The sequence below is a fragment of the Viridibacillus arvi genome (genome assembly GCF_001274945.1).
Lineage (GTDB): Bacteria > Bacillota > Bacilli > Bacillales_A > Planococcaceae > Viridibacillus > Viridibacillus arvi.
Genome location: NZ_LILB01000008.1, coordinates 446,779 through 490,069, shown reverse-complemented (window position 1 = coordinate 490,069; position 43,291 = coordinate 446,779). Strand labels below are relative to the sequence as shown.

At 36.1% G+C, this 43,291-nt stretch carries 38 protein-coding genes, 1 tRNA gene and 1 pseudogene; 29 read left to right on the top strand and 11 right to left on the bottom strand.

Going from position 1 to position 43,291, the window contains the following annotated elements; genetic code table 11:
- The first annotated feature begins 458 nt into the window (after positions 1-458).
- The 5 genes from AMD00_RS21135 (at position 459) to tsaD (ending at position 3,304) form a co-directional block, all read left to right on the top strand.
- Positions 459-535: transfer RNA gene (locus AMD00_RS21135), tRNA-Asp, on the top strand.
- A gap of 144 nt (positions 536-679) precedes the next feature.
- The gene (gene tsaE, locus AMD00_RS21130; protein WP_053418966.1) at positions 680-1,132 is read left to right on the top strand and encodes a tRNA (adenosine(37)-N6)-threonylcarbamoyltransferase complex ATPase subunit type 1 TsaE; all 453 of its coding nucleotides are present in this window, start codon (positions 680-682) and stop codon (positions 1,130-1,132) included.
- The gene (tsaB, locus tag AMD00_RS21125) at positions 1,129-1,830 is read left to right on the top strand and encodes a tRNA (adenosine(37)-N6)-threonylcarbamoyltransferase complex dimerization subunit type 1 TsaB (RefSeq protein ID WP_053418965.1); all 702 of its coding nucleotides are present in this window, start codon (positions 1,129-1,131) and stop codon (positions 1,828-1,830) included. The genes tsaE and tsaB overlap by 4 nt, the downstream gene beginning before the upstream one ends.
- Positions 1,831-1,841: 11 nt before the next feature.
- Positions 1,842-2,285: a ribosomal protein S18-alanine N-acetyltransferase gene (gene rimI, locus AMD00_RS21120; RefSeq protein ID WP_053418992.1), complete on the top strand. Its 444-nt coding sequence runs from the start codon at positions 1,842-1,844 to the stop codon at positions 2,283-2,285.
- Entirely contained in the window at positions 2,285-3,304 is a 1,020-nt protein-coding gene (gene tsaD / locus AMD00_RS21115; RefSeq protein ID WP_053418991.1) for a tRNA (adenosine(37)-N6)-threonylcarbamoyltransferase complex transferase subunit TsaD, read from the top strand. The genes rimI and tsaD overlap by 1 nt, the downstream gene beginning before the upstream one ends.
- 377 nt (positions 3,305-3,681) lie before the next feature.
- Here tsaD and AMD00_RS21110 read toward each other — a convergent pair whose 3' ends face one another.
- On the bottom strand, positions 3,682-5,622 hold the full coding sequence (locus AMD00_RS21110; RefSeq protein ID WP_053418964.1) for an ABC-F family ATP-binding cassette domain-containing protein: 1,941 nt from the start codon (positions 5,620-5,622) through the stop codon (positions 3,682-3,684).
- A 126-nt stretch (positions 5,623-5,748) separates the two neighbouring features.
- Between AMD00_RS21110 and AMD00_RS21105 the strand changes: the two genes are divergently transcribed.
- The 3 genes from AMD00_RS21105 to tatC all read left to right on the top strand — a co-directional run bounded on the left by AMD00_RS21105 (position 5,749) and on the right by tatC (position 7,454).
- Positions 5,749-6,387 carry a redox-sensing transcriptional repressor Rex gene (locus AMD00_RS21105; RefSeq protein ID WP_038179479.1) on the top strand — a complete coding sequence of 213 codons (639 nt, stop codon included), beginning with the start codon at positions 5,749-5,751 and terminating at the stop codon, positions 6,385-6,387.
- An 81-nt stretch (positions 6,388-6,468) separates the two neighbouring features.
- On the top strand, positions 6,469-6,663 hold the full coding sequence (locus tag AMD00_RS21100; RefSeq protein ID WP_053418963.1) for a twin-arginine translocase TatA/TatE family subunit: 195 nt from the start codon (positions 6,469-6,471) through the stop codon (positions 6,661-6,663).
- A gap of 17 nt (positions 6,664-6,680) precedes the next feature.
- Positions 6,681-7,454, top strand: a complete 774-nt coding sequence (gene tatC / locus AMD00_RS21095) for a twin-arginine translocase subunit TatC (RefSeq protein WP_053418962.1) — start codon at positions 6,681-6,683, stop codon at positions 7,452-7,454.
- 90 nt (positions 7,455-7,544) lie between these two features.
- Here tatC and AMD00_RS21090 read toward each other — a convergent pair whose 3' ends face one another.
- The gene (locus AMD00_RS21090) at positions 7,545-8,255 is read right to left on the bottom strand and encodes a CPBP family intramembrane glutamic endopeptidase (RefSeq protein WP_053418961.1); all 711 of its coding nucleotides are present in this window, start codon (positions 8,253-8,255) and stop codon (positions 7,545-7,547) included.
- Positions 8,256-8,441: 186 nt separating this feature from the next.
- Between AMD00_RS21090 and groES the strand changes: the two genes are divergently transcribed.
- Together groES and groL are read left to right on the top strand one after the other, a co-directional pair.
- Entirely contained in the window at positions 8,442-8,726 is a 285-nt protein-coding gene (groES, locus tag AMD00_RS21085; protein WP_038179465.1) for a co-chaperone GroES, read from the top strand.
- 37 nt (positions 8,727-8,763) lie between these two features.
- Entirely contained in the window at positions 8,764-10,389 is a 1,626-nt protein-coding gene (gene groL / locus AMD00_RS21080) for a chaperonin GroEL (RefSeq protein WP_053418960.1), read from the top strand.
- Positions 10,390-10,958: 569 nt separating this feature from the next.
- Here groL and AMD00_RS24355 read toward each other — a convergent pair.
- A pseudogene (locus AMD00_RS24355) lies at positions 10,959-11,064 on the bottom strand (DNA alkylation repair protein); the annotation flags it as partial.
- Between the two features lie 413 nt (positions 11,065-11,477).
- Here AMD00_RS24355 and AMD00_RS21070 point away from each other — a divergent pair.
- Positions 11,478-12,182: a class I SAM-dependent methyltransferase gene (locus AMD00_RS21070; protein ID WP_053418959.1), complete on the top strand. Its 705-nt coding sequence runs from the start codon at positions 11,478-11,480 to the stop codon at positions 12,180-12,182.
- Between the two features lie 41 nt (positions 12,183-12,223).
- Here AMD00_RS21070 and AMD00_RS21065 read toward each other — a convergent pair whose 3' ends face one another.
- Positions 12,224-13,069 carry a DUF2268 domain-containing protein gene (locus AMD00_RS21065; RefSeq protein ID WP_053418958.1) on the bottom strand — a complete coding sequence of 282 codons (846 nt, stop codon included), beginning with the start codon at positions 13,067-13,069 and terminating at the stop codon, positions 12,224-12,226.
- 182 nt (positions 13,070-13,251) lie between these two features.
- Between AMD00_RS21065 and AMD00_RS21060 the strand changes: the two genes are divergently transcribed.
- A complete protein-coding gene (locus AMD00_RS21060) occupies positions 13,252-13,518 on the top strand; it encodes a hypothetical protein (protein ID WP_157059307.1) in 267 nt (88 codons plus the stop codon).
- A 283-nt stretch (positions 13,519-13,801) separates the two neighbouring features.
- On the opposite strand, the gene AMD00_RS21055 is transcribed toward AMD00_RS21060, so the two are convergent.
- The gene (locus tag AMD00_RS21055; RefSeq protein WP_053418956.1) at positions 13,802-15,199 is read right to left on the bottom strand and encodes an alanine/glycine:cation symporter family protein; all 1,398 of its coding nucleotides are present in this window, start codon (positions 15,197-15,199) and stop codon (positions 13,802-13,804) included.
- A 331-nt stretch (positions 15,200-15,530) separates the two neighbouring features.
- Between AMD00_RS21055 and AMD00_RS21050 the strand changes: the two genes are divergently transcribed.
- From AMD00_RS21050 to AMD00_RS23635, 4 genes are all read left to right on the top strand, one after another.
- On the top strand, positions 15,531-16,730 hold the full coding sequence (locus tag AMD00_RS21050) for a phosphoenolpyruvate hydrolase family protein (protein WP_053418955.1): 1,200 nt from the start codon (positions 15,531-15,533) through the stop codon (positions 16,728-16,730).
- Between the two features lie 113 nt (positions 16,731-16,843).
- Entirely contained in the window at positions 16,844-18,052 is a 1,209-nt protein-coding gene (locus AMD00_RS21045) for a Tm-1-like ATP-binding domain-containing protein (protein WP_053418954.1), read from the top strand.
- Between the two features lie 15 nt (positions 18,053-18,067).
- A complete protein-coding gene (locus AMD00_RS21040; RefSeq protein WP_053418953.1) occupies positions 18,068-18,898 on the top strand; it encodes a phosphoenolpyruvate hydrolase family protein in 831 nt (276 codons plus the stop codon).
- Between the two features lie 137 nt (positions 18,899-19,035).
- On the top strand, positions 19,036-19,200 hold the full coding sequence (locus AMD00_RS23635) for a hypothetical protein (RefSeq protein WP_169786377.1): 165 nt from the start codon (positions 19,036-19,038) through the stop codon (positions 19,198-19,200).
- 108 nt (positions 19,201-19,308) lie between these two features.
- On the opposite strand, the gene AMD00_RS21035 is transcribed toward AMD00_RS23635, so the two are convergent.
- Together AMD00_RS21035 and AMD00_RS21030 are read right to left on the bottom strand one after the other, a co-directional pair.
- Positions 19,309-20,025 carry a 3-ketoacyl-ACP reductase gene (locus AMD00_RS21035; RefSeq protein WP_053418952.1) on the bottom strand — a complete coding sequence of 239 codons (717 nt, stop codon included), beginning with the start codon at positions 20,023-20,025 and terminating at the stop codon, positions 19,309-19,311.
- 144 nt (positions 20,026-20,169) lie between these two features.
- Entirely contained in the window at positions 20,170-21,072 is a 903-nt protein-coding gene (locus AMD00_RS21030) for a LysR family transcriptional regulator (protein ID WP_053418951.1), read from the bottom strand.
- 137 nt (positions 21,073-21,209) lie between these two features.
- Between AMD00_RS21030 and AMD00_RS21025 the strand changes: the two genes are divergently transcribed.
- The 5 genes from AMD00_RS21025 (at position 21,210) to AMD00_RS21005 (ending at position 26,834) form a co-directional block, all read left to right on the top strand.
- Positions 21,210-22,175 carry an ABC transporter ATP-binding protein gene (locus AMD00_RS21025; RefSeq protein WP_053418950.1) on the top strand — a complete coding sequence of 322 codons (966 nt, stop codon included), beginning with the start codon at positions 21,210-21,212 and terminating at the stop codon, positions 22,173-22,175.
- Positions 22,172-23,206 carry an ABC transporter substrate-binding protein gene (locus tag AMD00_RS21020; RefSeq protein ID WP_053418949.1) on the top strand — a complete coding sequence of 345 codons (1,035 nt, stop codon included), beginning with the start codon at positions 22,172-22,174 and terminating at the stop codon, positions 23,204-23,206. The genes AMD00_RS21025 and AMD00_RS21020 overlap by 4 nt, the downstream gene beginning before the upstream one ends.
- Before the next feature lie 61 nt (positions 23,207-23,267).
- A complete protein-coding gene (locus AMD00_RS21015; protein ID WP_053418948.1) occupies positions 23,268-24,929 on the top strand; it encodes an ABC transporter permease in 1,662 nt (553 codons plus the stop codon).
- Positions 24,916-26,028: an MBL fold metallo-hydrolase gene (locus AMD00_RS21010; RefSeq protein ID WP_245639573.1), complete on the top strand. Its 1,113-nt coding sequence runs from the start codon at positions 24,916-24,918 to the stop codon at positions 26,026-26,028. Before AMD00_RS21015 ends, AMD00_RS21010 begins: the two co-directional genes overlap by 14 nt.
- On the top strand, positions 26,028-26,834 hold the full coding sequence (locus AMD00_RS21005; protein ID WP_053418946.1) for a hypothetical protein: 807 nt from the start codon (positions 26,028-26,030) through the stop codon (positions 26,832-26,834). Before AMD00_RS21010 ends, AMD00_RS21005 begins: the two co-directional genes overlap by 1 nt.
- Before the next feature lie 145 nt (positions 26,835-26,979).
- On the opposite strand, the gene AMD00_RS21000 is transcribed toward AMD00_RS21005, so the two are convergent.
- Positions 26,980-27,597 (bottom strand): GntR family transcriptional regulator, encoded by a 618-nt coding sequence (locus AMD00_RS21000; protein ID WP_053418945.1) that lies wholly within the window; start codon positions 27,595-27,597, stop codon positions 26,980-26,982.
- A 289-nt stretch (positions 27,598-27,886) separates the two neighbouring features.
- Here AMD00_RS21000 and garR point away from each other — a divergent pair, with 289 nt between their 5' ends.
- From garR to AMD00_RS20980, 4 genes are all read left to right on the top strand, one after another.
- Entirely contained in the window at positions 27,887-28,792 is a 906-nt protein-coding gene (gene garR / locus AMD00_RS20995) for a 2-hydroxy-3-oxopropionate reductase (protein ID WP_053418944.1), read from the top strand.
- Positions 28,785-30,215 (top strand): four-carbon acid sugar kinase family protein, encoded by a 1,431-nt coding sequence (locus AMD00_RS20990; protein ID WP_053418943.1) that lies wholly within the window; start codon positions 28,785-28,787, stop codon positions 30,213-30,215. Before garR ends, AMD00_RS20990 begins: the two co-directional genes overlap by 8 nt.
- A gap of 21 nt (positions 30,216-30,236) precedes the next feature.
- Positions 30,237-31,085 (top strand): class II fructose-bisphosphate aldolase, encoded by an 849-nt coding sequence (locus AMD00_RS20985; RefSeq protein ID WP_053418942.1) that lies wholly within the window; start codon positions 30,237-30,239, stop codon positions 31,083-31,085.
- Positions 31,086-31,234: 149 nt separating this feature from the next.
- On the top strand, positions 31,235-32,554 hold the full coding sequence (locus tag AMD00_RS20980) for a gluconate:H+ symporter (RefSeq protein ID WP_053418941.1): 1,320 nt from the start codon (positions 31,235-31,237) through the stop codon (positions 32,552-32,554).
- Between the two features lie 117 nt (positions 32,555-32,671).
- Here the strand turns inward: AMD00_RS20980 and AMD00_RS20975 are convergent, their stop codons facing one another.
- Complete coding sequence (locus AMD00_RS20975; RefSeq protein WP_053418940.1) at positions 32,672-33,427, bottom strand: DUF817 domain-containing protein; 756 nt, start codon at positions 33,425-33,427, stop codon at positions 32,672-32,674.
- A gap of 152 nt (positions 33,428-33,579) precedes the next feature.
- Between AMD00_RS20975 and AMD00_RS20970 the strand changes: the two genes are divergently transcribed.
- The 3 genes from AMD00_RS20970 (at position 33,580) to AMD00_RS20960 (ending at position 36,125) form a co-directional block, all read left to right on the top strand.
- Positions 33,580-34,149 (top strand): manganese efflux pump, encoded by a 570-nt coding sequence (locus AMD00_RS20970; RefSeq protein ID WP_053418939.1) that lies wholly within the window; start codon positions 33,580-33,582, stop codon positions 34,147-34,149.
- Positions 34,150-34,668: 519 nt separating this feature from the next.
- On the top strand, positions 34,669-35,025 hold the full coding sequence (locus AMD00_RS20965) for a MerR family transcriptional regulator (RefSeq protein WP_169786376.1): 357 nt from the start codon (positions 34,669-34,671) through the stop codon (positions 35,023-35,025).
- A 71-nt stretch (positions 35,026-35,096) separates the two neighbouring features.
- Positions 35,097-36,125, top strand: a complete 1,029-nt coding sequence (locus AMD00_RS20960) for an LLM class flavin-dependent oxidoreductase (protein ID WP_053418937.1) — start codon at positions 35,097-35,099, stop codon at positions 36,123-36,125.
- Positions 36,126-36,589: 464 nt separating this feature from the next.
- On the opposite strand, the gene AMD00_RS20955 is transcribed toward AMD00_RS20960, so the two are convergent.
- On the bottom strand, positions 36,590-38,212 hold the full coding sequence (locus AMD00_RS20955; protein WP_053418936.1) for an SH3 domain-containing protein: 1,623 nt from the start codon (positions 38,210-38,212) through the stop codon (positions 36,590-36,592).
- A 992-nt stretch (positions 38,213-39,204) separates the two neighbouring features.
- Between AMD00_RS20955 and AMD00_RS20950 the strand changes: the two genes are divergently transcribed.
- Positions 39,205-41,133, top strand: coding sequence for an acyltransferase family protein (locus tag AMD00_RS20950; protein ID WP_053418935.1), 1,929 nt, complete (start codon positions 39,205-39,207; stop codon positions 41,131-41,133).
- A gap of 151 nt (positions 41,134-41,284) precedes the next feature.
- Here the strand turns inward: AMD00_RS20950 and AMD00_RS20945 are convergent, their stop codons facing one another.
- On the bottom strand, positions 41,285-42,838 hold the full coding sequence (locus AMD00_RS20945) for an alanine/glycine:cation symporter family protein (RefSeq protein WP_053418934.1): 1,554 nt from the start codon (positions 42,836-42,838) through the stop codon (positions 41,285-41,287).
- Between the last annotated feature and the right edge of the window lie 453 nt (positions 42,839-43,291).

The window sequence follows — 43,291 nt, the reverse complement described above, 5'->3', positions numbered from 1 at the left end:
TGGGGGTTTCCCCCTGTGAGAGTAGGACGTTGCTAGGCACATTAAAGCACAACTGATTTAATCAGTTGTGCTTTTTTATTTCTTAAAATGTAATGATATTTGAGATTTCTCTATCATTAAATGCGATTTTTAATATTATTATAAGTTTCATTCCTATGACAAATTTAATTGGTGAGATGGTAAGGTGAATATAGTGATTCCAATTTGCTTGGCAAAGGAAATTCATTATTTAAGAAAGTTTGAGATTTACAACTTTTGAATGTTCTTATTTATAGAGAGGTAATGTAACTTCATTATTAAAACTATTACTGATAGATAGTTTAAAGTGTTAGAAATGCTTGAATCATACAATATTAGCTGGATAAAGTAAAAGTATTTTATATAAAAGTAATTTTTTTATGAAAAACTATTGCTAAAGCGTAGATTAGCTGATATAATAAATCTTGTCTTAAAGAAATGGTCCGGTAGTTCAGTTGGTTAGAATGCCTGCCTGTCACGCAGGAGGTCGCGGGTTCGAGTCCCGTCCGGACCGCCATTTACTTTTAAATTCAAATGTAAACACAGCTAATGTAGCTGTGTTATTTTTTTATGTCTAAAAATTTTTTAGCTCGTTCACTTTGAACATTTGCGATGCTTTAGGTAAACTATAGTTAATGTAAGTTTGAGAGGATAAGGTCGAATGACAATGGAGATATTGGTTAATTCATTAGAAGAAACAAAAAGTCTTGCTTTGAAACTGGCTGATTTGCTGGAAGCACAGGATACGATTACACTTGAAGGAGATCTTGGTGCAGGTAAGACAACTTTTACACAGTCTTTGGCTAAGGGATTGGGAATTACACGTACAGTGAATAGCCCAACCTTTACAATATTAAAGCAATATGAAGGTAGATTGCCATTCAATCATTTAGATGTCTATCGACTAGCTGATAGCGATGAAGATTTAGGCTGGGATGAGTTGTTTTTCGGTGATGCCGTGTCTGTAATAGAATGGGCGCATCTAATTGAACAAGATCTACCTGCTGAACGTCTAGGGATTGAAATCCATCGAATAGATGAGAATAAAAGACGATTTTTATTGAAACCAATCGGAAAGCGTTATGAACGATTGTGTGAGGAGTTAATGAAATGATTTGGTTAGGAATAGATACATCGAATTCCCCGTTAGCTGTAGCCATTGTAAAAGATGGTCAAGTTGTAGCGGAGGAAGTAGCGAATATTAAATTAAATCATTCAATCGGGGCTATGCCAGCGATTGAGCGATTGTTTGAAAGAACAAAGATGAAACCAGCTGAAATTGATGCAATTGCAGTTGGTGAGGGTCCTGGTTCTTATACTGGTGTGCGTATTGGTGTTACGATCGCTAAGACACTTGCTTGGACGCTGAAAAAACCACTAGTTGGTATTTCTAGCTTAAAGCTTTTAGCAGCAAATGCAGCACTCTATAATGGAGTTATATGCTCTATTATCGATGCTAGAAGACAAAATGTCTATGCAGGTGCATATAATACGACTGCAGGTTTAACGTCAGTAGTTGAGGATGGGCATTATAGCTTGGAAGGCTTACTTGAAAAATTAAAGGACTTAAATGTACCGGTAATGTTCGTTGGACATGATGTGGATTTATTTTGGGAATCAATTCTAGCTCAATTAGGAAATCATGCGGTACGTGCACCTTTTACTTTAGATCTTCCTAGTGCTAGTCAGCTTATTCAATTGGCTTCACAACAAGAATTGCCTGATATTGAAGCTGTACATTCATTTGTACCTCAATATCGTCGTTTAGCTGAGGCTGAGGCAAATTGGATAAAAGAGCAGAAAGGTCAGTAATAGGTGAAACGATGATTACTTATCGAGAGATGACAGTGGCGGATGTACCAGCAGTGCATGCGATTGAAGTTGAAGTATTTCCTTCACCGTGGACGATGGATTCTTTTTATCATGAAATGACTACAAATACACAAGCTACCTATGTTGTTGCTGTGGACGGCGCAGAGCAGATTATAGGGTTTTGTGGCATGTGGATTGTATTAGATGAAAGTCAAATTACAAATGTGGCAGTAACGGCATCTGCTAGGGGTTTAGGAATAGGTGAAGGGCTAATGCGTGAAGCAATTCGTATCGCTCGTGAACGGGCAGTCGTTGTCATGAGTTTAGAAGTACGTGTTACAAATACAGTTGCCCAAAATCTTTATCGTAAACTTGGCTTTCAAGATGGAGGTATCCGTAAAGGATACTATACTGATAATCAAGAGGACGCTCTTGTCATGTGGGTGAATTTATAATGGAAAATCGATATATATTAGGAATCGAAAGTAGTTGCGATGAAACAGCAGCTTCTATTGTCAAAAATGGGTGTGAAATCGTGTCAAATGTAGTGGCATCTCAAATTGAGAGTCATAAACGTTTTGGTGGTGTTGTACCAGAAATTGCTTCAAGACACCATGTAGAGCAAGTGACACTTGTGATTGAAGAGGCATTAGCGCAGGCGAATATGAAGCCTGAGGATTTGGATGCGGTAGCTGTTACGGAGGGACCTGGATTAGTTGGTGCACTTTTAATAGGTATTAATGCGGCGAAGGCTTTTGCATTTGCTAATGGTCTCCCATTAATAGGCGTGCATCATATTGCAGGGCATATATATGCAAATGCTTTAATGCAGCCGATGGAATTTCCTTTACTTGCTCTAGTCGTATCTGGTGGACATACAGAACTTGTTTTCATGAAGGAACATGGCTCATTTGAATTGATCGGAGAAACACGTGATGATGCTGCTGGTGAGGCTTATGATAAGGTAGCTCGCGTATTGAATATTCAATATCCAGGTGGTCCGCACATTGATCGTATGGCGCATGAGAGTGATGAAGCAGTTAAATTTCCTAGAGTTTGGCTGGAAGAGGATTCATATGATTTCAGCTTTAGTGGTTTAAAATCTGCAGTGATTAACTATAAGCATAATGCCGAGCAACGAGGCATCGAAGTGAATCCATTGCATGTTGCCAAAGGGTTCCAAGATAGTGTTGTAGAAGTATTAACAGCGAAAACATTACGAGCGGCGCGTCAGTTCAATGTAAAGCAAGTAATTGCAGCTGGAGGTGTTTCCGCTAATAAAGGTCTGCGTAAATCATTAGAAGAAACATTTGCTAATGAGGGAATTCCTTTTTATGTGCCTCCGCTTAAGTTATGTACAGATAATGCTGCGATGATTGCTGCTGCAGGTACATTTATGTTTGAAGCTGGAAAACGTAGCGATATGGCAATGAATGGACGACCGGGTATGGAATTGGTATCTTGGCATAAATAATATCACTTCTATTTACTGAAACTAAATTGTGTATGAGAAAAGATTACTTTCGTCAGAAAGTGATCTTTTTTTCATAAAATGGGAACAAGGGTCGAAAAATGCGAACATCCGTACTTATGCACAATCTGTGGATAACTTGTGGATAAGATGTGCGTTTTCAATATATAGTATTGTCTTTTGCACAGCTAAATGTGTGTAAAATAAATTTATACTGTGGATAATGTGTATAACTATGTTAATACATTGGTAATAAAGGATTTATGATGTGTATAACGCAGTGGATAAAAAATACGTAAATTTTCTTCTTGACCTATATATGGGACATGAATTGTTCTTATACGACAAAAACCGCGTGCTTATCGACACGCGGTTTTCATTTAAAACATTTCAAGTTGTTCGTTTAGTCCAAGCCATTCCATTTCAGCTGTTTCATGTTCTTCTTTGGTTTCATCAAGCTGTTGTTGAAGGGCCATTACTTTTTCGTGATCAGGGAAGATTTCTGGATCGCACAATTGCTCTTCTATGAAACGAATTTGTTCTTCATAGTTTGCCATACTGTCTTCAATCTCTTCAATCCGTCGACGTATTTGACGTTCTTTCTTTTTCGCTTCCTTATCGATTTTTCCATTAGTAGTCACTTTCTCAGGAGCTTGCTCTTTTGGGAGAGGCATTGCAGCGAGTTTTTCAGCTGCTAATTCTTCAAGCTCTTTTTTCTTCTCTAAGAAATAATCATAATCACCTAAATATTCAAAGCTTCCATCCGCTGATAAATCAATAACTTTTGTAGCAATACGATTAATGAAATAACGGTCATGCGAAACAAATAGTAATGTGCCTGGGTAATCGATGAGCGCATTTTCCAATATTTCTTTACTATCTAAGTCTAAATGGTTCGTCGGTTCATCAAGAATAAGGAAATTACATTTTTGAAGCATTAATTTCGCGAGTGCAAGACGTGCCTTTTCCCCACCCGATAAATCTTGTACGATTTTACTAACATCATCACCAGAGAATAGGAAACGACCTAGTACTGTGCGAATGTCTTTTTCGTTCATCAATGGCCATTCATCCCAGAGCTCTTTTAAAACAGTTTTATTGCTTGTAAGTTTCGCTTGCTCTTGGTCATAATAACCGATTTGAATATTCGTACCATAATGAATGTCTCCTGCAAGTACAGGTTTGTCCTTCACAATGGTTTTTAGCAGTGTAGATTTACCAACACCATTTGGTCCAACAAGCGCGATGCGATCTTCGCGGAAAATACGCATATTAATATGTTGAGATACTAATTTTCCTTCATAGCCTATCGCCACATCATTCACTGCAAGTACATCATTACCGCTTTGTCGGTCAATACCAAAGGTAAATGTTGCTGATTTTTCATCGCCATCAGGTGAATCCATCCAATCCGTTTTCTCTAGTACTTTACGTCGGCTTTGAGCCATTTTTGTCGTTGAAGCACGAGCAATATTTTTTTGGATAAAGACTTCTAATTTTGCTTTTTCATCTTGTTGCTTTTCGAATAGTTTCATATCACGTTCATAGTTTTTCGCTTTCTCATCTAAGTAGCGACTATAGTTACCTGTGAACTTTGTGACATGATGACGAGAAACTTCGTACACAATAGATACAACTTGGTCCAAGAAATAGCGGTCATGTGATACGATTAAAATAGCCCCGTCATAATTTTTTAAATAGTTTTCAAGCCAGCTTAATGTTTCAATGTCTAGATGGTTAGTAGGTTCGTCCAAGATTAGCAAATCAGGTTTAGTTAAAAGAAGCTTTGCAAGGGCAAGACGCGTACGCTGTCCACCAGAAAGGGCAGAAATATACTTATCATAATCAGCTGGATAGAATTGCATACCATGCAAAACGGAGCGTGTATCGGCTTCGTATTGATAGCCACCTTGCTCTTTGAAGTCATGCTGTAATTGATCGTACTCAGCCATTACCTTAGCATAAGTTTCTGCATCCTCATAAACAGCTGGATCAGCCATTTTATGCTCTAAGTTTCGTAACTGCTGTTCTTGTTTTTTTATTGGTTCGAAAATAGTCATCATCTCTTCCCATATAGTTAGAGAAGATTCTAAACCAGCATGCTGTTCTAAATATCCTAGGCGAACATCTTTTGGCATTATGATATCACCAGAATCATAAGAAAGCTGACCCGCTATAATTTTCAGTAATGTAGATTTACCAGCGCCGTTACGGCCAACAAGTGCAACACGATCTCGATGCTGTACTTCTAGCTTAACGCCGCTTAAAATTTCGTCCGCAATGTAAGATTTATATAATTGATTGACTTGTAAAACAATCATTTTAGACACCTCAGTTCAATCTTAGTTTATCGGATTGCGCAGTAGGGTGCAATGAGATAGCTTTACAGGAGAACAATCGTCATGTAATATTGAAACGATTTCGGATTGATTGCAGGAGGAAACTGTGTGAAACACGAAACAACTAAAATTCCACAAGCTACGACAAAAAGGCTTCCTCTCTATTATCGATTTATTCAAAACTTCGCTAAAGCAGGGCAGGAACGCGTCTCTTCAAAGGAATTAAGCGAAGCTATGAAAATTGATTCTGCGACCATTCGTAGAGACTTTTCTCATTTTGGAGCGCTTGGCAAAAAGGGCTACGGCTACGATGTCCAGAAAATGCTGGCGTTTTTTAGAAATATTTTAGACCAAGATGAGCGTATGAATGTTGCACTAATAGGGGTAGGAAATTTAGGGAACGCCTTTTTGAAATATAACTTTCAAAAGAATCATAATACGAAAATTGTCGTTGCATTTGATACAAAAGCTCCATTAGAAGGTAAAATGATAAGTGGTATACCTGTTTATCATCCAGATGCTTTAGAGGACAAGTTTGTTGAGTACGGAGCAGAGCTTCCTATCTTAACAGTACCGTCACGCTCTGCTCAGATGATGACAGATCGTCTAGTGAAGATGAATGTCAGAGGTATATTAAACTTCACACCTATTAGAATATCAGTACCGGATTCAATCCGGGTGCATACGATTGACTTATCTATCGAGTTACAAACGCTTATATATTTCATGCGAAATGATGAAGAATAACTCGAAATATTCACATAAATAAAATAGCATAATTTATCGAAATGAGTTAAAATAATAGCATATTATGAGGAGGTGTCTGTTATGGGAATTGGCCCAGGGAGTGCTATTATCATTGGGATTGTAGCCCTACTTATTTTCGGACCGAAGAAATTACCTGAGCTTGGAAAAGCAATGGGTTCTACTCTCCGCGAATTCAAAAACGCTACTAAAGGTTTAGCTGATGACGAAGATGAATCAAAAAAAGTCATTGAAACTAAAAAAGTAGAAGAAAAATAAGTTAGGATGTTAGTTGGATGAACAATAATGAACTAACGATTATCGAACATATAGAAGAATTAAGAAAACGGTTATACATTGTTGCCGTTTTCTTTGTTATTAGTGTGGTTGGTAGCTTTTTCTTAGCAGAACCGTTAATCCACTTTTTACAATTTAATAGTGAAGAAGCACAACAACTACAATTGCATTCATTTAAAGTAACAGATCCAGTCAAAGTCTATTTCCAAGTTATTTTCATTTTATCAGTTGTTATAACATCACCTATTATTTTGTATCAGATATGGTCATTTATCAGTCCAGGTTTATATGAAAAAGAACGTAGAGTAACATTAAGCTATATTCCTTACAGTGTGTTACTTTTCTTAGGTGGGGTAGTATTTTCTTACGAAGTATTATTCCCATATATTATTAAGTTTATGATGCAAATGTCTGTGGAGTTAGATGTTCAGCAAACGATAGGAATCAATGAATATTTTCAATTTTTAATGCAAATCACCTTACCATTCGGAGTAATATTCCAATTGCCAATAGTGGTTTTATTCCTTACACGTTTAGGTATAATCACACCAATGATGTTGGCTAAAGTACGGAAATACGCGTACTTTATCTTACTAGTCATTGCTGCTATCATTACACCGCCAGATATTATGTCTCATATGTTTGTAACATTACCACTGTGTATTTTATATGAGATTAGTATCCTTATTTCTCGCGCAGGCTACCGCAAGTATTTAAGAGCAGAACAGCAACGCCAGATTGAATTAGCAAATAACCCTTCGACTGATGAATAATCGGTTGTAGGGTTTTTTTTATGAGAAATATACCTTATTTAAATTTATATACAAAAAAGCCTACTCAACAAAAGAGTAGGCTTGGTAATCTTACTGTCCTAAAAACCTCATAAGATCATCTTGATAAAGTTGAACTAAAGTTACAAAGCCGTTTAGCATCATATGCGCAATAATCGATGTAATAATGCGTTGTGTTTTATAATACAAAAATGCGAATATAAAGCCCGATATCGCATACAGTATGATGTGTGAAAAGTCGAAGTGGATAACGGCAAAGACAATTGCACTCACTGCAGCAGCGATGAAGAAATTAGCTTTTCGGAAAATTGAACCGAAAATAACACGACGGAAGATAAATTCCTCTAAAATTGGTCCAAATACTACGATACCTATAATAGCTACTGGAGCCACATCTGCAATTTCAATTAAATTGGCTGTATTTTCTGAGCCGGTTTTTATGCCTAGACCTTGTTCGATGAGAGCACCAACTGTTTGGCCAAAGAATACGAGGAAGAAGCCAATTATACCCCAGCCAATTGACATAAGAATAGAAGCTTTTTCACCTTTAAAAACTTGCCAAAAACCTTTGTCTCGCTTTACGAGAATGAGTGAAACGATTAGAGCGGTACCCATACTGATGAATATCCACCAACCTTGGGTCATAAGTATAGCTGTCTTTAAACTAAGGTCAGGATTCATTTTTTGTATAAGCTTGAGAAGCGGTTTCAAAAAAAGAATAGATGACAGTTGCATAATAATGTAGACAATCAAAACAAAAAATGCGGTTTTCTTTGATTTCAAATTTAAAATCCTCTCTTAAAAAAGGTGTTATCTCTATTGTAGAATACTCGCTTTCGAAAACAAAATAATTTATGCTTCTTACTTGCAAAAAAAGACGGAATTCTTTATTATTAGAATTGTGTTAGCACTCATGACTTAAGAGTGCTAATAAAATATAAATTCCACATTTCTAGGAGGTTGTTTCACTTGTTAAGACCATTAGGTGATCGCATTATTATCGAATTAGTCGAAGTAGAAGAAAAAACAGCATTCGGCATCGTCCTTCCAGACTCTGCAAAAGAGAAACCTCAGGAAGGTAACGTTATCGCAGTAGGTACTGGCTTCTTGACTGACAGTGGTACAACTGTTCCACTTAACGTAAAAGAAGGAGACCGCGTTATCTACTCTCAATACGCTGGTACAGAAGTAAAATATGAAGGTAAAGAATATTTAATTTTACGCGAAAGCGATATTTTGGCTATTATCGGCTAATAACTGAAACTAAAAACTATTCAGGGGGTACGCATCAATGGCAAAAGATATTAAATTTAGTGAAGAAGCACGCAGCTTAATGCTTCGTGGTGTAGATAAATTAGCAGACGCTGTTAAAGTAACATTAGGACCTAAAGGACGTAACGTAGTTCTAGAAAAAACTTTCGGCTCACCACTAATCACAAACGATGGTGTAACAATCGCAAAAGAAATCGAGTTAGAAGATCCATACGAAAACATGGGTGCAAAACTTGTATCTGAAGTTGCTTCTAAAACTAACGAAATCGCTGGTGACGGTACTACTACTGCAACAGTTCTTGCGCAAGCAATGATCCGTGAAGGATTGAAAAACGTTACAGCTGGTGCTAACCCAGTTGGTATTCGTAAAGGTATCGACAAAGCAGTAGCTACAGCTATTACTGAACTACAAACTATTTCTAAACCAGTTGAAAACAAAGAAGCTATCGCTCAAGTAGCGGCTATCTCAGCAGCTGACGAAGAAGTAGGCGAACTAATCGCAGAAGCTATGGAACGCGTTGGTAACGACGGCGTTATTACTATCGAAGAGTCAAAAGGCTTCACTACTGAACTTGATGTAGTAGAGGGTATGCAATTCGATCGTGGTTATGCATCTCATTACATGGTGACTGATACAGATAAAATGGAAGCTGTCCTAGACAACCCATACATCTTAATCACTGACAAGAAAATCGCTAACATCCAAGAAATTTTACCAGTACTTGAACAAGTTGTTCAACAAGGTAAACCACTTTTAATCATTGCTGAAGACGTAGAAGGCGAAGCACTTGCTACATTAGTAGTGAATAAACTTCGTGGTACATTCAATGCAGTAGCAGTAAAAGCTCCTGGATTCGGTGACCGTCGTAAAGCTTTATTAGAAGATATCGCAATCCTAACTGGTGGACAAGTAATCACTGAAGATATTGGTTTAGATCTTAAACAAACTTCAATCGATATGCTTGGTCGCGCAGCGAAAGTTGTTGTAACTAAAGACCACACTACAGTAGTAGAAGGCGCTGGCGAAATTGCTTCAATCGAAGCTCGCGTAGGCCAAATTCGTGCACAATACGAAGAATCTACTTCTGAATTCGATAAAGAAAAACTACAAGAACGCCTTGCTAAATTAGCTGGTGGTGTAGCAGTAATCAAAGTTGGTGCTGCAACTGAAACAGAACTTAAAGAACGTAAACTACGCATTGAAGATGCTCTAAACTCAACTCGCGCAGCAGTACAAGAAGGTATTGTAGCTGGTGGTGGTGTTGCACTAGTAAGCATCTACAACAAAGTAGCAGAAGTTGCAGAAGCACACGAAGGCGACGTAGCAACTGGTGTTAAAATTGTTCTTCGTGCTCTTGAAGAACCAGTTCGTCAAATCGCTAACAACGCAGGTCTTGAAGGTTCAATCATCGTAGACCGCCTGAAACGCGAAGAAAACGGCATTGGTTTCAACGCAGCAAACGGCGAATGGGTTAACATGATCGACGCTGGTATCGTAGATCCAACTAAAGTAACTCGTTCAGCACTACAAAACGCAGCATCTGTAGCAGCTCTATTCCTAACTACAGAAGCAGTTGTAGCAAACATTAAAGAAGCAGCAGCTCCTGCAATGCCTGATATGGGCGGCATGGGCGGCATGATGTAATAAACCGCTACAACCCTTGATATATAAGGATTTGTATGTAAGGTGAAAGTGAAATGCAAACATAGAGGATTATAATAGAGGCTTCCCATTAGTTGTGTAAACTTTTGGGAAGCTTCTTTTTTTATTTCTTCTTTTCGTTATGTAATATAGTATCGGTGTATTTTTGCGTAATGAAAAACCATTATATACAAGCTCGAGACGAGATAGATTCCTTATATATAATGGCGTAGTTTTAATGATCAACAATTGGGCGAACTTGTTGGTTTTAATAAAAAGGTGGGATTCTTAATTGTAATGTTTGTCTTGATAAAGCATTTGAAGAATTTCCTCGCCGTTGCTATCATCTATCTGAGAAATCTAAGGCTGATCAAACTGATTTTGTGTAAACTGTTCACTAGGATTGACTGCTACTTGCGAGGGCGAAGTTCCCTCTCCAAATTTTATGCGCTTAGCAGTAGCGATAAAGCTTTGCTCATCTTCTATTAAACCACATGCTCCACAATGAACGCGCCTCCCGCTTCCATTGTATTGTATTTGCAATTGTTCCGGATTATCATACTGCTGGATAACTTCCCCACTCTGTGGATCTAATTTTACATAAGCAGGAGTCTGTTCAATAATAGCAAAGCGAGTACGGTTAGTTCGACATTGTGGGCATAAATACGGTTGACTCATAATTTTAACTCATCCTTTCTTTTGGACTCCATATTATCTTCCTACTAGAGCTTATCATTTATTCAAAAATGTGAACCTCACTCAAAAAAATTCCCTTTTGAAAAAGGTTGAAATTCCTAAACCAAATTAGCAGTGGAATACTGCCTCAACTCTTCTATATTTACTATCAACAAACCTTATAGCTTAACTAAGTAGTAGAAATATAATCTATACCAAAAGTTTAATATTCTAAATTTTAAACATCACTTTCTTATGAAAGCAAAAGCAACCCTGCAATTACTGCAAGGTTGCTTTTTTTCGTATCAAAAATTATTTACTATGAAGTAATATTTTCGTTAAGTGCTTACTCTATACATCTACATATCTAAAGAGCAAGCATACTATAACCTTATAATAAGTAGGAGGGATATCCAGTGTCTAACGCTTACTTAGACTTATTAGCTTACTTTGGAATTGGTGGTGCACATCCTGGTGGGTTTAATCTAACCCAAACTATATTGGAAGACGAAAATATTCAGCTAAGTGAATCTGTACTAGATGTAGGTTGTGGTACAGGGCAGACATCAGCTTTTTTGGCAAAACGATTTAATTGCCAAGTGACTGCAATAGATAAGCATCCAATTATGATAGAAAAAGCAGTGGAACGATTCAAGAATAATCCAGCCTCAGTTAAAGTAGTGGAAGGGGACGCGGAATGTTTGAATTTTGAGGATGACTCCTTCGATTTCATCATCGCTGAATCTGTTATCGTGTTTACGGATATTGAAAAGACGTTACATGAACTTGCTAGAGTTATGAAAAGTAATGGAAGGATAATTCTTCTTGAAATGACAGCAGAAAAGAACCTGTCGAAAGAATTACAAAGGACTGTATGCAACTTATATGGTATCAAAGAAATTTTAAGTGAAGAAGAGTGGCGGGTAAAGCTTCAACAAGCTGGATTTACTCGTATTGAAATAATCGATACACCTTCTGAACTTAGTCCAAGTGAAGTAGATGATATTAATCAATCGGATAACATAAAAAAAGAGCTCTTTGATTTATTGGAAGAGCATAACGAATTAATAACTCATTATCGTCATTTCATAGGTTATCGTGCTTTTAAATGCTATTTCTAACTTAACTTTTTTTCGGAAGAATTGGTAGAACCCTTTTGCAGTTACTCATCAATTGTAAATTTGGAACCGGCAATTATTTCGTCAGAGGATTTATAATATAACTCTCCTTTATTAAAGGGACCGTGATTTTTTTGATAGCTATCAACAATCTGAAATCCTAAGTGATAACCAATCCATTTTGGAAGTGGACCTCTAGTTTTACCATATAAAAAAGGGTAATGATTATTTATGTCTTGAACATTTAAAGAAGGTATAAAGAGTCGTTTCCATATAGCAGAAGCGTCTTCAAATGAGTAGAGATTAGCCCAAGGACCAAGCCATTTTTCACCATACAAATCTTTTACTGCATATTCTCCAAGTCCTTCAATGATGAGTGAATCTTTTAACGTAATTTTATTTGAATCCAAATTTAAATGTTTTATTCGACAAACATGGTTATATTCATGGGCTAATAAAGCCTTTAGTTCTGTTATTGGAAGATCTACAGATACAAATAAAAATAATGCCCCACTATAGGCTACACCGTTTTTATTTGGTGTTTGCTTTCCTGACTTCATATTTGCATTTTTTATAGGGAAAATATAGATTGAAACTTTTGGCCCCTTCCATAATCTCCGTAAATACTGATATTCTTGCTCGACAATTTGCCAAACTTTCTGATCTTCTAACTTCTTAATGGTGCTTTTTAAGTCGTTCCATTCATATGGCTCAAAAAGTCCATAATTCTGAAGTTCATATTGCCAGACTTCTGGATTGGCTTTAGGCTTTAATCCTTCGAGTGGTCCGCATAGGGTCTCACATTGTATGTAAGATGCTCCTTTACCAGACTGCTCTTCACATAGTTCGATAAACTCATAAAGCCAAGGTTGCGTTTTGATCACCGACATATATCTCCTCCTTTTAGTTTTGATGTCTTTTATTATATGTTTAGGACACTTCATTGATTTTGATAAATATAAATAGCGACTAATCCTTTATTCACTAGACGATTGTCCATTACGGTAATTTAACACTCCCATATACTAGCAGAGCATACGTGTATGTAAATAATTATGGGAGGAGGATGGAGATGAGTATATATAATCAATGTTGTAATCACCATGGGAAAATAGTGAGAATTACTTGTCACGATGGCAGAGTCCATGTTGGAAGAATTACTAGAGTTGAGAGAGATATGGTCTGGATTCAACCAAATAGAGGTCTAGGTGGATTTGGTTTAGGATTCTTTGGAGACGGATTTGGATTCGGTGGATTCAGGACTGGATTCGGAACTGGATTTGGTATAGCTCTTGGTGCAATTGCTGGGATCGCATTAGTTTCGGCATTCTTCTGGTAAAACATATTCTATCTTACTCAAACCAATTACACTATTTAACAAGCATAGTCTAAATTCCATTAATTAATCTCTTGTAAATTAAAAAGGGAAATGGGGCAAACACTTGCTTTGGCTGAACGACATAGCCATAAAATGGGGAGCAAATTGAACTGCACTCAATTGTTAGGAGTAAACTGGCAATTGGAGATGCAGTTTTTTGTACTTAAGCACCCCTTATTTGCTCCATAAAATATGATATTTTTCCATAAAAAAAACGTGCAGGCAAATGCTGCACGTTTTTTTCTTATCTATCTTCATCTTCCCAACATTCCGTATTTTTTAATCCCGGAATTGATTTTGCATAAAATGATGGGTTTTTACCTTGTTTACGTTGTTTAGTAAAGTCATCTAATACACGGAAAGCTACTTTTCCTAGTAAGATAATGATGATGATATTTAACATCGCCATTAGCCCCATAAATAAATCAGCTAAGTTCCAAACAAGTGATACATGAGCTACAGAACCGAACATGACCATACCTAGAACTACTAAACGGTAACCAGTTAACCATCCTTTATGTGCGTTCATAAATTCGATATTTGTTTCACCATAATAGTAATTTCCCACAATCGAACTAAATGCGAAGAAAATAATCGCAATTGCTATAAAGTATGGAGCCCAACTTCCTACGTGTACAGCGAAGGAATTTTGAGTTAGGACGATACCGTCATCTGGACCTGTTGAATATAGACCTGCCAAAATAATAATGAAAGCAGTGGCAGAACAAATAACAATTGTATCAAAGAATACGCCTAGGCTTTGAACGAGACCTTGTTTTGCAGGATGTGAAGTACTTGCAGTAGCAGCTGCATTTGGTACACTACCCATACCAGCTTCATTTGAAAATAAGCCTCGACGTACACCTTGCATAATCGCAGCCCCTATAGCTCCTCCAGCAGCTTCTTTCAAGCCGAATGCCTCAGATAATATTAAGCTGAAGACTGAAGGGATTTCAGAAAGATTAGTCACGACAACGTAAAGAGCAATGAGTAGATAGAAGATGGCCATAACGGGTACAATTACTTGTGTAACTTTCACAATTCTATGTACGCCACCAAAAATAATCATAGCTGTTAACACAACTAATACGATTCCAATGATATAAGGCTGGATATTAAATGCTTCTCCAACTGAAGTAGCAATCGTATTGGATTGTACTGCATTGAAGATAAAACCAAAGCTTAACGTTAAAAGAATACTAAAGACTATTGCCAGTTTACGTTGGCCTAGCGCTTTTTCCATGTAGTAAGCAGGACCGCCACGGAAAGAGTTACCATCTCTTACTTTGTAAACCTGTGCAAGTGTACTTTCAATAAACGCGGTAGCCATTCCGATAATGGCGATAATCCACATCCAGAATATAGCTCCAGGTCCACCGACCCCGATAGCTAGTGCTACCCCTGTAATATTTCCTGTACCTACACGAGAAGCTGTACTAATAGTAAAAGCCTGGAACGCAGAAACGCCCTCGTCCTTTTCCTTTTTCTCCATTATTAAACGGAACATTTCGCCAAACATACGAAACTGTACAAACTTAGTCCCAATCGTAAAATACAAACCAGCACCTAGTAGTAATACGATTAATATATATGTCCATAAAACATTATTTGTTTCATCAACTATATTCGAAATCCATTCCATTTATCTGCCTCCTTTATTGCATACCTTTAAGTTTATAACATTTTTTAATAAACAATCAACTTAAAAGGGAAAATTAGTACGGTTAGTCACTGACTTAATTTTTTTACTTGATGAATAATATTAAAGTCATAAAGAAAGTTAAGAAGATTTTGATTACAAAATCATCTTTTTAGTATTGCTTAATCCAGAGTTATGATTTTTGCTAATTTGTTTTGTTTTTCTTCATATTTAAATATAAGTTTAATTTCTTTAGCATCATAATGTGTTTACTGTAATTTGATTTATGACCAATGCTATACTTTGAATAATTGTTTGTTAGGTGGTGTATGAGGTGAATGTAAAGGAACATGTTTTAAAAAGGTTAGAAGAACAGCTTCAATTGCATGGCCATCTCATTGGAGTGGCAGCAGGTTCTGGGATGACTGCCAAGTATGCAGAAATTGGAGGTGCAGATTTTATATTGGCTTTGAGTTCAGGTCGATTTCGTCAAATGGGAGTCAGTTCTCTAGGAGGCTTTTTAGCTTACGACAATAGCAATGATCTTGTTATGAGCTATGCATCGAAAGAGTTGATACCTATTGTTAATAATATTCCCGTAATCTTTGGATTACAGGCAACAGATCCTACAATCGAATTGGCAGAAAAACTAAATGAAATTGAAAGAGCAGGATTTGCTGGTATTAATAATTTCCCGAGTGTGGGTTTAATAGATGGCCAATTTCGAGAAGCATTAGAGGAAAATGGGATGAGTTATGCACTCGAAGTGGATGCTATTGCGATGGCGAATAAGAGAGGGCTATTTACTGTTGCATTTGTGTTTAATGCAGAACAGGCAGAGCAAATGATGGAAGCAGGGGCAGCTGTTATTTGCGTACATTTGGGACTAACAGTAGGTGGTTCTCTTGGAGCTAAGAAGATTTTATCATTGCAACATGCAAAGAATCTTGCTATGGAAATATTTGAACGTTGTGAGCAATTTAATAGGCCGGTTATACATATGATATATGGTGGTCCCGTGAATAAACCAATAGATGTTCAATTTATGTATGACGGTACGTCTATTATGGGCTATATTGGGGGCTCTTCTATAGAACGTATACCAACTGAACAAACAGTTACGCAAATTACAAAGTCTTTTAAGAAATCGGATGACTTCCATTATGATGAGTTAATAGAGAAGATTATTGATGGGATGGGGAGTCAAAGAGACTATATTGAATTTGTGAAGAAATATATTCATCTCCATTATATGGATCAAATTCAGTTACGTGATATTGCCAAAATATTGAGTTTATCAAGTTCATATTTAAGTACATTATTTAAATCTGAAGTAGGTATGGCTTTTACACAATATCTAATTGAATTTCGATTGAATAGAGCTGTTGATATATTAAAAAAGCAATCTTTACCATTAACAAATGTGGCTGAAATGGTAGGTTACCCAAACTATGCACAATTTAGCGTCATCTTTAAAAAGCATAGAGGCGTTTCTCCAAAAGAATTTATAGAATCTAATATAAACAAAAGATAATGAAATATAAACAGATTCATTTTACCTGTATAAGTTAGTATATTAATAATAAGAAAATTTGAAAGCGTTTTCTTTGTTGTTATTTATAGATTTATTAAAAGGGAGAGATGAACTTGAAAACAATCGCATTGACAGGTACTTTCGATACAAAAGGACAAGAGTTTCTATTTGTAAAAGAACTTATTGAATCTTTAGGTATGAAAACATTGACGATTCATACGGGAGTATTTGATCCTCAATTTAAACCAGATGTGAATAATGATGAGGTTGTAGGTATTGTTGGAGAAGATATTATAGCAATTCAAGATAAAAAGGATCGAGCACATGCTACTGCTGTTTTATCAAAAGGCATGGAACAACTGATTCCAAAACTCTATGCTGAAGGTAAATTTGATGGCATTCTATCGTTCGGTGGCACAGGTGGTACATCCATTGCGACGCCAGGCATGCGTAAATTACCAATAGGTGTTCCTAAATTGATGGTATCTACTGTAGCTTCTGGTAACACTGAGCCGTATGTTGGTACAAGCGATATTGTGATGATGCCATCTGTTGTAGATGTTGCAGGGCTAAATGTTATTTCTACTCGTATTTTTACAAATGCAGTATTTGCGATTGTAGGGATGCTTCACTTTGAGCATGATTTGAAAGTTGAAAAGAAACCGCTAGTAGCAGCTACCATGTTTGGTTTAACCACTCCTTGTGTGAATTTTGCTAAGAAATATATGGAGGATAGGGGATATGAAGTACTGATATTCCATGCTACTGGTGTGGGTGGACGTACAATGGAACAGTTAATCGAAACAGGTTTTATAGATGGCGTATTAGACTTCACCACTACTGAATGGGCAGATGAATTAGTTGGCGGTGTTTTAGCTGCTGGACCAAGCCGTTTAGAAGCAGCGGCTAAAAAAGGTATCCCACAAGTTGTTTCTTTAGGGGCTATTGATATGGTGAACTTCGGAACATTTGATTCTGTTCCAGAGAAATTTGCAGGGCGTAATTTTTACAAACATAATCCTACGGTTACATTAATGCGGACAAATGAAGAAGAAAATAACCAAATTGGCGAAGTAATTGCTGAAAAGTTAAATATGGCAAAAAGAGATACCGTATTAATGCTTCCTTTGAAAGGTTTATCGGGTCTTGATGTAGAAGGACAGTCTTTCTATGGTCCTGAAGAAAATGCTGCATTATTTACTGCATTGCGTAAAAACTTGGACAATCCAATAGTTGAAATTGTTGAGATGGATATAGATATTAATGCACAAGCATTTGCAGAAAAAGCAGCTGAGCGCTTAATAGCAATGATGAAATCATAAAGAGGAGTGACAAACATGATCCAATTAAATAGAAAAGAAATTTTAGGACGCTTTACTGATGAAATTGCCAATGGGAAAATCTTATTAGGAGTGGGAGCAGGTACAGGTATTACTGCGAAAAGTAGTGAGGCAGGCGGGGCTGATATGCTAATTGTATATAACTCAGGTCGTTACCGCATGGCTGGCCGTGGGTCACTTGCAGGATTGTTATCTTATGGAGATGCAAACCAAATCGTTGTAGAAATGGGTAATGAGGTATTACCAGTAGTCAAAGATACACCAGTATTAGCAGGAGTGAATGGTACTGACCCATTCCGTGTAATGGATGTCTTTTTAAAGCAATTAAAAGAACAAGGTTTCAGCGGTGTTCAAAACTTCCCAACAGTTGGATTAATCGATGGTGTATTCCGTCAAAACCTTGAAGAAACGGGCATGGGTTATGGACTTGAAGTAGAAATGATTCGAAAAGCACATGAATTAGATATGTTAACAACACCTTATGTGTTTGATGAAGAACAAGCGAAGCAAATGGCTGAAGCAGGTGCAGATATCTTAGTTGCTCACATGGGATTAACGACAAAAGGAACAATTGGTGCACATACTGCATTAACATTAGATAACTGTGTGGAACGAATCCAAAAAATTATTGAAGCAGGACGTGCTATCAATCCAGATATTTTAGTTATTTGCCATGGTGGACCAATTGCGGAACCATCAGATGCTGAATATGTGATTAACAAAGTGGACGGTATTTGTGGTTTCTTCGGTGCTTCAAGTATAGAGCGTTTCGCTGCAGAAAAAGGAATTAGAGAACAATCAGAAGCGTTCAAAAATATTCGTTCATAATCTACTCTTGCTCAAAATGAAAATCTAAAGCAACCATGCAGATACTTAGCATGGTTGCTTTTACATATCATCTATTATTTCTGCATAATCCATTTTTCCATGGAAAGACTATATTTATAGAAAGGATGGGTGTTTAGATGGAAGAAAATAAATACGCACAACTTAACCATGAACAATTGAAAGAAATCAATGAAATGGAAGAGAAATTGGGTGTAACTCTGATTGCCTACGATACATCTGCAACTCAAACTAATAGGTCAACATCTTTTAACGCTGCATCTTCTGAAATAAATCCGTCTTAGAATCCCCATTACTCATGGGCAGTGATTAATAAGAGTATAAGCTGAAAATCAAAAGAAACTCCTCATCTTATGAAAAAGGTGAGGAGTTTCTCTTTTTTATACAAATACTTATGGATTTGTTGACCATAAACCAGCTGATTTAAGAAGAACTCTTGGGTGCAATTTAAGTTGAGCAACCATAAAGTCTGCAATATCTTCAGGCTGCATTACTTTATCTGGATTGCCATCAGTTAAATTCAGTTCGACTGCCATATCAGTAGCAACAGTGCTTGGTGTTAAAGTACTAACACGAATATTGTGTTTTCTTACTTCAAGCATTAATGATTCACTTAGAGCAATAACAGCAGCTTTTGAAGCACTGTATGCACTAGTTACAGGCGCCCCTTTTTGACCAGCTGTTGAAGAGATATTAATGATATCACCAGTTTTGCGTTCAATCATTTCTGGAAGAACTGCACGAGTTATGTAATATACGCCCATGACATTTACTTGTATGATTTTCGCCCACTCTTCTGGATCAAGTTCAAGGAAGTTGCCGAATTTAGAAATACCAGCGCTGTTTACTAAAATATCGATGGCACCAAGTTCCCCGCGGATTTTTTCAACTGCAGCATTTGCTTCATCGATATTCGATACATCACCAGTTGCAATGGCTACCTTCACTCCGTATTCTTTTAGTTCAGCCACTACATTTTCTAAATTTTCAAGAGTTCGGCCAATTAAGCCAATGTTAATGCCTTCTTTTGCGAAAGCAATTGCTGTAGAACGGCCAATCCCACGTCCTCCACCAGTTATAAGTGCTGTTTTACCATTTATATTTTGCATCTATATCTCTCCTTACTATTTATAAAATCGTACAAATTTTAATTTAGTATTCATATATGGTACCTTGACCGAATGAAAATGTATATTATTTTGCTTTGTAGACGTTTTCTAACACACTGAAAAATGCTTGTCTTCAACTAAAAACTAATCAGTCGTTTTGTAGTCATATGCTAAATTGTGGATTGCTTTCTTTACAAACTCATCAATTTTACTGTCTAAGCGACACTTAGGGTATACGAGCTGAATCTTTCGAGTTAGTGTAATATCATTCAATTCCTTTTTGAGTAAAGTTCCTGATTTTAGTTCTTCATCCATTAGAGCAACAGAAATAAAGGCTAATGTTTTGCCGTAAGTTAACATCTTCTTTATGGTGCTAACTGAATCTAGTTCAATAGTGTAGATAGATGGCGCGAAAGGTTCTAACCATTTTCCAATGAAATGATTAGTTGAACTTGAAGAGGTGTGTAATAATATTTTACTTTTAAGGACATCTGATTTTGAGATGTCCTTTTTTGTTGCAAGTTCGTGTGTGGGACTTAATGCAAGAACAAGAGAGTCTTCACCAATAGTTTCGTAAATGAGTGTTGGATCCTCTTGTTTTGTTTCCATTATAAGTCCGAAATCTAACTCTTGAAGTATTAATTTCCTTTCGATTTCAGGAGCTGTTTTTACTTCTAGAGAAATCCGTATATCTGGATAAGCTGTGGAAATCTGATCAATGATATCAGGCATGAAAATATGAGCAGGAAGCCCGCTAGCACCTAGCCGAATTGAGCCGATATTACCCTCTATTAGGTTTTCAAAGAATTGATTCATGTCTTTTTGTAGCTGTACGATTTGCCGTGCATAGTGATAGAGTCCTTCACCCGCCTCAGTTAAACGATAACCACCAGCATTTGTACGGAATAATCGTACACCATATTCATCTTCTATTGAACGAATATGAAAGGAAACAGTAGGTGCCGTAATGCCCAGCTCTTTAGCGACAGGAGCTAGCTTTTTCAAAGTCACTAGCAAGCAGAATGCCTGTAATTTGAGATTATTCATTTTATCCTCCTAAAGTAAATTAGATAAACTCTTGCATTGGCTATAGTATATTAGAGTTTTTTTAACGAATTGTTAATACTAGGTTAATATTTCCTAAATATCTGGACCTTATAGTGGTTATAGACGAGGAGGGCATTATGAAAATCTCGATTACGAATATAGAAAAGAAGTATGGGAAATCTCAAGCACTCTGGCCGATTAACGTAGAACTAGACAGTAAGTTTGTAACAATTTTAGGTCAATCGGGTTGTGGTAAGACGACGTTATTGAAAATACTAGCTGGTTTAGAGAAGCCAACAAATGGTGAAATCAGATTTGACGAAACAGTCATCTATTCGTCAAATCTTCGAAAGAACGTTAGACCAAATAAGCGTAATATCTCAATGGTCTTTCAAGATTTTGCACTTTGGCCACATATGACTATCTTTCAGAACATTGCTTTTGCATTAAAAGGGATATTGCCCAAGTCAGAAATTAAGGAACGTGTAGATCATGTTATGCGATTGGTGAAAATGGAGGGATTTGAAAAACGTAAGCCTGGCGAATTATCTGGTGGACAGCAGCAACGTGTGGCACTTGCTAGGGCTCTTGCAACAAATCCAAAACTAATCCTATTTGATGAACCTTTATCAGCTTTAGATGCAGTTCTTCGAGAGAAGATGCAAGAAGAAATAATGCATATTATTCATGAACTAGATTGCCAAGCTATCTTTGTAACACATGATCAAACAGAGGCTATGACAATGTCTGATCAAATTATCGTGATGGAGGCAGGGAGAATTGCACAGGTAGGTTCACCGCAAGAAATCTATCATTCACCAGCTACACCTTATGTGGCAGACTTTATCGGAAAAGTAAATTGGGTAGATAAAGGTAGCCGTATTGTTCGTCCAGAAGGAGTTTCAAGACATTCACAATTAGGAGCTATAGCAAAACAAGCAAAAATAGTGAAAAGTACTTTTATTGGAGATCGATATTTAGTTCAAGCAGAAGTGGAAGGCAATCAATGGAGCTTTTACGAAAACGCTCCGCTCGAAAAAGGAAAACTGCTTAAAGTTTTTATAGATGAAAAACAAATTTATCAACTGGAGGGATTACATTGAAGAAAAGTAGTTTAAAAATGATAGCAACAGTTGGAACACTTTTGACATTAGCATTAGCATTAGCAGGGTGCGGAAATAACGACACAGCCGCAAATGAAGGTGAATCAAGTGCACAATCGAAAGAAAACAAAACACTAACAGTTTATTCTGCAGGGCCAGATGGTTTAGCAGCAAATGTTCAACAGGCATTTGAAGAAAAAACAGGAATGAAGGTAGAGATGTTCCAAGGAACAACAGGGAAAATTTTATCTCGATTAGAGGCAGAGAAAACGAATCCTGTTGCAGATGTTGTCGTATTAGCTTCAGTAGCTTCAATGGATGGGATGAAAGAAGCCGATCAACTTCAAAGTTATAAAGACGCTGAAAATGCAGACAAAATCAATAGCGATTGGTCGGACGCAGAGGGCTATTACTACGGCTATAGTGCATCAGCTTTGGGGATTGCTTACAATACTAAAAATGCAAAAACAGTTCCGAGTGAATGGTCTGATTTAGCGAAAGCTGAATGGAAAGATAAAATCAATATTCCAGATCCAAGTCTGTCAGGTTCAGCTGTTGATTTCATCTATGGATATACGGAAGCAGAGAAAACGGGTTGGGACATTATTCAATCATGGAAAACAAATGGTCTACAAGTAAATGGTGCTAATAAGGAAGCATTAGATTCAGTTATAACTGGAGATAAAGATGCAACAATTTCTGGAGTAGATTACATGGCCTATAAAGCAAAAGCAGATGGGGAGCCTGTAGAAATTGTTTACCCGAAAAGTGGAACGGTTGTCAGCCCACGAGCAGTTGGAATTATGAAAGATGCAAAAAACGTAGATGGAGCGCAAGCTTACGTTAATTTCTTGCTTTCAGATGAAGGTCAAAAGCTAGTAACAGATGCTTATTTACTTCCAGGGAACAAAGAAATTCCAGTGAAGGATCGCGCAGCATTGGATGAAATTCCTCAACTAACTGTGAATTGGAAAGACGCAGAAACAAAGCAAATCGATATTTTAACGAAGTTTAATGAGATTTTCCAATAATAATTTATGAGCTGAGACATGTTTCTCAGCTCTTGTTTTCTAAGGAAGGAATGAAACCTCGATGATTATGGAAGGTAGACGAACTTTTGGAGTATTACTAGCCATTGTTGGTACGTTTGCTATCGCGCCATTATTAGCAATTCTATATTATACATTTGTTAATGGTGGACAATTAGATTTTTCGCAGATTAGTAGAATGTTTGAAAATGATAGAATGTGGCATACGTTAGGCAACTCTTTATTATTAGGTGTTTTAGTAATTATGGGTACTACGATTATAGCTTTACCAATGGCATTAATTCGGACGAAAACTAGCCTCATCAAATTTGATTGGTTAGATATTATTCTAACGATTCCCTTTATGACACCACCTTATATTGGGTCAATGGGTTGGATATTGTTTATGCAGAATAATGGTTTTTTGCAACAATTAATACCAAGTGCATCATGGATGTCAGATTATTTCTTCTCTCTGTTTGGAATGGTGATGGTGATGAGCTTGCACCTATTTCCTTTTCTATATTTAATGCTGAGAAATACACTGCTAAGAATAAATGGATCCTTTCTTGATGCTGCGTTGATATTCGGACGAAATCCATGGAGAAACTGGGCTAAAATTGTTTTACCATTACTAGTCTCGAGCTACGTACTAGGCATATTACTAATTTTCATAAAAACCTTGGCTGAATTCGGTACTCCTGCAACTTTTGGTAGCAGAATTGGCTTTCAAGTTTTTACTACAGAGATCCATTCCTATTTATCGAGATGGCCAGTAGACATTAGTATGGCCACATCACTTTCTTTATTCTTACTTTCTGTTTGTCTAATCATCTGGTACTTCCAAAATCTAATTGGACGAAAAAATACATATAGCGTGTTATCTGGTAAGACGCAAGCTGTTCGTGAAATGAAAGATAAGTGGTATATAAAGCTAGGCGCATGGCTATATGTAGGAATTGTATTACTGTTTTCAATCGGAATTCCTTACTTCTCAATTATTGTAACTTCACTTCAAAAGGTACGGGGGGATGGCCTTAGTGCAGGGAATTTTAGCTTGGCCTCTTATCAGGCAGTATTTACGAGTGGGAGTGCGGGATTATCGGCATTTCTGAACAGTATCGTATTTTCATTTATCACAGCAAGTGTTACTGCTGTAATAGGATTATTCATTGCACTTTATATTAAAAAAGGCGAAACAAAAAAACAGCAAGTATTGGATTTCTTTAGTCTTATGCCAAATATTATTCCGGGAATTGTATTTGTAGTAGGCTTAATCATGTTCTGGAACTCACCTTTACTACCAGCTACGATATACAATACGAAAACAATGGTAGTAGTGACTTATTGTGTACTATTCTTACCGTACTCAGTTCAATATACTAAATCTTCTTTATCTCAATTAGATCAATCCATTTTCCAATCAGCTGCTATTTTTGGACGGAGCAGTTGGGACGTGTATCGTCACATCTTTATCCCATTATTAATGCAGGGAATTCTAGCCGGGATGATGATGACATTTATTATTTCAATGCGTGAACTTGTAGCTGGATTACTCATTTTGCCACCTTCAGTAGAGACAGGTGCAACGTTTATTTACAGTCAGTTTGAACAAGGAAATGTTGGTTTGGGAATGGCAGTTGCTGTTATTACAGTAGCTATGACTGTCATCTTCATGTTCTTATTAGATTGGTTACAAAAAAGAGGAGGACATGCGGGTGCTTAAGGTTGAGATTTTAGGGGGAGTTGGCGAGTACGGGCGTAATTGTTTTTTTATAGAAAATGAGGGGCATGCTATTTTGCTCGACTGTGGTATTATGAATAACGCTGAAAAAACTCCTCCTAATTTAACAAAAGATCATGTAGGAAAACTCGATGCTGTGTTTATCTCACATTCGCATATTGATCATTCAGGTGCTTTGCCGATGCTCGAAACATGGGACTATAAAGGCGAAATTTTTATGAGTAAAATGACAGCTAGACAATTAAAGCGATCCTTTAAAAATACAAAGATTTTTCAACCAGCTACGATTGAGAAATGGTTGAGAGTTAGTGATTATCTTGAATTTCAGTGGGGCTATAGCGGCCATATAGTAGGGAGTGTTTGGTACAAGATTCGATTCTTTGAGGAGGTGATATTTTTCTCAGGGGACTATGTCATGGATTCCTATTTGTTAAATGCTACTTTACCACAAAAAGATGGAACCAAGTATGATCTAGCTTTAATAGATAGTGGGCATATTGAGAAACAAATTAATAATTTGGAAGTATTACAACAGATTAAGAATTATATCATCCAACAACCAAGTCGTCCTATTATTTTCCCATCTTCTTTTTCAGGTAAAACAGCAGATATTGCTACGTATCTTTTTCAACATACAGAAAGAGAAGTGAATATTGATAAAGAATATTTTTCTTTTTTTGAGGATTACTATAATTCACCTGAAAATATTTGTACACCAAGATATGAAGAAATCTTGAAACCATTTAAGAGGGACTGTTTTAGAGAGAGGGTAGAGAGTGAAAATGCAATTTATTTTGTTCCAGAGGTTAATGAGTGGAAAATTGAAGAATTACTACACATATATCCAACTGCAATAGTAATTTTTACAGGCTACATGAAAAAAGATGGATATTTAAAGGGACTGGCCAGAAATGAAGCTCAATCGAAACAGTTTTTTTATAAAACACATTTAGATTATCTAGATACCTTAGAGCTTTCCAAAACAATCAATGCTACTGATACTATATATTTCCATAGTCGATTAACAAATATGAAAACTACTTTTACAAAATTAGTAGAAAAAAAGGAGGAAATAATATAATGAAAAGTGTAAAGAAAATAGCACTACAGTTATTTATGGTTAGTCTTGTTCTTCTGTGTATTAGCGGGTTCGGTTCCGCTCAGGTGAGTGCAGCGATTAATCCTGGAAATGAAATTAAGTATAATATCAAACCTGATTTTTTTAATGAATCTAAGATAATAGATGTCTTTTTAGCAACGAAAAAGGATGAAGTGAAAATTTATTATTTCGATACAGTAAATAAAGCATTTTTAGGAGCGGACTATAACCATCGCTTACGTGTATATAAAGATAGTAATAAGATAGATATTACTTACAAAAAAAGATTCCTAAACACACCACTTAATGAGGCGATTGCGATAACACAAGATCATGGTTTCACTGGGAACGAGTCTAATTATAAATTTGAATTAGATATTAAAGGTGGAAAGAAGAATTTTGCGGTAAGCAGAAAAGAGTCATTAAAAGAAACAACAAAAGTTTCTTTCAACGAGGTTGATACTGAAGCAGCAAAAAAACTAATTTTAGATAATGCACCGAAAAAAATTCAAAATTGGGATACAGAAAGTTGGTACAATAATACATTAGCGCAGTCAGTTGTTTATGGGCCAGCAAAAGCTACAACATATAAGGGTAGTTATGCAGGTTACGAGGCAGATATAGAAGTTTGGAATTATCAAGGTGATATTATGGTTGAACTATCAACAAAAGAAGATGATGCTTCAAAAGCTGCTGTTATTGAAAAATTATGGCGCGATAAGTTAGAGGCTGAGGGTTATCTAAGTGAAGATCAACGTGGTAAAACTGCATTTGTAATGGAGAAGTAAATGATGAGATTATTAAATTAGTTTTAATTAAAGAATACAAAAAGGATATAGACTCTTTTTTAAAGAGCTCCATATCCTTTTTAGTTTGTACTAAACACTTATTGAATACGCGTATTTATTTACTGAAGTGCGACAGATTGCTTAACTACATTCTCATACGATTCAAACAAAATTCTAAATCTTTTTGAATGTGATCTTTCATTAAACGCTCTGCTTCATCACCGTTATGTTGAAGGATAGCGAGATAGATGTCGTTATGCTCTTCTATTAAAAGAGGTCGTTTATGATAGACAACTGTTTTGCGGAAAAGGTAAATGATGGACTGCATGCGGTCAATGATATCAATCATCATTGGATTGTTCGTTGCGCCTACGATGATTTGGTGAAATTCATAGTTTGCTGTCATAACTTCTTCTGTAGTTCCTGTGCGGCCAATTTCTACACAAGATTTAAGTTTTTCAAGTGCTTCTTCAGTCATATAGCTGGCGCAATATCGCGCAGCAAATCCTTCCAATAATATACGTACTTGAAAAATATGACGAAGATCCATATCACTTGGGTTTACAACGCGCTTATTTTGAATTAGCCCTTCTTGCTCTAGCTTACGTATTGCTTCGCGCACGGGTGTCCGACTAATACCTATTTCCTCTGCTAGCCTTTCTTCAGTAAGCTTCGTTCCGCGTTCTAATTCACCATTCAATATTTGATCTCGAATATATTCATATGCATGAGTATATGCAGGAATAGTCTCCTTTTTTACCAATAAAATCGTCTCCTGGAATCTAATTTGTACTTATATAAAGTATAAGTATAAGCTTTGTAATTTGAAAGTAGTATTTTTGTATGCACTTTCATAAAAAATGTATACAAAATAATTTAAAATGTGTACAATGTTTCCTAAGGTTATGAAAACGCTTTTTTAATGAAAAGCTATTGGCTCTGTGAACTGAAAAGTTCTATATTTTAGAACAGGGTTTAAACCTAGGATAAAGAAATTTTAGTTAACAAATGAATCGCCTTAAGTGTGATTACAGCAGAAGGAGCTAATTTAAATGACTAAAAAAGTTGGATTTATAGGATTAGGCATTATGGGAAAACCCATGGCATTAAATTTACTTAAAGCCGGTTACGAACTAACGGTTTTTGATATTAATACACAAGCTGTAGAAGCACTTGTAGAAGCAGGAGCAACAGCTGGAACAGCAATAGAAATGGGCGAAACCTGTGATGTCATTATTACAATGTTACCTGCCTCTCAACACGTGAAGGACACGGTACTAGGTGAAACTGGTATTTTGAGAACAGCTAAAAAAGGAACTGTCATTATTGATATGAGTTCTATCACTCCAGGCACTACTGTTGAAATTGCAACAGAAGCGGCAAAACAAGGTGTAGGAATGCTAGATGCACCTGTAAGTGGTGGAGAACCAAAAGCAATCGATGGTACATTAGCGATTATGGTCGGAGGAGAAGAAAGCGTTTTCGAATCTGTCAAAGATGTACTTCAAACTGTTGGTAAGGAAATTACCTTAGTCGGTAAAAACGGTAGCGGTGTAACAGCAAAATTAGCAAACCAAATTATTGTGAATTTAAACATTGCGGCTATGTCTGAAGCGCTTGTTCTTGCTGCAAAAGCAGGTATAGACGTAGAGAAAATGTATCAAGCAATTCGTGGCGGTTTGGCTGGAAGCGCAGTACTGGATGCAAAAGTACCGCTTATCTTGGATCGTAATTTTGTAGCAGGTGGGAAAATTTCAATCAACTTAAAAGATATAACAAATGTAATGGGAGCAGCTCATGATTTAGATGTGCCATTACCACTTTCAAGCCATTTGCTTGAAATCTTCCATGCGCTTAAAGCCAATGGCAAAGAAAATGATGATCACGGCGGTATAGTACAATATTACGAAAAACTGGCAAATGTTGAAGTGAGAAGAGGTTTAAGTGAGAATGACTAATTTAAACGTAAAAGAAACTTTCTCTAACCTACCTGCAATGCCTGAAGAAAGAATCGTCAATGATTTACTTGCAAAAGAACTAAAGGCATTCAATAAAAAGATTATCGTACTAGATGACGACCCAACAGGTGTTCAAACGGTACACGGTATTTCTGTCTACACTGACTGGTCAGCAGAAAGTATTGAAGCAGGTTTTGCTGAAGATAATACAATGTTCTTTATCTTAACTAATTCACGAGGCTTTACAGAAGCTGAAACTGAACAAGCACATAAGGATATCGCTACTGTTATTGAACGTACAGCACAAAAACAAAATAAAGAATTCATCATTATCAGTCGTGGGGACTCTACATTACGTGGTCATTATCCTCTTGAAACTGAAGTATTAAAAAATACAGTTGAATCTCAATCTGAAATGAAATTTGATGGTGAAGTAATTATGCCTTTCTTTAAAGAAGGTGGTCGCTTCACGATTAATAATATTCATTATGTACAGTATGACAATGAACTAATACCTGCGGGCGAAACTGAATTTGCCAAAGACCGTACATTCGGTTACAAATCTTCACATCTAGGTGAGTGGGCAGAAGAGAAGTCAAATGGCCAATTTAAAGCCTCTGATGCTACTTATCTATCATTAGAGAGTATTCGCAATCTTGATATTGACGGTTTAGTTAATCAGTTGATGGCAGTCAATGATTTTAATAAGGTCGTTGTAAATGCTGTTGATTACGTTGATGTGAAAGTAGTAGTTATTGCATTAATTCGAGCGATGAATGCAGGAAAATTGTTCATGTTCCGCAGTGCTGCCGCTTTAACTAAAGTAATCGGTGGCGTGAGTGATAGAGATCTTTTGACTAAAGAAGAATTGATGAAAAACCATTCTAAAAATGGTGGTCTAATTATGATTGGCTCTCATGTGAAGAAAACAACAGAGCAATTTGAAGTGCTAAAAGAATGCGATTTTATTGAATTTATCGAATTTGATGTACACCTTGTATTACACCAAGAGCAATTTGAAGCAGAAATTGAGCGTATTATAGCGCTTAGTGGAAAGCTAATTAGCGAAGGGCAAACAGTCGCAGTATATACGAAGCGTGAACGTCTTGACCTTGGTGAAGGTAAAAAAGAAGAAGAATTAATGTTGTCAGTGAAGATTTCAAACGCTGTGACAAGCATCGTTAAACGTCTTGAAGTACGCCCGAGCTTTATTATCGCTAAAGGTGGTATTACTTCAAGTGATATCGGAACAAATGGACTTAGCGTTAAGCGTGCACTTGTAGCAGGACAGATTAAACCTGGGATTCCAGTTTGGCTAACAGGTAGTGAAAGCAAATTCCCTGGCATGGCTTATGTTATTTTCCCTGGGAATGTGGGAACAAAAACAACCTTAAAAGAAGTAGCAGAGTTATTACATCAGTAAAGTAAGAAAGGTTGAGTAGACATGCTAGTAAATACAAAAGATATGCTGATTGCAGGACAAAAAGGCAAATATGCTGTAGCAGCATTTAATGTATATAATCTTGAAACTGCACAGGCTGCAGTTCGAGTTGCTGAAAAAGAAAACCATCCAGTAATAATTGCTTTAGGAGAGCGTTATTTTGATACGGTGGATGTGGAAGGTTTTGCAGCATTAGTTAGAGTACTTGCGGAGAAAGCTTCTGTTCCGGTTTCACTTCACTTAGATCATGCTTATGAAAAGCAATCTATTATTCGAGCAATTCGATGTGGCTTTACTTCGGTTATGTTTGATGGTTCAAAGTTCGATCTTGAGGAAAATATGAGATTGACAAAAGAAATTACGGAGATTGCTCATATGGCGGGTGTCAGTGTAGAAGCTGAAATCGGTTCAGTTGCCCGTGGTGCCTTTTCAGATGAAGAAGAAGGAGATGGCACTTTAACAGATCCGCAGTCTGCAAAAACGTTTGTGGAGGAAACAGGTGTTGATTTTCTAGCTGCTTCAATTGGAACCGTTCATGGTATGTATACAGGAGAGCCAAATATTAATTTGGACTTGTTAGATGAAATTCGTGAACTAGTTGGCATACCACTTGTCCTTCACGGCGCATCAGGTACACCGGACGAAATCATTAAGCAAACTATAGCCAAAGGAATTTGCAAAATCAATGTAAATACTGAAGTATCACTAGCTGCAACATCTTATTTACAAAAAGCTTTTGAACAAGATCAAAATAAAGCTGCTCATTTATCAGTAATTATGGCAAGTATGCAAGAAGCTATGGAACCTGTGATGACTAAATTTGTACGATTATTATTTGCAGCTAAAGCCTAATAATCTTGATTTTTATATTATATTTTAAGTAAAAAAATATCGATGCTATTCAGCCTTATAATAAAGATTTATATTAAAAAAATAAATCGGAATGCCAAGAAGTTATCGCTAGATTGGCATTCCGCAACTTTTATGAGAAGAGGATTGCTATGCCAATAGTTTCTATATGTGTAGGGGTTGCCCTATTACTATTATTAATGGTGGTATTTAAGTTAAACGCTTTCATATCATTAATTATTGTTTCGCTACTAGTAGGTATTCTTGAAGGTATGTCGCCAATCGATGCTATGACATCGATTGAGAATGGTTTAGGTTCAACCCTAGGTCACCTTGCAATGGTCATTATTTTTGGAGGAATTCTTGGTAAGTTAATGACGGATTCTGGTGGTGCTCAACGTATAGCGATGACACTCATCAAAGTTTTTGGGGAAAAGCGAGTGCAATTAGCTGCTGTGCTTACGGCGTCAATTGTAGGGATTGCTCTTTTCTTTGAAACAGGCGTTGTTGTATTAATTCCTTTAGTCTTTACAATCGCGGCCGCAGCAGGGGTACCTGTTCTTTATATCGGTATGCCGGTTATTGCTGCTCTTATTACGATGCATGGCTTTGTTCCACCTCACCCAGGACCAACAGCAATTGCTGACGTGTTTGGTGCGAACATTGGTAAGATGTTGATATATGGTATCATTATTGCTATTCCTGCAATTATTTTAGCAGGGCCGGTATTTACGAAGTTATTTAAGAAAGAAAGCTTAGAAACAACGATTCCTAAAGAACTATTTAATCCAAAACATTTTGAAGAGCATGAAATGCCAGGGTTTGGCACTAGTATTTTTACAGCTATTATCCCTGTTATTCTAATTGCAACGAAGGCATTTGTTGAGATCTTCTTGCCTGATTCACCGATCATGCCAGCTACTAATTTCATAGGTAATCCAAGTGTTGCTCTTTTAATCTCGGTTATTATTGCTATCTTTACCTTTGGGATTAGTCGTGGTAAAAAGATGCCAGAGATTATGAATTCTGTTTCAGAATCTGTTAGTGGTATTGCGATGATTCTATTAATTATCGGTGCTGGTGGTGCATTCAAGCAAGTACTGATTGATAGTCATATTGATCAATATATTTCAGATATTATGGCAGGCTCAACCCTTTCACCATTATTACTTACTTGGTTAATTGCAGCTCTTTTAAGAGTTGCGGTTGGTTCTGCAACAGTGGCAGGTATGACTGCTGCTGGTATCGCGGCACCTCTTGTATCAGCTGCAGGTATAAGTCCAGAGTTAATGGCTTTAGCTGCTGGTGCAGGAAGTATAACTTTCTCTCACGTTAATGATGCAGGTTTCTGGATATATAAAGAGTACTTCAATCTTTCAATCGGTCAAACAATTAAGACCTGGTCTGTTATGGTAACCATCATTTCTCTTGTTGGACTAGCTGGTGTACTTCTTATAAATATGTTCATATAATAAAAGGTTTTAAAATATCGATATTCTATTGATGAAATAATGTTTATCCAAGGCACTAACTAAGGAAACTTAGTTAGTGCTTTTTTTCGTAGGTTCCAAAATGGTACTACAACTTATTCACTTCATTCGACTTTTCACTTGCTTCAATTGAGCCACGATAATAATACTAATGATGACTAATAAAAACCATGAGCTAATTTTGCCGATTGGAACGAGGGACCAAGTTTGTTCTTGATTTGGGTACTGCCATGCGCCGAAGAACGTCACGATATTTTCAGCAATCCAGATAAAGAAACCGATTAAGACAAATGATATAATCATTGGCATTTTAAAGACTTTTTCGTTCAATGTATATCTTACTGTTGTACGAAAAAAGATAACTAATAACAATGCTTTTAAGACCCAACGCAAATCATATATATAATGATGCGTAAAAAAATTCATATAAATAAGAATGCTAATACTGTAAGCGAAAAATGGCTTTGGCCAATTGTAAATATGTAAATCTAAGCGCCTCCAACTTTGACAAATATAACTTGCTACACTGGCATACATAAAACCACTATAAAGTGGAACACCAAAAATTTTACTATACGCCTCCTCCGGGTATGACCAAGACCCCATATGTACTTTGAATAATTCAAGTCCAAGCCCAATGACATGAAACAAGCAGATGACTTTGAATTCATCCCATGTTTCTAATTTTGAAAGAAGCATAAAAACTTGTGCAGCTAGACAAATGATTAATATAAAATCATAACGTGGTAAATAGGGAATTCTCAACAAATTTGATAAGGCAAGTGTGGCGAAGATAATGACCGGGAAAATACATGATAATGCCTGTAAGTATGTGAATTTTAATAATCTTTCCATAAGATCACCCTGAATTTGGACGAAATTACATAAGATTAGGTTCGTATTGATGTTTTTAAATAGAAGGGTGCATTTAAATTCATTTGAATGCACCCTTTAATTATTTACGCATATGATTTAAAGAATGAGTGTATCGTTACAAGGAGGTCATTATGCATTGGGTTACCATTATACTTATGGGGGTTGCAGCTAATTTAGACAACTTAGGCATTGGTCTAGCTTATGGGGTTAAACAAACAAAAATCCCTATGATTTCAAACGTTACTATTGCGTTTGTGGCGATGGTCATAACGTATATAGCGGTAATCGCGGGTTCTGAGGTGACCAGATATATTTCGACCCATAGCGCTAGCCTTATAGGGAGCTTTTTGTTGTGTGGAATTGGGCTATGGACTTTATTGTCCACAAGGTTCAAAAATCAGGAGTCTTTGAAAAATCCTGAAACAATGGATAGAGATATGAATCGAATTATTTCTGTAAGAGAATCGATACCGCTAGGATTGGCTCTATCTGCAAACTGCCTTGCAGGGGGGATAGGAATCGGTGCCAATGGTATTTCAGCGATATGGACAGTTATATCAATTGGTTTATTTTCACTAATTACGATAGGAGTAGGTAACCATTTTGGCTCTTTATTGACCAATACCTTTATTAGCAAATATTCCACGGTGCTTTCAGGATTATTGCTGATCTGTATTGGGTTAATTGAGATGTTCATTTGACTACAAAGTCACCCTAAATCTAATTAGATTTAGGGTGATTTTTTTGAGTTTATTTAAATGAGAAATGTAGGTGAAAAATACAATCTAAATAAAAGAGTTACAAATCAACAAAATAGAGTAAGAGAATTAAAATTAAAATGGTTCCAGTGACTATATAATGTCGACAATTATTCTTTCCATAAAGAGCTACACCATTAAGTATTCTTGATGATAATGAGGAATTCAGTAGCAATTAACCAGATGAAGGATAATGTACTAAATAAGGTTGCAATGCCTAACGCTAAAAAGAAAAAGTGACTTATTGCGAAAAAAGTTAGCGAAATCTTTTTAAAAATGCTTATTGTTATGTTCTGTTTTAAATTCCCAATTATCAAGGCAAACAAGCCAATGATGCATACCATAGAATATAATATTATTATTAAACTACTAACCAATTTCATCCATCCTTTCGTATTTATTCAAGGATAGAATATGGGATCAACCCCACGTCAACCAAGTAAATTTTTAGGGGCTGAAGCAATGAAAATTAGTGAATTCATAAAACAGGTGAATACGACAAAGGATACAATTCGCCACTATGAGGAATTAGATTTAGTGAAACCGAAATGGATTAATGGTATGAGGGATTATTCATTAAAAGATATTAATGATTTTCATGCAATTAAGGAAATGCAGTTAATTGGATTTACATTAAAGGATGTACAGGAAATATTCAATTTAAAGCGAACTGATGGATGCGGGTCAGAAAAGTTAATTCAAGGATTATTAAATAGCCTTGAACAAGAACTAGAATCTGTACTAAAAGAAGAACAAGAACTTCAACATAAAAAAAATAAAGTTACAAAGATGATGTTGGAATTAAATCAGTTAATGTAATCCCAGTAGAGCATTTTGTAGTATAGGAGAAGTGGTTTAAAAAACTAATCTCACAATGAGGAGTTGGCAAAATGGAGTTTGGAGTATATACCTTTGCTGATTTAGGAGTCGATCCTCAAACAGGAAAGTTAGGCAATGCAAAGGACCGTTTGCAAGAGGTATTAAAAGCCGCGAAACTTGCGGATGAAGTTGGACTTCAAGTATTTGGAGTAGGTGAACACCATCGGTTGGATTATGCAATTTCTTCAGTGCCAGTAGTATTAAGTGCAATTTCTCAGCAGACAAAAAATATCCAGTTAACAAGTGCTACAACAGTTCTCAGTACTGTAGATCCAGTTCGATTATATGAAGATTTTGCAACGTTAGATTTATTATCGAATGGTCGTGCGGAAATTATGGCAGGACGTGGAGCTTTAGTAGATTCATTTCAATTGTTTGGTTACAATCTTGAGCAATATAACGAATTATTTGAAGAGCATCTTGAATTGTTCTTGAAGTTAAATAGTGAAGCAACTATTACATGGAAAGGAAATCACCGTCCTGCATTATCCAATGCAGACATTTCCCCAAGAGCTACAAATCCCATTCCTGTATGGGTTGGTGTGGGAGGTACACCTGCAAGTGCAAAGAGAGCAGGGCGTTATGGGGTAGGAATGGCAATTGTTATTCTTGGTGATAATCCAAAATGTTTTGTACCTTTAGTAGAGGATTACCGAACAGCTTTTAATGCTGCGGGCCATCCAAAAGAACAGTGTCAATTAGCTTTAACGGGTCATGGATATTTTACCGAAGACGGAAAGCAAGCGAGAGAAACATTTTATACTTACTTTAATAATTATTGGACATATGTTAACAAACAACGTAATATGTTTTTTCACTTAGATCGTGAAGATTATGATCAAATGACATCCCCTGAGGGCTCATTGTTTATCGGAGAACCAGATGAGATTATTGAGAAGATATTAAAGCAACATGAATTATTAGGCCATTCTCGTTTTTTAGCACAGCTAGACATCGGTGCACTTCCTTATAAAGAGGTAGAGAAGTCAATTGAATTACTAGCGACTAAAATAATGCCAGGGGTTAATAAATATATATAATTCTCAAAAAAGGCTGTCCCAACATCATGTGGTGGCAGTCTTTTTGCTTATAATTTAATAGCGAATACCGAAAGTGTTAGAAGTGTTGATGACTGAATTATTTAAAATAGTTTTCATTAGATAGGGGAAGTAACACTATGAAGTAGAAGCGCTAAATTAATTAGACATGCTATAATAACTAACAAAGAGTCGGCGATTTGAATGCTGATACGAAGGGTATGTTAGCTGTTGAATCCTATCTTAAAGCTATTGGGAATTATTTTATTTTTATTTATTATTTTGAAATTTGGCATGTCAATTATGAAATTGTTCGTTACGCTTCTACTTTATAAGTATTTTATTATTGTCTTCATCATTGCGGGGATTGCATATTTTATTAATAAAACATCCCCATTTAAACAGGATAAAAAATAATAAGACAAAAAAGGAAACGCCTCTGATTAGAGAGGCGTTTCTTTTTCATTTTACTTGTTAAAATAATTTATCAAACCATTTGTAATTCCGTTTGCTGCAGAATTACGGAAAGTAGCCGTTTTTAAAGTTTGTACTTCTTGCACATTCGTGATGAAACCTAATTCAACAAGGACACCGATTTGTGGATTTTCTCTGAGTACATATAAATTTTGATATTTGTGTCCACGATTAACCATGTTCGGTAGTGAGCTGCTCATTCCTTGTTTGACGTACGAGGCAAGAGTACTGTCTTTCCCTTTTGTATATAGAACGCTGAAACCACGAGCTGAAGCTGTAGCAGAATCATGATGAAGACTTATAAAAGCATCCGGCTTCATCATATTTGAAAAGGCAACGCGGTCATATAATGTAGGGAAAATATCCGTAGTTCGTGTCATTTTCACTGTAGCACCCGCAGCTTGCAATTTTGATCGCAAAGCTAATGCAGCTTGAAGATTTAAATCTTTCTCTAGTACACCGTTTGCGACAGAACCTGGGTCTGATCCTCCATGACCTGCATCAACAACAATAACCTTACCACTTAAAGAACCATCTGATGAATTTGTCCCATCATTTGATACGGGCTTTGTAGGTTTAGATTTTGTAATTTTACCGTAGCTACCAGAAACCCAACCTGTTTTACCTGTAGCATATGTAATTTTAATCCAGTTATTGCTCGATTTATCCAAAATCTTAAATGAGCTGCCATATTTAACAGCACTCAATTTTGTTGCAGTTGCTGAAGCACTTTTACGTACGTTTAAAGAATCAGCTGTAATAGTAAAGTATTTTCCAATGTCAGCTGAAGGTACTACTGTCCCTGTATTTGAATTACCATTAGATGTAGTAGTGGTTGGCTTTGTTTTTGTGATTTTACCATAGCTAGTACTTGCAGAAACCCAACCTGTTTTGCCTGTAGCGTATGTAATTTTAACCCAATTATTACTTGACTGTGCAAGGATTTTAAATGAGCTATTTTTTTTAATTACTGCTAATTTTGTGGAACTAGCTGAAGAGCTTTTTCGAACATTTAAAGAATCAACTTTTACGGTGAAGTATTTACCAACATTAGCAGTTGAAGTTGCTGCTGGTTTTACTGTAGAACCATTTGAACTATCAGTTGAAGTGCTTTGCTTGGTCGTAATAGAGACATACGATTTACTTACCCAACCTGTATACTTGCTCGTTTTGATTTGTACCCAGCCGTTTTTTTCAGCAAGGACTGTTCCTGATGTTCCTTTAGATAGCTTACCAAGACTTTTATACGAAGTACCAGCTCCGCTACGAATGTTTAAATTGCTTACTGTAGCGACGGCTTTTTTCGTAGTACTTGACGTTGCTGTCGTTGAGACTTTCACAACATATTTTGAAGAAACCCAACCTGTTGTACTGCTAGATTTCACTTTTGTCCAAGTACCCTGTGTTGAAATCTTTGTTACCTTGTTGCCCTTTTTTAAAACTTTTACAACTTTGTAGTTTGTACTTGGACCTGATCGCATATTGAGTGATTCAGCATTCACTTTCATAGTGACGGTTGACGCAGCGTTTGCTTGTCTTGCACCGACAAAGGAAGGAATGATTAATATGCTACATAGGAGAAGTAAAAACATGAATTTGAATCTAGTATTTTTCATTCTATACCTCCTCATTCGCTATATTAATGCTTATTTAGTAAAAAAGGCGTATTTTAAATAAAACGTGAGAATTTTATATTATTTGTTACTTAAATGTAATGGTTTTTTAATAAAATTAATCTATATATAACTATAAAAAGACCTTTATATGTGATATGTGAAAATGAATCTATATAACCAAATAAATATATTTAAGTGACTAAAGTATTGTTTCTCTGGTGGTATTTTTGATAAGTAAATAGAATCATTTGATTTAAATATTTTTTTTGAAAATATCAATATCTCTGAAATGATGTAGAAGGTTTGAGAGGCTTTCTGAGGTATGAAAAGCACCTCAGAAAAATGTGCGAGATTCGCTTTTTATGTGGTAGTGAGAGGCATCAAGGTAAAGTATCTGAGCCTATAAAATCAAAGTGTAATACATGTTGTACTTTAACGTGAAAAGGAATGGTTTAATAATAATAGGATAGGAGCTAAAGTACAGTGACTCTATGGAATTGCTAGTGAAATATGGAAGGTTTAATGAGTTTTTAGACTATATATATTAGTAGGTTCATATTTAACATGCAGATTACATACGTTACTTTTTAACATACTACATTACGGATAAATTCACACTATATTATTATTGGTAAGTTATTCCGGGTTTTTACTATATACAAATCGTGATTAGAAAAAACATACAAAAACGAGCACTAAAACTTTAAAAAGCTGCCTTTTAGATTTACTTTGATGTAAATCAGAAAGGTATTTTTTTATTGGGTTTAATTTGAAAATAAATAGGAGAAAGTACTTTTTGAAATTAAGTAGTTCTATTTATGAATAAATAGAGAGTTTGCTATAAAATGCTAGGAGCAGTATAGAAGTAACATGATCTAACTAATAAATAAATATAGTTTTTTGAAGAAAAAACTATATTTTAAAAACTATTCTTTTGTTTAATTCGTCAAATATAAATAGAAAACAGTAGTGCGTATTTAGGGGGTAGTGTAATGCCAAAGCCAGTGAAAGATAATCGCAGATATATAAGTGGTTTGGATGGACTAAGGGCTTTGTCAGTATTGGCGGTCATTCTATATCATCTACATTTTAAATCAGTAGACGGTGGATATTTAGGAGTAACTATTTTCTTTGTCTTGTCAGGTTATTTAATAACAGATTTACTAGTAAATGAATGGGATAAGACTGGCAGGATTGATCTGAAAGGATTTTGGATTCGACGTTTTAGAAGGTTAATTCCAGCATTATTTATCATGTTAATCCTAGTTGGTACTTGGATTACACTTTTCCAGAGAACGTTTTTAGTAGGGCTACGTTCAGAAATTGTAGCGGCAGTTTTATATGTTAGCAACTGGTTTTACATAGCACAGGATCATTCGTATTTTACGTCGTTTGCTCCACCATCCCCGTTGCAACATATGTGGTCACTTGCTGTAGAGGAGCAATTTTACATATTATGGCCAATTATTATGATGATTGGTTTGAAAGTAGTTAAGAATAGAGGAACTCTTGCAATAGGTATTTTCTTAGGGGCACTTGTATCTGCTATTTTAATGTTAGTAATGTATGAACCAGGTGTGGATCCAAGTCGCATTTATTATGGCACAGATACTCGAGCATTTTCAGTTTTAATAGGGGCAGCGTTGGCATTTGTATGGCCAAGTAGAAAGCTTGCTAAAAACGTTACAGATGATGCTAAAAAACTTCTTAACATTGTAGGAATTATTAGCTTTGCCTTATTAGTATTAATGATGATGACGATGGATGAGGCAGGTTCGTTTTTATATATGGGCGGTATGTTATTAGCTTCAATTGTGACTGCTATTTTAATTGCAGTTATAGTGCATCCGGCAAGTTTTATAGGAAATCTATTTAGTTTTAAACCTCTTATTTGGATAGGGGTACGCTCTTACGGAATTTATATTTGGCATTTTCCTATCGTTGTTTTAATGGGAGCAGGAGTTGGAAATGAGCAAATAAGTTTTACTAAAATAATGGTTATTATTATTTTAACTTTATTATTTGCTGGATTATCTTGGCGATATGTGGAGGATCCGATTCGCAGAGGGCAATGGCGAATATGGCTAAAAAACTTTCAATCGAAAGAATGGTCATGGTCGTGGGCTCAATGGGAATTACCGTATCGTATTGGCTCAGCAATAGGTGGATGTGTACTGATTATTTTTATTTTAGGGATGATTTTCACGCCAACTAAGCAGTCTGCGAGTGAACAATTGGAAGAACATTTAATAGCAGAACAACAAAAACTTGAAAAAGTACAGCAAGAACAGAATATAGAAGAAAAGAAAGCTAATGAAGAGAAAATGGTTCAAGAGGAAGAAGAGAGACGCGAAGAAGCAAAGGCGAAAGCTGAAGCAGCAAAAGAACAAGTTGAAGCTTTAGAAAAAGAAAAGGCTAAAAAGGCACAAGAAATACCAAGTGAAGTATCAGTTAGTGCGATTGGTGATTCGGTTATGTTAAGTGCTGCTACGGAGTTACAGAAGAAGATACCTCAAATTATTGTTGACGCCCAAATAGGTCGTCAAGTATACGATGCTTCGAAAGTTGTAACGGATTTAAAAAGCCAAGGTAAACTCGGACAAGTTGTTGTAATAGGTCTTGGTTCTAATGGCGATTTTAGTACAACGCAATTAGATACATTATTAAAAGCAATTGGCAAGGACCATACTATTTACTTGATAAACACAAGGTTGCCAAGAGATTGGCAAGACGGGGTAAATAAAAAATTAAGTGAAGCTGCAAGAAAAAATAGTAATGTAACATTAGTAGATTGGTATAGTGAAACAAATAATGATAAAGACATCTTCTATCCTGATATGATTCATCCAAATGAAAAGGGTGGAGAATTTTATGCCACAATTGTTCGCGAAGCTATAGCGCAATCTATGAATGATAAGTGAAAAGTAGTAAATAAAAAACTGTATACCTAAATTATATAAAAGCCTCCAAAAGTTGATGTTCTAACTTTTGGAGGCTTTTTGCAAAACTAAATATAGATATTCAATACTAGTACGTTGAGTAATAAACTACTCATGTTATTGAATCAGAGCATTATTTGTTGAGAGGAGTTTTTCTTGTTACTTTATCTTCTTTATTAATTAATGAATTGGCATGCTCAATAACAGCTTCCTTTGGATCGAGAATTGCAGTCAATTTATTTTTACTATTCATTTCATCACATTTATCAATCCAAAAATCAGCATTTTCAATGCCAACTTTCCTAGGATCAAAAATCGGATCCAACCCAGCTTTCTTCTGACTATCATAGTCTTTCAATACTTTTAATGCGGGCTTAGAAAGTAACAAAATAGCTGCTAAGTTAAGCCAAGCCATACTCCCAATACCTAAATCACCTAATGCCCAAATGAAGGAGACCGATTCTACACTACCAATATAGACCATACCTAATAATCCTATTTTCAGAACAAAATTTAGCCAACGGAATTTTGTGTGTTTGTCTAAATATACTAATGTAGTTTCAGCGATATAGTAATAGGCCATTAAAGTCGTAAAAGCAAAGAAGAATATTGCAATTGATATAAAAATGCCTCCGAACCCTGGTAATACGGCCTCTACAGCAGATTGTGTATAAATAGGACCTGCGTCGATTCCTTTCATATTATCAACAATTGGTGCCTTACCTTCAGGTGTTACGCTATACATACCTGAAATTAATATCATAAAGGCAGTTGCTGTACAGACGACAATTGTATCAATATATACAGAAAATGCTTGTACAAGACCTTGTTTAGCAGGGTGAGATACTTCAGCTGCTGCAGAACTATAAGTTGCCTCGCCTACACCTGCTACGTTTGAGAATACCGCTCTGCGGACACCCCATGAAATGGCCGCTCCTACAATACCACCAAATGCTTCATGTGCACCAAATGCACTTGAGATGATAAGAGAGAACATAGCTGGAATTTCTGAAAAGTTAGCAAATAATACTATTAGTGTCACTGCTACATAACCGATAGCCATAAAAGGAACTGCTTTATCAGCAACTGTTGCAATACGTTTAACACCACCGAAAATGATAACAGCTAAAAGCGCTACGATAATAATGCCAGAAATACTTTTATTGATACCGAAAACGTTTTCAAAACCTGATGCAATACTGTTTGATTGAACGCCTGGCAGTAAGATACCGTAAGATATTGTCACAACAATAGCTACTAATATCGCAAACCATTTAATCTTTAATCCTTTTTCAATAAAGTAAGGTGTCCCCCCGCGATATTGAGTACCTATTTTACTTTTATAAACTTGAGCAAGTGTAGATTCGATAAAAGCGCTGGCACCGCCTAGTAAAGCCATAACCCACATCCAGAATACTGCACCTGGTCCACCAAATGCGATTGCTGTAGCCACACCTGCAATATTCCCTATACCAACCCTTCCTGATAAAGCTAAGCAGAAAGCTTGGAAAGAAGAAATACCATGGTCAGAATTTTTACCTTCAAATAGTAGCATGATCATTTCTTTAAAGTATCTAAACTGTACAAACTTTGTCATAAGCGTAAAAAATAAACCTGCTCCTAAAGCAAATACAACTAGTCCTGTACTCCATACCTGATCTACTAACCAAGTTACGATTGTCTCCATCTTGACTCCCCCTCATGATTGCAAATAGAATTTATAACAATAATTAATTGATAAAATTTCAATAACTGCATTACTCAGTGGCGTATATGATTGAAGCATCATGCTGTATAACTCTAAATAGTTATTTGTTGAACTAGATATTTTCTTAGTAATAAAATAGATGAAGGAATAAAGTACTTATTAAAAATTACCCCCTTTGTAAAAGTAAGTTCAGTTGACATTGGATAGTAGTGGGTGAGATTTACTGATGTAGTATATTCACGCTCCTTTCTAAATCTAAAATGAATAATTCCTTCCTGAGTTATAGATTATGCAATTTTTGTGCCAAGATTTTTTGGGGTTACTTTGAAAATAAAAAAAGAGCCACTCCATTAGTTAGGGACTGACCCCTGTATTTAAGACAGGGATCAAAAAAGCATTTATCCAACCAGTTGTCGGTATTGTACCGGCGAC

What these genes read in the sequence shown, in the direction of transcription:
- tsaE (WP_053418966.1), top strand. Translation starts at nt 680, where the DNA reads ATGACAATGGAGATATTGGTTAATTCATTAGAAGAAACAAAAAGTCTT.
- tsaB (WP_053418965.1), top strand. Translation starts at nt 1,129, where the DNA reads ATGATTTGGTTAGGAATAGATACATCGAATTCCCCGTTAGCTGTAGCC.
- rimI (WP_053418992.1), top strand. Translation starts at nt 1,842, where the DNA reads ATGATTACTTATCGAGAGATGACAGTGGCGGATGTACCAGCAGTGCAT.
- tsaD (WP_053418991.1), top strand. Translation starts at nt 2,285, where the DNA reads ATGGAAAATCGATATATATTAGGAATCGAAAGTAGTTGCGATGAAACA.
- AMD00_RS21110 (WP_053418964.1), bottom strand. Translation starts at nt 5,622, where the DNA reads ATGATTGTTTTACAAGTCAATCAATTATATAAATCTTACATTGCGGAC.
- AMD00_RS21100 (WP_053418963.1), top strand. Translation starts at nt 6,469, where the DNA reads ATGGGAATTGGCCCAGGGAGTGCTATTATCATTGGGATTGTAGCCCTA.
- tatC (WP_053418962.1), top strand. Translation starts at nt 6,681, where the DNA reads ATGAACAATAATGAACTAACGATTATCGAACATATAGAAGAATTAAGA.
- groL (WP_053418960.1), top strand. Translation starts at nt 8,764, where the DNA reads ATGGCAAAAGATATTAAATTTAGTGAAGAAGCACGCAGCTTAATGCTT.
- AMD00_RS21065 (WP_053418958.1), bottom strand. Translation starts at nt 13,069, where the DNA reads ATGTCGGTGATCAAAACGCAACCTTGGCTTTATGAGTTTATCGAACTA.
- AMD00_RS21060 (WP_157059307.1), top strand. Translation starts at nt 13,252, where the DNA reads ATGAGTATATATAATCAATGTTGTAATCACCATGGGAAAATAGTGAGA.
- AMD00_RS21055 (WP_053418956.1), bottom strand. Translation starts at nt 15,199, where the DNA reads ATGGAATGGATTTCGAATATAGTTGATGAAACAAATAATGTTTTATGG.
- AMD00_RS21040 (WP_053418953.1), top strand. Translation starts at nt 18,068, where the DNA reads ATGATCCAATTAAATAGAAAAGAAATTTTAGGACGCTTTACTGATGAA.
- AMD00_RS23635 (WP_169786377.1), top strand. Translation starts at nt 19,036, where the DNA reads ATGGAAGAAAATAAATACGCACAACTTAACCATGAACAATTGAAAGAA.
- AMD00_RS21035 (WP_053418952.1), bottom strand. Translation starts at nt 20,025, where the DNA reads ATGCAAAATATAAATGGTAAAACAGCACTTATAACTGGTGGAGGACGT.
- AMD00_RS21030 (WP_053418951.1), bottom strand. Translation starts at nt 21,072, where the DNA reads ATGAATAATCTCAAATTACAGGCATTCTGCTTGCTAGTGACTTTGAAA.
- AMD00_RS21025 (WP_053418950.1), top strand. Translation starts at nt 21,210, where the DNA reads ATGAAAATCTCGATTACGAATATAGAAAAGAAGTATGGGAAATCTCAA.
- AMD00_RS21015 (WP_053418948.1), top strand. Translation starts at nt 23,268, where the DNA reads ATGATTATGGAAGGTAGACGAACTTTTGGAGTATTACTAGCCATTGTT.
- AMD00_RS21010 (WP_245639573.1), top strand. Translation starts at nt 24,916, where the DNA reads ATGCGGGTGCTTAAGGTTGAGATTTTAGGGGGAGTTGGCGAGTACGGG.
- AMD00_RS21005 (WP_053418946.1), top strand. Translation starts at nt 26,028, where the DNA reads ATGAAAAGTGTAAAGAAAATAGCACTACAGTTATTTATGGTTAGTCTT.
- garR (WP_053418944.1), top strand. Translation starts at nt 27,887, where the DNA reads ATGACTAAAAAAGTTGGATTTATAGGATTAGGCATTATGGGAAAACCC.
- AMD00_RS20990 (WP_053418943.1), top strand. Translation starts at nt 28,785, where the DNA reads ATGACTAATTTAAACGTAAAAGAAACTTTCTCTAACCTACCTGCAATG.
- AMD00_RS20985 (WP_053418942.1), top strand. Translation starts at nt 30,237, where the DNA reads ATGCTAGTAAATACAAAAGATATGCTGATTGCAGGACAAAAAGGCAAA.
- AMD00_RS20980 (WP_053418941.1), top strand. Translation starts at nt 31,235, where the DNA reads ATGCCAATAGTTTCTATATGTGTAGGGGTTGCCCTATTACTATTATTA.
- AMD00_RS20975 (WP_053418940.1), bottom strand. Translation starts at nt 33,427, where the DNA reads ATGGAAAGATTATTAAAATTCACATACTTACAGGCATTATCATGTATT.
- AMD00_RS20970 (WP_053418939.1), top strand. Translation starts at nt 33,580, where the DNA reads ATGCATTGGGTTACCATTATACTTATGGGGGTTGCAGCTAATTTAGAC.
- AMD00_RS20965 (WP_169786376.1), top strand. Translation starts at nt 34,669, where the DNA reads ATGAAAATTAGTGAATTCATAAAACAGGTGAATACGACAAAGGATACA.
- AMD00_RS20960 (WP_053418937.1), top strand. Translation starts at nt 35,097, where the DNA reads ATGGAGTTTGGAGTATATACCTTTGCTGATTTAGGAGTCGATCCTCAA.
- AMD00_RS20955 (WP_053418936.1), bottom strand. Translation starts at nt 38,212, where the DNA reads ATGAAAAATACTAGATTCAAATTCATGTTTTTACTTCTCCTATGTAGC.
- AMD00_RS20950 (WP_053418935.1), top strand. Translation starts at nt 39,205, where the DNA reads ATGCCAAAGCCAGTGAAAGATAATCGCAGATATATAAGTGGTTTGGAT.
- AMD00_RS20945 (WP_053418934.1), bottom strand. Translation starts at nt 42,838, where the DNA reads ATGGAGACAATCGTAACTTGGTTAGTAGATCAGGTATGGAGTACAGGA.